At 45.3% G+C, this 57,671-nt stretch carries 48 protein-coding genes and 1 pseudogene (1 of these 49 running past the window's edge); 6 read left to right on the top strand and 43 right to left on the bottom strand.

The window, feature by feature from the left end; all coding sequences use genetic code 11:
• Window positions 1-174, top strand: partial view of a hypothetical protein gene (locus G475_RS0117065; protein WP_156911770.1) — the 3' portion only. Its footprint begins 39 nt before the window's first position; the window shows 174 of its 213 coding nt (coding positions 40-213); its start codon lies beyond the left edge, outside the window; it ends in the stop codon at window positions 172-174.
• Window positions 175-329: 155 nt separating this feature from the next.
• On the opposite strand, the pseudogene G475_RS25490 reads toward G475_RS0117065, so the two are convergent.
• The 5 genes and pseudogenes from G475_RS25490 to G475_RS0117040 all read right to left on the bottom strand — a co-directional run bounded on the left by G475_RS25490 (window position 330) and on the right by G475_RS0117040 (window position 5,934).
• Window positions 330-1,674: pseudogene (locus tag G475_RS25490) on the bottom strand (GH1 family beta-glucosidase).
• A gap of 21 nt (window positions 1,675-1,695) precedes the next feature.
• On the bottom strand, window positions 1,696-2,709 hold the full coding sequence (locus G475_RS0117055) for a LacI family DNA-binding transcriptional regulator (RefSeq protein ID WP_026702305.1): 1,014 nt from the start codon (window positions 2,707-2,709) through the stop codon (window positions 1,696-1,698).
• A 69-nt stretch (window positions 2,710-2,778) separates the two neighbouring features.
• The gene (locus tag G475_RS0117050) at window positions 2,779-3,618 is read right to left on the bottom strand and encodes a carbohydrate ABC transporter permease (RefSeq protein WP_026702304.1); all 840 of its coding nucleotides are present in this window, start codon (window positions 3,616-3,618) and stop codon (window positions 2,779-2,781) included.
• On the bottom strand, window positions 3,615-4,556 hold the full coding sequence (locus G475_RS0117045) for a carbohydrate ABC transporter permease (RefSeq protein WP_026702303.1): 942 nt from the start codon (window positions 4,554-4,556) through the stop codon (window positions 3,615-3,617). The genes G475_RS0117050 and G475_RS0117045 overlap by 4 nt, the downstream gene beginning before the upstream one ends.
• Before the next feature lie 94 nt (window positions 4,557-4,650).
• Window positions 4,651-5,934, bottom strand: a complete 1,284-nt coding sequence (locus G475_RS0117040) for an ABC transporter substrate-binding protein (protein ID WP_026702302.1) — start codon at window positions 5,932-5,934, stop codon at window positions 4,651-4,653.
• 347 nt (window positions 5,935-6,281) lie between these two features.
• On the opposite strand from G475_RS0117040, the gene G475_RS0117030 reads away from it, so the two are divergent.
• A complete protein-coding gene (locus tag G475_RS0117030; RefSeq protein ID WP_026702301.1) occupies window positions 6,282-6,794 on the top strand; it encodes a MogA/MoaB family molybdenum cofactor biosynthesis protein in 513 nt (170 codons plus the stop codon).
• A 50-nt stretch (window positions 6,795-6,844) separates the two neighbouring features.
• Here the strand turns inward: G475_RS0117030 and G475_RS27560 are convergent, their stop codons facing one another.
• A complete protein-coding gene (locus tag G475_RS27560; protein WP_169728534.1) occupies window positions 6,845-6,994 on the bottom strand; it encodes a hypothetical protein in 150 nt (49 codons plus the stop codon).
• Window positions 6,995-7,169: 175 nt separating this feature from the next.
• On the opposite strand from G475_RS27560, the gene G475_RS25485 reads away from it, so the two are divergent.
• The 4 genes from G475_RS25485 to G475_RS0117000 all read left to right on the top strand — a co-directional run bounded on the left by G475_RS25485 (window position 7,170) and on the right by G475_RS0117000 (window position 11,994).
• Window positions 7,170-8,021, top strand: coding sequence for an alpha/beta fold hydrolase (locus G475_RS25485; protein WP_051302646.1), 852 nt, complete (start codon window positions 7,170-7,172; stop codon window positions 8,019-8,021).
• Between the two features lie 208 nt (window positions 8,022-8,229).
• The gene (locus G475_RS0117010) at window positions 8,230-10,341 is read left to right on the top strand and encodes a BglG family transcription antiterminator (RefSeq protein ID WP_026702300.1); all 2,112 of its coding nucleotides are present in this window, start codon (window positions 8,230-8,232) and stop codon (window positions 10,339-10,341) included.
• Window position 10,342: 1 nt separating this feature from the next.
• Window positions 10,343-10,609: a PTS sugar transporter subunit IIB gene (locus tag G475_RS0117005; protein ID WP_026702299.1), complete on the top strand. Its 267-nt coding sequence runs from the start codon at window positions 10,343-10,345 to the stop codon at window positions 10,607-10,609.
• A gap of 29 nt (window positions 10,610-10,638) precedes the next feature.
• A complete protein-coding gene (locus G475_RS0117000; protein WP_026702298.1) occupies window positions 10,639-11,994 on the top strand; it encodes a PTS ascorbate transporter subunit IIC in 1,356 nt (451 codons plus the stop codon).
• A 114-nt stretch (window positions 11,995-12,108) separates the two neighbouring features.
• Here G475_RS0117000 and G475_RS0116995 read toward each other — a convergent pair whose 3' ends face one another.
• From G475_RS0116995 to G475_RS0116805, 37 genes are all read right to left on the bottom strand, one after another.
• Window positions 12,109-12,609, bottom strand: a complete 501-nt coding sequence (locus G475_RS0116995; RefSeq protein ID WP_035711644.1) for a (2Fe-2S)-binding protein — start codon at window positions 12,607-12,609, stop codon at window positions 12,109-12,111.
• Complete coding sequence (pucD, locus tag G475_RS0116990) at window positions 12,594-14,852, bottom strand: xanthine dehydrogenase subunit D (RefSeq protein ID WP_051302644.1); 2,259 nt, start codon at window positions 14,850-14,852, stop codon at window positions 12,594-12,596. Before pucD ends, G475_RS0116995 begins: the two co-directional genes overlap by 16 nt.
• Complete coding sequence (locus G475_RS0116985) at window positions 14,849-15,751, bottom strand: FAD binding domain-containing protein (RefSeq protein ID WP_026702295.1); 903 nt, start codon at window positions 15,749-15,751, stop codon at window positions 14,849-14,851. Before G475_RS0116985 ends, pucD begins: the two co-directional genes overlap by 4 nt.
• Window positions 15,700-16,344, bottom strand: a complete 645-nt coding sequence (locus tag G475_RS0116980) for an NTP transferase domain-containing protein (protein ID WP_026702294.1) — start codon at window positions 16,342-16,344, stop codon at window positions 15,700-15,702. The genes G475_RS0116985 and G475_RS0116980 overlap by 52 nt, the downstream gene beginning before the upstream one ends.
• Window positions 16,341-17,354 (bottom strand): XdhC family protein, encoded by a 1,014-nt coding sequence (locus G475_RS0116975; protein ID WP_026702293.1) that lies wholly within the window; start codon window positions 17,352-17,354, stop codon window positions 16,341-16,343. Before G475_RS0116975 ends, G475_RS0116980 begins: the two co-directional genes overlap by 4 nt.
• A 4-nt stretch (window positions 17,355-17,358) precedes the next feature.
• Window positions 17,359-18,711 carry a 5'-deoxyadenosine deaminase gene (locus G475_RS0116970; protein ID WP_026702292.1) on the bottom strand — a complete coding sequence of 451 codons (1,353 nt, stop codon included), beginning with the start codon at window positions 18,709-18,711 and terminating at the stop codon, window positions 17,359-17,361.
• Window positions 18,712-18,942: 231 nt separating this feature from the next.
• Complete coding sequence (locus G475_RS0116960) at window positions 18,943-19,287, bottom strand: Na-translocating system protein MpsC family protein (RefSeq protein WP_026702291.1); 345 nt, start codon at window positions 19,285-19,287, stop codon at window positions 18,943-18,945.
• Window positions 19,288-19,363: 76 nt separating this feature from the next.
• A complete protein-coding gene (locus G475_RS0116955; RefSeq protein ID WP_035711639.1) occupies window positions 19,364-20,401 on the bottom strand; it encodes an ABC transporter substrate-binding protein in 1,038 nt (345 codons plus the stop codon).
• Window positions 20,402-20,428: 27 nt separating this feature from the next.
• A complete protein-coding gene (locus tag G475_RS0116950) occupies window positions 20,429-21,292 on the bottom strand; it encodes an ABC transporter permease (protein WP_026702289.1) in 864 nt (287 codons plus the stop codon).
• Window positions 21,292-22,083: an ABC transporter ATP-binding protein gene (locus G475_RS25480; RefSeq protein ID WP_233275804.1), complete on the bottom strand. Its 792-nt coding sequence runs from the start codon at window positions 22,081-22,083 to the stop codon at window positions 21,292-21,294. Before G475_RS25480 ends, G475_RS0116950 begins: the two co-directional genes overlap by 1 nt.
• Window positions 22,084-22,618: 535 nt before the next feature.
• The gene (locus G475_RS0116935) at window positions 22,619-23,446 is read right to left on the bottom strand and encodes a 1,4-dihydroxy-6-naphthoate synthase (RefSeq protein WP_026702287.1); all 828 of its coding nucleotides are present in this window, start codon (window positions 23,444-23,446) and stop codon (window positions 22,619-22,621) included.
• Between the two features lies 1 nt (window position 23,447).
• Entirely contained in the window at window positions 23,448-24,095 is a 648-nt protein-coding gene (locus tag G475_RS0116930) for a futalosine hydrolase (protein ID WP_035711635.1), read from the bottom strand.
• Window positions 24,096-24,235: 140 nt separating this feature from the next.
• Window positions 24,236-25,429 (bottom strand): Gfo/Idh/MocA family protein, encoded by a 1,194-nt coding sequence (locus G475_RS0116925; protein ID WP_026702285.1) that lies wholly within the window; start codon window positions 25,427-25,429, stop codon window positions 24,236-24,238.
• 18 nt (window positions 25,430-25,447) lie between these two features.
• On the bottom strand, window positions 25,448-26,521 hold the full coding sequence (locus G475_RS0116920) for a Gfo/Idh/MocA family protein (protein WP_026702284.1): 1,074 nt from the start codon (window positions 26,519-26,521) through the stop codon (window positions 25,448-25,450).
• Between the two features lie 112 nt (window positions 26,522-26,633).
• Complete coding sequence (locus G475_RS0116915) at window positions 26,634-28,187, bottom strand: response regulator (RefSeq protein ID WP_026702283.1); 1,554 nt, start codon at window positions 28,185-28,187, stop codon at window positions 26,634-26,636.
• A gap of 5 nt (window positions 28,188-28,192) precedes the next feature.
• On the bottom strand, window positions 28,193-29,980 hold the full coding sequence (locus G475_RS0116910; RefSeq protein WP_026702282.1) for a sensor histidine kinase: 1,788 nt from the start codon (window positions 29,978-29,980) through the stop codon (window positions 28,193-28,195).
• Between the two features lie 15 nt (window positions 29,981-29,995).
• The gene (locus G475_RS25475) at window positions 29,996-31,315 is read right to left on the bottom strand and encodes a hypothetical protein (RefSeq protein ID WP_035711630.1); all 1,320 of its coding nucleotides are present in this window, start codon (window positions 31,313-31,315) and stop codon (window positions 29,996-29,998) included.
• A gap of 31 nt (window positions 31,316-31,346) precedes the next feature.
• Window positions 31,347-32,318 carry a bile acid:sodium symporter family protein gene (locus G475_RS25470; protein WP_035711626.1) on the bottom strand — a complete coding sequence of 324 codons (972 nt, stop codon included), beginning with the start codon at window positions 32,316-32,318 and terminating at the stop codon, window positions 31,347-31,349.
• 16 nt (window positions 32,319-32,334) lie between these two features.
• Window positions 32,335-33,135 (bottom strand): sugar phosphate isomerase/epimerase family protein, encoded by an 801-nt coding sequence (locus G475_RS25465; protein ID WP_051302642.1) that lies wholly within the window; start codon window positions 33,133-33,135, stop codon window positions 32,335-32,337.
• A 38-nt stretch (window positions 33,136-33,173) separates the two neighbouring features.
• Window positions 33,174-33,827 (bottom strand): YesL family protein, encoded by a 654-nt coding sequence (locus tag G475_RS25460; protein WP_051302638.1) that lies wholly within the window; start codon window positions 33,825-33,827, stop codon window positions 33,174-33,176.
• A 13-nt stretch (window positions 33,828-33,840) separates the two neighbouring features.
• Entirely contained in the window at window positions 33,841-35,133 is a 1,293-nt protein-coding gene (locus G475_RS0116885) for a Gfo/Idh/MocA family protein (RefSeq protein WP_026702281.1), read from the bottom strand.
• Between the two features lie 42 nt (window positions 35,134-35,175).
• Window positions 35,176-36,024 carry a carbohydrate ABC transporter permease gene (locus tag G475_RS0116880; protein ID WP_026702280.1) on the bottom strand — a complete coding sequence of 283 codons (849 nt, stop codon included), beginning with the start codon at window positions 36,022-36,024 and terminating at the stop codon, window positions 35,176-35,178.
• 18 nt (window positions 36,025-36,042) lie between these two features.
• Window positions 36,043-36,936, bottom strand: coding sequence for a carbohydrate ABC transporter permease (locus G475_RS0116875; protein ID WP_026702279.1), 894 nt, complete (start codon window positions 36,934-36,936; stop codon window positions 36,043-36,045).
• 132 nt (window positions 36,937-37,068) lie between these two features.
• A complete protein-coding gene (locus G475_RS0116870; RefSeq protein ID WP_026702278.1) occupies window positions 37,069-38,430 on the bottom strand; it encodes an ABC transporter substrate-binding protein in 1,362 nt (453 codons plus the stop codon).
• A gap of 201 nt (window positions 38,431-38,631) precedes the next feature.
• Entirely contained in the window at window positions 38,632-39,798 is a 1,167-nt protein-coding gene (locus tag G475_RS0116865; RefSeq protein WP_026702277.1) for a mandelate racemase/muconate lactonizing enzyme family protein, read from the bottom strand.
• Window positions 39,799-39,929: 131 nt separating this feature from the next.
• On the bottom strand, window positions 39,930-41,000 hold the full coding sequence (locus G475_RS0116860; RefSeq protein WP_051302636.1) for an Ldh family oxidoreductase: 1,071 nt from the start codon (window positions 40,998-41,000) through the stop codon (window positions 39,930-39,932).
• Window positions 41,001-41,013: 13 nt separating this feature from the next.
• Window positions 41,014-41,970 carry a hydroxyacid dehydrogenase gene (locus tag G475_RS0116855; protein WP_035711622.1) on the bottom strand — a complete coding sequence of 319 codons (957 nt, stop codon included), beginning with the start codon at window positions 41,968-41,970 and terminating at the stop codon, window positions 41,014-41,016.
• A 391-nt stretch (window positions 41,971-42,361) separates the two neighbouring features.
• Window positions 42,362-46,462 carry a bacterial Ig-like domain-containing protein gene (locus G475_RS0116850; protein ID WP_026702274.1) on the bottom strand — a complete coding sequence of 1,367 codons (4,101 nt, stop codon included), beginning with the start codon at window positions 46,460-46,462 and terminating at the stop codon, window positions 42,362-42,364.
• Between the two features lie 640 nt (window positions 46,463-47,102).
• Complete coding sequence (locus tag G475_RS0116845) at window positions 47,103-48,941, bottom strand: adenine deaminase (RefSeq protein WP_026702273.1); 1,839 nt, start codon at window positions 48,939-48,941, stop codon at window positions 47,103-47,105.
• Window positions 48,942-49,025: 84 nt separating this feature from the next.
• Window positions 49,026-50,738 carry a DUF6044 family protein gene (locus G475_RS0116840; RefSeq protein WP_026702272.1) on the bottom strand — a complete coding sequence of 571 codons (1,713 nt, stop codon included), beginning with the start codon at window positions 50,736-50,738 and terminating at the stop codon, window positions 49,026-49,028.
• Window positions 50,732-51,862, bottom strand: coding sequence for a dTDP-4-amino-4,6-dideoxygalactose transaminase (gene rffA / locus G475_RS25455; RefSeq protein ID WP_035711618.1), 1,131 nt, complete (start codon window positions 51,860-51,862; stop codon window positions 50,732-50,734). The genes G475_RS0116840 and rffA overlap by 7 nt, the downstream gene beginning before the upstream one ends.
• 23 nt (window positions 51,863-51,885) lie before the next feature.
• Window positions 51,886-52,251 carry an EamA family transporter gene (locus G475_RS0116830; RefSeq protein WP_026702271.1) on the bottom strand — a complete coding sequence of 122 codons (366 nt, stop codon included), beginning with the start codon at window positions 52,249-52,251 and terminating at the stop codon, window positions 51,886-51,888.
• Between the two features lie 20 nt (window positions 52,252-52,271).
• A complete protein-coding gene (locus G475_RS0116825; protein WP_026702270.1) occupies window positions 52,272-52,940 on the bottom strand; it encodes a GNAT family N-acetyltransferase in 669 nt (222 codons plus the stop codon).
• A gap of 14 nt (window positions 52,941-52,954) precedes the next feature.
• Complete coding sequence (locus G475_RS25450; protein WP_035711615.1) at window positions 52,955-53,941, bottom strand: glycosyltransferase family 2 protein; 987 nt, start codon at window positions 53,939-53,941, stop codon at window positions 52,955-52,957.
• Window positions 53,928-54,965, bottom strand: coding sequence for a dTDP-glucose 4,6-dehydratase (gene rfbB, locus G475_RS0116815; protein ID WP_026702269.1), 1,038 nt, complete (start codon window positions 54,963-54,965; stop codon window positions 53,928-53,930). The genes G475_RS25450 and rfbB overlap by 14 nt, the downstream gene beginning before the upstream one ends.
• Window positions 54,962-55,888 carry a glucose-1-phosphate thymidylyltransferase RfbA gene (rfbA, locus tag G475_RS25445; RefSeq protein WP_051302634.1) on the bottom strand — a complete coding sequence of 309 codons (927 nt, stop codon included), beginning with the start codon at window positions 55,886-55,888 and terminating at the stop codon, window positions 54,962-54,964. Before rfbA ends, rfbB begins: the two co-directional genes overlap by 4 nt.
• Window positions 55,889-56,394: 506 nt before the next feature.
• Entirely contained in the window at window positions 56,395-57,282 is an 888-nt protein-coding gene (locus G475_RS0116805; RefSeq protein ID WP_026702268.1) for an aldo/keto reductase, read from the bottom strand.
• Window positions 57,283-57,671 lie beyond the last annotated feature (389 nt).

Here is a 57,671-nt window from a genome sequence, read left to right as displayed (position 1 = left end):
AGGAAGGTGGAGCAGGAAATTCTGCCGGTCAGGTCAGACCGTGCAGTACTGGGATCTCGTGGACACAGCAACGCAAAAACAGCTGCTGTTGGTGGAAAATGGGGAGACAGCCTGGAGACCAGCACAGGACATGAAGTGAGCGAAAAAGATATCTCCATCTTAGCCGGTACATAAAAAGAAGAAAGGTTCCGTTCCTTTTTCTTTTTTGATAAAGGTCCGGTTCAATAAACCTGTTCTATAACATTTTTCTACCCTCTCCATGGAAGGATGACGCTCAAAATAACAGGCTGCAGAGCCTATCATTTTGGGCATAACTATACTATGTTCAGCTATAATTCAAACCAGCGGTTTTGGACCGTTTTCTGATACCAATAATAACTTTCCTTTTTCGTCCGCTCCAATGTACGGTAATTGACGTGGACCAGCCCAAAGCGCATGGTGTAACCTTCGGCCCATTCAAAATTATCCAAAAGAGACCACACGATATATCCTTTAATATTAACACCGGACTCTAAACTGCGTTGCACCACTGTCATATGCCTTTTCAAATAATCAATACGTTCTGTATCCATGACCCTGCCATTCTGCACTTCATTATTGTAACAGGCTCCGTTTTCTGTAATATAGATTGGAACGTCTCCATAGCGCTGAGTTATGTGGCACAGGACGTTATAAAAACCGTCGGGGTAAACAGGCCAGCCAATATCCGTATGATGATATCCCATATTTATATCTTCAGAGTCCAGCAGACCATTCCCTTTTTGATATCTGGCAACGCTTCCCTCATAATAATTAATGCCAATAAAATCAACAGGCTGCTGGATTAGTTCCATATCCCCTTCTTCTATGGTTAATTCTGCTCCCTTCTGCGAAAACCAATTCACCATAAACGAGGGATAACTTCCTTTAAATACAGGGTCCAAAAACCATTCTATGAACCAGCCCACTTCTCTCCTGCAAGCTTCTCTATCTGCACTTGTCGTGCTGAATGGTTCTTTCCAGGTGGTATTGGGAGCAAAATCCAATCTCTCCTTCCACCCCAAGCTCCCGGAACTTCTGCACAGCCTTCCCGTGTGCTACCAGTAAATGATGGCTGATGTTTAAAGCTAATGGCAGGTCCTGATTTCCAGGGGCATGAACTCCTATATAATTGGACAAAAAGGAGATGCACCATGGTTCATTGATAGTCAGCCATTTATCGATTTTCCCCCTAAATTCTTTAAACATCACTTCCGAATACTCTAAGAAACAATCAATGGTCTCACGATTGCCCCATCCTCCTCGATCCTGTAAGGATTGAGGCAGATCCCAGTGATAGAGTGTGCACACAGGTTTAATTCCTGCATCCAGCAGTCCATCCACAAGTCTATGATAATAATCAAGCCCTTCCCGATTAATGTCCCCTGTGCCGTTCGGAAGGATTCTGGGCCAGGAAACAGAGAAACGATAAATATCTACTCCTAATTCTCGGAGAAGGGCGATATCTTCTTCCACACGGTGGTAACTGTCACAAGCCACATCTCCATTATCGCCGCCGCGGACATTCCCCGGGGTATGGGAAAAAGTATCCCAAATGGAAGCTTTTCTCCCTCCTTCAAACGCAGCCCCTTCAATTTGATAGGCAGCCGTAGCGGCACCTAATTTTATATGTTTTGGAAGTTCGATAATCGTCATTTTCCTACCCCTTTGCTTATTTTATTTTGGCTGACAGGATTCCCTGATCACAAGCTCTGGATCGATAAAGACAGGTGGCATTTCCTGTTTGCCGTGAATTAAGTCATGAAGCATATGAGCGGCCAGCTTTCCCAGTCTTTCTTTATCCTGCCTGATCGTAGTAAGCTGCGGTGTGCTGTAGCGGCATGCTTCTATATCATCACAGCCTATCATGCATATATCATCCGGGGCCTGCAGACCATGGTCTCTCATGGCTTTCATCGCTCCAAAAGCCATTAAATCAGAGGCGGCAAATACAGCTTCAGGTTTTTCCGAGGCAGATAGAATTTGATGCATCGCCGCATATCCGCTTTCCTCAAAATAATCACCATATTCCATCCATTCATTGCGGACAGAAAGACTAAATTGCTCCATGGCCTGCCGGAATCCCCGTTCTCTAATTTTTGCTACGGCAGTATCAGGCGGGCCGCCGATATAAGCAATATTTCGATGGGAATTCACATATAAATGTTCGACTACTCTGGCAGACAGTTTCTTGTTATCCGTAATCACATAGCTGGACCGCGGCCCTTCCAACTCAAAATCCACACCTACACAAGGGATGTCACTTTGTACCAGATCATAAACGGCTTCCTCTATATCATCCCCGGCTATAATCAGACAGCCATCCAATTGAAAGTGACGGCACCTGGCAATATAGCTTCCATTATCCTGTTTAAAATTTTCATTTGAAAACATTACAATGTCATATCCCATGGTCCCAACTGCTTTTTTAAAGGAAGAAACGACTTCATTAAAAAATGGATGGGTAAAATCGACATTTATTTTCCCAGCATAAATCAATCCAATTAAATTTGATTTTTTAGTAGCTAATGATTTGGCAGAAAAGGTGGGCTGATACCCTGTTTCCTGAATCACATCCAGTACTTTCCGCCTCGTCTTTTCTCCAACATTGTCGTAGTTATTGATAATTTTTGAAACGGTTCCAGGAGATACATCAGCCATTTTAGCGATATCCTTGATTGTTAAATTCATCTGTCATCCCATCCATTTACTGAATTTAATTTCGTTTAATTCCTTACATTATAACTGTTTTTATCTTATTTATTTTACCGCTCCCTCTGCAATACTTGATATAAACAAACGGTTGAATAAGAGAAATACAACAATCAGTGGTACCGTGGACCAAAAAACACCGGACATAACCATGCCAAAATCGATATTAGTGGTAGAGTTGAGCGAAGCTAGAGCCACCTGTATCGTATACGAATTCGGGCTGCGCAGAACGGTAAACTGCCATAGGAACTCTCCCCAGACCATGGTAAAAACAATGATGCCCAATGTAGCAAAGGCTGGCAGAATAATAGGAAGAACCACGGACCGGTAGATTTTAAAATTCGAACAGCCGTCTAATTTTGCAGCTTCTATTAATTCATCCGGCACCGATTGATTAATATACTGTCTCATAAGGAAAATCCCTAATGGATTCAGGAAGAATAAAATCATCGCAGCAAATAGGGTATCAAGCAGGCCGAATTCTGCAATCAAAAAATACTGTGGTATTAATCCCAACTGCGGCGGGATAACCATCGTTAACAATATAGCGATAAAAAAACCATTGCGGCCCGGAAAGCGGAACTTTGAAAATGCAAATCCGGCCAGTGAACTAATGAATAACACCACAATAGTGGCAGCCAGACAAACAATGAGTGTATTTAGCATAGACTGAAAAAAGGGAATTTTATCTATGACATTTTGAAAATTTTCTACTAACTGGTCACCGGGCAGAAGGACCGGCGGAATGGAATTATACGCAGCACTGGGCCTGGTCGCCATTACAAACATCCAGTAAAATGGGAATAAGGCGAACAGAGACGCCAGAATTAAGAGGGCATAAACTCCTGCTTTTCCGATGGAAAACTTTTTCTCCTCCACGTTATTCACGCTTTTTTCCCCCTTTTCCGGCCCATTCCGGAAGACAGATACGTATTGACAGCAGCCATAACAACGATCAAAATCAACAGAATAATAGCTGTTGCTGAAGCGGTCCCAAACGACTGCAGATTAAAAGCATCCCTGTACAGATACATCACCACAGTCATGGCTTCATCCCTGGAGAAAGCACTGGATCCCAGAAACACGGTTGGTTCTGCAAAAAGCTGAAGGGCCCCTACCGTTGAAAAAAACACAGTCAGTATAATAAAAGGCTTTAACAGCGGTACGGTAATAAAGCGAAGCTGCTGCGGTTTTGACGCGCCGTCAATTGTTGCTGCTTCATACAATTCATTTGGGATACTCTGCAGCCCCGCTAAATAAATAATCGTGTTATATCCAACCCATCTCCAGAAAACCATGAGCGAAATCGCAATCTTCGTTCCCCATTCCGAGGTTTTCCAATTAATGGGATCCATCCCGAATAAACCAAGAACATAATTCGCGAGCGCTGTCTCATTACTGCTGAAAAAGACACTGAAAATCAGGGCCACTGCTACCAGAGAGGTTATATACGGCATAAAGATGGTCACCCGGAAAAAATGCTTCCAGCGCAGCATGGCCAGATTAAGCAGAAAAGCTAAAATAATTCCTACAATAATCTGTGGGGCTGTCCCCATAATCCCAATAATAATCGTGTTATAAACCGATTTCCAAAACAAAGGGTCTGTTAAGACAATTTGAAAATTTTGGAGACCGGCAAAGGTCATCGGGCTGAAACCATCCCAGCTCTGAAAAGCCAGATACAAGCTGAACAGGGCAGGATAAAGGCCAATGACGGCAAATATAATAAAAAAGGGAGAAATGTAGAGATAAGCACTGATTCGATCTTTGGTCTTTTCCGATAGTCCGCTCGATATTCCCTTCCTTTCTTTGTCAGAAGTACGCATGTCACTCCTCCCCTGCTTCCTTATAAATGGGTGCCGTTATTTGGCAGACTATTATCTTTCAAAGAAGCGGCCGCTTCGGCAGGCGCTTTTCCGGTTACCTTTCAAGCAATCCTTTGATCCGGGTAACAGCTGCCTCCCACTCCTCTTCAGGATCCGCCCCGTCCTGAACGTTCTGCAGGGCTGTTAAAATTTCATCATTCACACTGACATAATCCGGCCCCTTATAAACGGCTGGAATATCTTCCGCCGCTTCTGCAAAAACCTGGGCTGTGCTTTGTCCGCCGAAGTATTCATCCGTTGTTTCTTTAAATTCTTCTTTTTCATATGTTTCCGGGGTAGAAGGGAATAACCCTGCGTCACTCAAGAAAGACGCCAGCTGATTATCTGGAGAAATCAACCATTCTGCGAAAGCATAGGCTTCCTCTTTATTTTCTGTTTCTGCCGGCATTCCAAGATAGGAACCTCCCCAGTTTCCGGCAAATTCCTCTGGAAGGGTGACAACTCTCCATTTCCCAGCAGAATCCGGGGCATTATCACTCATCCATCCCTTTAACCAGGCAGCCCCCATCTCCACGGCGAAATCGCTGTCATTCACAGCATTGGTCCATTCCGGACTCCACATTGTATAATTGCCGACGATGCCTAATTCGTTCATTTCTACAGCAAGATCGTAAGCTTCTTTTACTTGGTTTTCTTCGTTTTCAAGCAGAAGATTCCCCTGCTCATCAAAATAACTTTTTTCTAAGCCATCCATTTTTGCCCGATAAGCCATTTCCATACTGTCCACTATTGGCTTACCAGTGCTCTCCTTAATTTCCCGGCCAACGTCCAAAAAATCTTCTTTTGAACTGATCAGTCCGGCAACTTCTTCTGGCTCTGTTGGCAGACCGGCTTCTTCAAAAACTTCCGTGTTATAATACATGCCTTTTGGACCTATATCCGTCGGGAGTCCGAACAAGAAATCCCCTTCAGCGTTCTCCCCTATTTTCCATTTCCAATCCAAATATTGATCCTGGATCGCATCGGCTCCCTGATCATATAAATTTGCAAAACGATCTTCAGCCTGTTTAAAACGATCGATTTGATCCACTTCCAGCATAGCCAGATCCGGGGCACCGCTTCCTGCAGATAAAGCAGTAAAGAGAGCATCGTGATGATCGGCGTTCTCAGAGACTTTCACGTTAATGGAAACCCCAGGGTTTTCTTCTTCATACTCTGCGGCCAGCTCTTCATAATTCGTTGCTCCAAATACCCAAAAATCAAGGGACACCTGGTCAGAATCTGCCTTGTTCTCTACTGACGAACTTTCTCCGCCCCCACAAGCACTCAATCCCCAAACCCCTAGAACAGCTATGAAACAAAATATCCATTTTTTCATCTTTCCTTCCCCCTTTGTTAATTAGCATGAATATCCTTCAAAACAGTACAGGCATACCTCCCTTCATAAAGAAATCGGTTTCCTTTATTTCTAAAAAAATAATCCTTAACCACTCCACAAAACCCCAAATCATGTTTTGAAAGCGGATTCATTTCCGTATTATAGTTGTAATTTCACAATTATTCAAGACCTATTTAAATTTTAAAAGAAACCGGTTTCTTTTTTTGCTGAAAAAACCCTGAAAACCAGAATCTTTCAGGGTGCCTTCTCCTCTTTTTCTCCCTTCAAGAAATACATCTGATTTTTTCATGTTATAATTACGGACAAACTAAAAGGAGCGGGTTACAATGACGATACATGAACATAAAGCTAATGGGCCGCAGTCGGTGGGCTGTATGATCATCACTGTTTCTGATACCAGAAGTCTGTCCGATGACAAAAGCGGAAAGCTGATAAGGGAACGGTTAGAGGAACAGGGGCATAAAGTGGCGGAATATAAAATCATAGAAGATGACTACGAACGGATACAATCCCTGCTGCGCCAGGCTGCACAGGAAACGGAAATCGAAGCAGTGTTGATGAATGGCGGAACTGGCATCGCCAAACGGGACACTACTTACGAAGCAGTAAAAGACCTGCTGGATAAAGAAATACCTGGGTTCGGAGAATTATTCCGGCATTTGAGTTACACTGAAGACATAGGGGCTGCTGCTATTTTAAGCCGGGCCATTGCCGGCGTTTATGAAAACAAAGCGGTATTTTCCATGCCCGGATCCTCCGGTGCTGTCCGCCTGGCTATGAACCAGTTGATCCTGCCTGAGCTCTCTCATGTCATAAGAGAAATTCAAAAAGACCTGTAACCTAAAATACACCCCCCCCGCCCCGATCATCAAAGGGGCAGAGACGGCTCTTATGCTTTGGGCCAGGCTCTTCTTTCTGCATACTCCATACACATTTTGCAGACAGGGACCGTTTTCCCAGTGGAAGGAGCGATATATTTACGAGGCTTATAGCCGCGGATTTTCTTCTTGCAGATACCGCAGTTTTTACGAAACAGCATGAAACGTCCTCCTTTCCACAACACTATTTATATACCATATTAATATATTCTTCCACTTCTGATAAAGCAATCAGCACTTTCTGTCGTTTTGTGTCATCCATGAAATAAATAACTAATGTCTTCCCCTCTATTACTATAGTAAAATGTACATAGAAATACAGAACGGAGGAAGACCATGGCAAAGATATTTTCTCAAGCCAGGACAAAGCTTATATTCATCCTCATCGTGCTCTTAACCGCCGTCGCGGTTTCCTTTTTTCTGCTGCCTGAAAAATCGACAGACTCTATGGATACGAAACCATTCACCCCAACCTTATTTGTTCATGGATTCAAAGGCGGACCGGGCTCATTTAATACATTGCTGGAACGGTTTGCTCAAAATAACTGGGGTTCCAAAGGATTAGTGTTTCATGTCTCCTCTTCCGGTGCCCTTCACACAGAAGGAAACCTCGGGAAAAAAAAGAACCCGTTTATTCAAATTATCTTTGAAGACAATAGAGCATCCCTCAAGCAGCAAACCATGTGGCTGCAGCACGTCATGCATACCTTAGGTAAAACCTACGATGTTAAACAGGTGAATCTCGTCGGGCATTCAATGGGAGGTCTCACCACGGCCAAGTATTTATGGAAAGAACGGAGTCCCTCCTATCCCGATGTGGAGAAACTAGTTGTGATCGGAAGTCCTTTCTATGGAATAAAAAGGGACTCTTATTTTGAAGTCAATCATGGCGCCGCTCTTCAAGATTTAAAACCCGGTGCCGCTTCCGTACAGACTATGTTTGAACACAAACGAGCTTTTCCACATAACCTGGGCGTCCTTGCTATTGCCGGCAGCCCTTTCTACCGGAAAACCGATGGAGTCGTGAGCGTACGGAGCGCCCTCGGAATTCAGGAACTTGTTCCTCCCTCCATCTACCATGAAAAAATATTCACCGATTTGAAGGCTACTCATTCCGGACTGCACGAACATTCCGGGGTTGATCGGAAAATCGCAGAGTTTTTATGGGGTACAAAGGAAAATAGCTGAACAAAGCGGCAGGCATGTATACAATTCCTGCCGCTTTTTTTATATTATTGATGTTCCAAATTGCAAATTCATCTTTTTCAAACATTGAACACTGCAACCCCTTACAAAATAGGTATAAAAGTCTTATTATAGGAATACCTTCACATCACAAACAATCTTAGTTTCACATTGCACAATTCAATATTGCAAAAAAGGAGGGAAGAATTTCATGGTATTGGATAAGAGACGAGTTTCTCTTCTACATTACTTGTACCAACAAAACAATGAAATCAAAATGGAAAAACTTAAAGATCAATTCGGCGTCTCCCAGCGGACTCTTTATTACGACTTAGATCAAATAAATGGATGGCTTAAACAGGAAAAACTTGAACCTATTCAAAAATCCTATGGAAAAGGATTCTTTCTTACAGAAAAAACCATCGAAGAACTGCCTGAAAAATTAACGTTACAGAACGAATGGGATTACCGCTTTTCTCCAAATGAACGCAGACACCTTACTACACTTACGTTGTTGACCCAAACAAAACCGTCAACGGTTCAACATTTAAAAGAAAATGTTCAAGTGAGCCGGGGAACGATGTTCAGGGATCTGAACAGGATCAGCAAATGCATGGATGATAGAGGTCTGTCTCTTACCCACACAAAGCGTGGCTATGAAATTCATGGGAACGAGAAAATAAAACGGCAGGTCATGAACGATACCATCAGCAGTCTTCTGCACTTCACAAATAATGAACATGTTAATAAGAAATTAAACGATATTCTATATCCTTCCGCCAATCATCAGGATGCAGGCCTGACTGCCTTATTGAAAAAAGAAATAACAGCCATTGAAACAGCATTGGACGTTTCCTTCACGGAAGAAGTATTCCGACTGCTGACATTGCAAATAATGATCGCCGTAAAAAGGAAGTCTCAAGAACTTTCTCTCTCTATTGAAGAGGAAGAAATTAAAATCCTGAAAAACACCGAGGCGTTTCAATCTCTCCAAAAACTAAATAACAACCTGCTTCATGAGGGCTTCAGCTCTCTTCCTGACGAGGAACTCTACTTACTAACGATCCAGATCCTCGGGGCCAGGGTTCATTATGAGCAGCTGAGCGGTTCGAATAGAAAAGAAATGGAACAGCTCAAAATGGTGATACGAAAAATAGTAGATGATTTCCAGCTGGCCGCCTGCATCGTTTTTGAAGAACGAAAACAGCTGGAAGACAACCTGTTCCTCCATTTAAAACCGACCTACTACCGCCTGAAGTATGATCTGACCTTGAATAATCAATATTTTAATGACGTGCAGGCCCATTATCCCGACATTTATTATTTAACAAAACATTCTCTTTCTCATTTAGAATCCTTTATTGGTAAAGCGATTCCCGAAGAGGAAATTGCCTATATTGCGATGCATTTCGGAGGGTGGCTGCGAAGGGAAAACCAGACCTCGGTCAAAAAATTTAAAGGAATCGTCGTCTGCGAAAATGGGATAGCCGCCTCCGGGATGGTTAGAGCTCAAATCGAAACGATTATACCTGAAATAATGATTACGCATACTCTCTCGATTCGCGAATACAACGAGAAGCATATCGAGGCTGATATAGTATTTTCCACTTCGTTTATTAAGCAGAAACAGGCCCCCATTGTTTACCTTCCTACCATTCTAAATGAGAAAGAAAGGGAAACAGTCATTTCCCAAACGCAGGAGTATCTTCAACAACCCGAAGCCCCGGTCCATTATGAAACAGAAGAACTGATAAACGTGATCGCACAATATGCAGCCATTCATGATAAACACGCCTTACAGGATAAATTGTATCGCTTCCTATCCAATAACCATTCGTTCAAGAAGGAGACCTATAAACCTATGTTAGATGAATTATTAACCAACAGAACAATCCGTTTTGAATCTTCCGCAGCAGACTGGGAAGAGGCCGTCCGTATGGCTTCTGCTCCCCTGTTGAACAATGAAAACATTCAGGAAAACTATGTAGAGGCGATGATACAGAACGTAAAGGAGAACGGTCCTTATGTTGTGATTGCACCCAACATAGCCCTTCCTCATGCCAGACCAGAGGAAGGGGTGGATCGATTAGGAATGAGCCTGCTTCACCTGAAAGAGCCGGTATTCTTTTCCGAACAGGAGAAACACAAAGCGTTCCTTGTTATTGTATTAGCTGCGATCGATAATGAAACACATTTACAGGCTTTATCCCAGCTGACGGAAATGCTTTCCGATTCAGGCAATACTGAGCATCTTCTAAAGGCGGAAGCAGTTGATGAGATCTTGGCACTGGTTCAACAATATTCCATTCGAGGAGGAAGATAAAATGAAAAAGATAGTAGTCGTTTGTGGAAATGGGTTAGGAAGCTCCATGATTGTCGAGATGAATGTCAAGAACATTCTGCAGGAAAGGAATGTAGAAGCAGATGTTTCTCATACCGATTTAACAACAGCAAAAACCGAAACAGCAGACCTTTTTATCGGTTCAGAGGATATTCTTGGAAATCTGGATGATGGCAGCCGAAACATTGCCCTGCTTAACAATCTACTGGATAAGGAAGAATTACGTCGTGTCTTAGAAGAAAAACTGTAACATCTTTTCAGAAAAAAGGGGGAGATCATGTGGTAGATCTATTAATGAACGATATTCTGGGTACACCTGAAATTTTAGTTGGTTTATTCGCTCTTATTGGACTTCTCATCCAAAGGAAAATGTTTTCTGATGTGATATCCGGTACACTGAAAACCGTGTTGGGATTTGTCATTCTGGGGGCAGGAGCCGCAGTGATAGAAGATTCCCTGGGTCAGTTCAGCAGCATGTTCAATCATGCCTTCAATGTAGACGGGGTCATCCCGAATAACGAGGCGATTGTAGCCGTAGCCCAGGATAGTTTTGGTACCGAAACGGCTATGATTATGCTGTTTGGCATGATCGCTAATATTATTTTGGCTAGGATCACTCCATTTAAATTTATCTTTTTAACTGGTCATCATATTATGTTTATGGCGTGTTTAATTGCAGTCATTTTAACAACAGGAGGAATGTCTGGTGTACCGATGGTTATCCTTGGCGCCGTCCTTCTTGGTTCGCTGATGGTGCTTTTCCCGGCTCTGCTTCAGCCCTATACCAAAGAAATAACCCAGTCTGATGACATTGCCATCGGCCATTTTGGTTCCATTGGTTACTTTGCTGCCGGATTTATCGGGAAGCGGGTCGGAGACAAGTCCCGCTCCACAGAAGAAATCAATGTCCCTAAATCCCTGGGATTCCTTCGCGACACATCCGTGGCTGTATCTTTAACAATGGTTATTCTATTTGTGGTCGTAGGAGGATTTGCCGGTAACGCCTTTATTGAAAGGGAATTAAGCGGAGGACAGAACTTTCTGGTATTCTCCTTTATGCAGGGTCTTGCCTTTGCTGCCGGTGTTTATATTATTCTAGCCGGGGTTCGGATGATTCTTGGAGAAATTGTACCAGCGTTCAAAGGGATTGCCGATAAAGTGGTTCCCAATGCAAAACCGGCCCTGGACTGCCCGACTGTGTTCCCATTTGCTAATAATGCTGTCATATTAGGTTTTATCGTTAGTTTTATTGCTGGATTAATTAGTATGTTTTTGCTCCCTGTTTTCAGTTTAGCCGTTATCGTGCCGGGCCTTGTTCCTCATTTCTTTACCGGCGCTGCGGCGGGTGTGTTTGGAAACGCTACAGGAGGCCGGGTTGGGGCTATTGTCGGAGCTGCAGCCAACGGAATCATGATAAGCTTTCTGCCGGCACTTCTGCTCCCGGTCCTGGGAACACTCGGATTTGAAAGTACAACTTTCGGGGATGCTGATTTCGGGGTGATTGGAATTGTGCTTGGGAATATCAGTAACGTGGTTTCCTCCAACCTTCTGTTTTCCCTTATTGTCCTGCTGTTGTTAGCTATCTGTTTCGCCATTGGCTGGAAATCCTATAAAAAACAGGAACTAAACGTATAAGTAATGGTATGTTCTCCATTGAACTTTGAAGGGTACTATGCGCCTTACTTTGTGTACTTCCGCCATCCCATCCGGCTTTGTAAAAATTCCGCCCTAGAAGCATGGGCGGAATTTTTATTGTTCTTTTTCAGCTGCACGCCGGACGGCTCTTACAATCCCGCTGTATCCCGTACAGCGGCATAGATTACCAGAAAGACCTTCCGCTATTTCTTCATCGCTGGGATGGGGAGTGTCTTTCAGTAAAGATTTCACAGCCATGATCATGCCGGGGGTGCAATAGCCGCACTGAAATCCACCTTCTTCCAGAAACGCCTGCTGCACTGGATCAAGATTGTCTTCTTCTCCGATTCCTTCTATTGTTGTTATCGTGCTTCCTTCCGCCTGATAGGCCATAATAAGACAGGAATTTACCAGTTTTCCGTTCAACCAGACCGAACAGGCACCGCACCGCCCTATCCCGCATGATATTTTTGTGCCGGTCAAATCAAGAGCTTCCCGGATAATGTCTGCCAGTCTGGCAGAGGGATCCGTGGTTACCTGCACCGTCCGGCCGTTTATGGTAAAAGAAAGAATTGTAAGGGGACGTACCGGCTGGTTTTCTATTTCGGTATCCATGGCTGCACCTCTCTTTCTGTTAAATGTTCCAGCATCTTATTCGGAGATACCGGCAGGTGATTCGTCCACACGCCACATGCTTCATGGATCGCTTTTACGATGGCCGGAGCAACAGCTACCGTCCCTATTTCCCCAACTCCTCTCGGGCCATGTGGGTCATTATCGCTTAACGATTCGATCGGATGGACGTCAAGGTCAAAGGGGACATCTGAGATGCCTGGAATCATATACGTATCAAGGTTTTCTGTAAGATAACGTCCCTGCCGCATGGATGCTTCCTCCATTAATGTATATCCAATAGACATGACCCCGCCGCCTTCAATCTGCCCTTTATAACCAAGTTCATGAATAACTGGGCCTGCACTAACCGCTTGATTCAGGCCGGCAACTGATACCTGCCCTGTCCTTATATCCACCTCCACCTCAGCCCTTACGGCAGCAAATGTGTATAAATAGTGACTGCCATCCATGTTATCCGGCGTCGTCGGAAAATCAAATGTTGTTGTTGTCACAATGTCTGTCTCCAGAACATTGGCCAGATGCCTAAACGTCAATACCTGTTCCTCTTCGCAATAAAACCCGCCGCGGCCAAGAGAAAGTTTTTCTTTTAGACATCCTGCCACAGCTGAGGCTTTGTCCAACAGCTTTTCCTGGAACTCTCCTTTCATGCGCTGCACCGCGTGCCAAACCATGCTTGTGCCCCGGGAAGCTGTCGTAGAGCCGGTGGCGGGAACTTTTGCCGTGTCCCCGATACGAATAGTAACATCTTCCCTGGAACAGCCGAACGCTTCTGTCACTACCGCCTCAATCACCCCCGTTATCCCCTGTCCAAATTCTTCAAAACCAAAGGCGGCCTCAATGGTCCCCTCCGAGGTCAAAGAAAGTCTTCCTCCCGCTGGATCAAGCCGGCCGTATCCGAGTCCGCCGCCGTGCATTGTTATAGCAATTCCAGTGCCGTACTGCTTCCATTCTTTCTTTCGCCAGAGACGGGGAGGCTTTTTTTCCATCGCATTTAACACATGTTCGGCTCCCATTGTTGGTACAATGGTCTGCCCCAACGGTCCCGGGTCGTGTTCAGCGCGCAGGTTCATCTTTCGAAACTCGATAGGGGACACCTTTACTTTTTCGGCCAGACGATCGATTTGTCCTTCCAGTGCAAACGTCACCTGGTTGCCTCCAAAACCCCGGAATTCTCCGGATACTCCATTGTTTGTGAACACAGAAACTCCGTTCACTTCTACATGCGGGATGATGTAGGGACCGGCGGCATGTTCCACTGCAAAATCTAGAATAGCCGGGCCAAGGGTAGAGTAGGCTCCTGTATCAGCAGTAATTTCCACTTTATGAGCCAATATATGCCCTTCCTGATCTGTACCTGTCCTCATTGTGATTTTCATCGGGTGTCTTTTAATACCAGAGCGCATCGATTCGCTTCTCGTCTGATGGATTTTCACCGGAGCTCCGCTTTTTAGGGCAAGCAGAGCGGCGTAAGGCTGTACATTCAATTCATCCTTTCCGCCAAAGGACCCCCCCATTGGACTGGAGACAACTCGTATCCGTTCTTCTTCGATTCCTAGAATCCGGGATAATTGAAAACGATCTTTAAATCCATGCTGAGTCCCCATATACACCGAAATACCTCCATCTTCTTCCGGAGCAATGATCCCCCCTTCCGTTTCCATATACGTGTGCATCTGCCGGGGAACCTCATAGGTTTCCTCTACGATGCAGAAACACTGATTAAATCCCTTCTCACATTCTCCTTTTTGATACCCGTTGCGATGCAGAACATTTCCTTCCGGATGAAGCAGCGGGGCCTCGGATGATAAGCTTTTTTCCGGTGAATCGAGAACCGGGAGTTCTTCATATTTTATTTCAATGGCTTCCAGGGCAGCCTCCGCTTCTGCCGGCGTCTCCGCAGCAACAGCTGCAACGGCATCCCCGACATAACGCACCCTGTCTTCACACAACACCGGTTGATCCGGCATAACGATCCCAAACCCATTTACTGCAGGGACATCTTCATGGGTAATAACCGCTCTGACGCCCGGCATGGCTGCAGCTTTTTCCACGGATATACTGGTTATAAGAGCATGAGGAAACTCACTTCTTTTTATTTTTCCATACAGCATGCCATCCATGGAGCCGTCCGTTAAATATCTTAAACGTCCTGTTACTTTTGGAATCCCGTCGGGCCGTATTTGTTTATTATTGGCCGCTGCTCTCGGTTTTGGGTCCGTCATCCGTCTTTCTCCTTTCCTCCATTTCTTTCTGCATTGCTATATAACTGGGAGAGAATCAGATTGGCTGCGGTTTTCTGTTTATAGGCCGCAGAAAAAAAGTCATCGGATGGCGGGGTGAACGTGTCGAGCATCAGAGAGTATAACTCCTGCAGCGTTTCTAAGGAAAGATGACTACCGCACAGCCGGTTTTTCACTTCCTCAAGACACTGCGCCGGAATATTGCCTCCTCCTGCGGCCAAAGCCGCCTTTTGTACTCTCCCATCCTCTCCCAGCTCCATTCTCCCGGCAGCATTCACCACGGAGAGAGAAAAGGATTCCCTGCGGCCTACTTTATTATAAAAAGAGAAGGAACGTCGGTTTTCGTTTGTTGGATACGGAATCCAAAAAGCAGTCACTAAACCGTCAACCTTGTTTTCGAGAAAGTCAAGCACTGGAAGAGTATGAGGACTGCCTGCGTAAAAATAGGATACAGAGGCATCCAGTACCAGAAAGGCAGGAACAGTATCTCCTTTTTCATACATAAGATTACCACCGATCGTCCCCCTATTCCGCACAGCGGGGGCGGCTATATTCCGTACCGCCTCTGCCAGACATGGGAAGTATTGTTGTACTTCGTGACTTTTCCGGACGTCCGCTAGTGAGTTCAACGCTCCTATCCGCAAATAACTGCCCCTCCTGACAATTCCATTCATTTCGTTTATATTTTCCAGGCTGATTAGATGGGAAGGACAGGGAACTCCCTGCTCCCGCTGCATTTGAATGACCGTTCCTCCGGCAATAAAGGAGGCATTTTCTCCCCTGTTTCTTTTCTGCTCCCAGGCTTCTTCTACCTCACGAGGGAACCATATTACCGGTGAATCCTTGGTTCTTCCTGAAACTGCATATTCTCTAGCAGCCATCGGTAATCTTCCTTTGTATCCACATCATAAAAATCTCTCCCATCTTCATAGTTAATCGTTACTCCCTGTTCTCTCGGAAGTGTGTGAAACAAGGGGCGTGCCCCCTTATCTCCGGTCAGCTTTAATAACAAAGGAAACAAGCTCCGGGAAAAAATAACAGGGGGCTGTATCCTTTCCCGATACTTCGACGCTGTGTACCACTTTTCATATGTTTCATGCTGTTCCATGAGATCATTTATTGTTGTTTTCGAAAGATAGGGCTGATCGCCAAGCAATATCATAACCGCCTCTGCATGCCGGGCATTGGCAGCTTTCACTCCGCTCCCTATCGAATGGGCCTGGCCTTGTGGGGCCTGCGGGCTTTGGACCTGCATCCACTGTGTTTCACGGGCCCGCAGATCACGGTCTACCCAGTTCAAGGAATCCTCCGGCTTTGTCACTACTAAAATATGTTCAAGATTGGACTCCACCGCTGTTCTAAGCCCCATGCTTCCAATCGTTGTTTGGCCGAGGGGCAGGTCTAATTTTGATTCTCCCATTCTGCTGCTTTTTCCAGCTGCCAAAAAAATACCGGTCATTTTTTTATTACTCATGTCATCACCACAGGCTGGGAGGTCCGTTCTTTTGAACGCATAATCAATTCCGATACAATACTGACGGCTATTTCATCCGGACCTTCCGCAGCGATAGACAGGCCTGCGGGTGTGTTTATTTCTTCCGGTATCCTGCCGCCATCAAGCAGCCTCGCGGTTCTCGAACGTGACCCAAGTACTCCTAAATATTTAAGCTTTTTCTCCATTAGAAAAGGCAGTAACTCTTTGTCTCTTTGAAAATGGTGAGTCAAAAGCACCGCGTAATCATTTGGACCGATAGAGAGACTGTTTTTAAGCTCCTCCGGAAAACCGACAACGAGCGTGTCAGCCTCTGGAAAAAATGCTTCGCTGCATAATGCGGGTCTCCAATCACTTACGGTAACGGAAAAGCCTGAACGGGCAGCCAGGTGAACCAGAGGACGGGCGTCCGTATTTGCTCCAAATACGAAAAGGCGGGGTTTTGGCTCAAAACGATGGAAGTATACATGGTCCCCGCTTTCTTCTATCTCCTTCACACCGCTTTTTTCCGCTATCCATGACTCCGGCCCAAAGCCGGACCAAGTCCCAAAACTATCATTTGCTGTCTGGTAGAGTGTTTCCAACTGCTCCGGGAGAGACGTCAGTTTTTTTGCCATATACACCGTTTGCCCTTGTTCCAGGAAGTCTTTCAGACGACGCATATGGGTAAACATTACCTCATTTATGGGTTCCAACAATACTTGGATGACACCATTGCAGCCTGATCCCTCTCCCCACGATAATTCCTCCTCCCCTTTCATATCATAGGTCATTAAACGAGGGCCATGTCTCCATATGTCCTCAAAGCGGGCATGAATATCATCCTCCAGACACCCTCCGCTTAAGAGGCCGATTTGGAAACCATCTGCCTGAACAAGCATGGAAGTGCCTTCTTTACGATAGGCAGACCCTTCCACATGGATAATAGTGGCTAATACAGCCTGTTCCGGTTTGTTCAAAACATGTTTCAGAATAGAATGAATATCTTCCATCTTGTCATCTCTCCTGTACCGTATGTGCAAGATGGCTCACGAGCCGCTGGACAGCAGTATTGGAGGCTTGCAGCACACTATTTTTGTCCATTGTCTTCATCTCTCTGTTTTCCATGACAATCTTTCCATCAATGATGGTTGTTTCTACATCCCGGGCCGAAGCGGAATAGACAATACGCGAAACCGGATCCACCGTTTCCGAAGGATAGCTGTGAAAGGTGTTTAAGTCAAGAAGAAATAAATCCGCCTTTTTCCCTTCTTCCAGACTTCCTATCTCGTGTTCCAGTCCAAGGGCTTCCGCTCCTCTTATCGTCGCCATTTTCAAGACCTCCTCCGCCGGCATGGAAGCCGGACCGTAGTATGGTTTTGGGAGCAGGGCCGCCAGTTTAATTTCCTGAAACATATCCATCGTATTGTTGCAGGGAGCACCGTCTGCTCCAAGGCTGACCGAAGCCCCATCCTTGGTGAGGCCGTGTACATCGGCAATCCCGGAGGCCAGTTTCAGATTGGAGCCTGGGCAGTGAGTCATCTTCACTTTCTTATCCCGGATAATCCGCTTTTCGTTATCATTTAACCAGATGCAGTGAGCCAGCACGAGGCGTTCATTCGCGAGTCCGATGTGATCCAGATACTCCACGTTTTTCATTCCGTGCCTTGCCTCTACGATACTCACTTCCCCCTCATTTTCTGAAGCATGGGTATGAACAAGGACATTGTATTCGGCGGAAAGATCACGGACTCTCGTTAAGAGCTCCTCGGTACAGGAAACAACAAACCTTGGACAGAACGCGTACTGAATCCGGTTATGATCAAAACCGTGCCATTTTTCTAACAGACGAACGCTTTCTTCTATCGATGTGTTCGTATTTTCTAACAAGGGGGACGGGAGATCTTCTCCCAGGTCCATCATGACCTTTCCGGATAACGCCCGGATTCCTGTTTCAGCCATTGCTTCAAAGGCAGCATCTGTATGATGCACCGTTTCCATGTCCATGATGGTCGTTGTTCCTCCCTCGATCAGCTCTCCGATGCCAAGTTTGGCCGAGCGATAAAGAGAGTCCCAGTCATGAGCAGCCTCCAGCGGCCACATTTTCTTTTTCAGCCAATCCAGCAGCTCCATATCATCCGCCTGCCCGCGGAAGAGCGTCTGGCACAAATGAATATGAGTCTGGATAAATCCCGGAAGGACCGTCTTTCCCTCAGCATCAATGACCTTCGTCCCCGGGGGCACAACATTCGTTAAATCGTTTCCGATTTTTGCTATTTTGTTCTGTTCTATTACTATATCGCCATAAACGATGTCCATCTTTTCATTCATCGTGACAATCTCAGCGTTTTTTATTAATATAGTCTCCATCCAGGTCTCCCCCTCCTACTTTTGGTTAAAAAAAACCGGAGAAATGCATATAGCCCTGTGACTACAAGCCTTCCCCGGTTTCTTTGTTTCTCCGCCCAGCAGAGATAAAGCCACCGACCTTTTTAAAAGGAAAACCGCCCGCATCAGCAGTGCCGTTTCCTTTTGTTATCGTTAGAATATAAGAATTTTGTGGTGTTGTCATAAGGTTTGTTACATTATCTCCGCTATTTTTTACTTAAGAAGATAAATGACTGCGGCAGCTTCTTCGGTTTCAGGGTCAAAATCTTTCAGGATTGTTTTCACCTGAAGTTCCAGTTCGCTTTCCAGCTGCTTTTTCAGCCTGCTCTTAAATTCCTCGATTAGGGTGGTATCTACGGATAAAGAGAGAGGCGGGTTCTTCTGATCGATCACAGATAGGGCCGGCACTCGCTGATGTTGGCCAAAAATGACAATTTTATCCTCCATCATTTCAACTTTCTGCTTCCTTACGCCTATCCCGTACATCTCCTGGTTTACTTTATTATATAAACGGGCGATCTGCTGACGTTGTGACTTGCTGTGCGTTTCGTCTGCCATATTTTGTCCCTCCTGCGCCCCCAAAGGGAAAAGCCAGCACGGAATGCTTTCCGTCACTGACTTCCAATGCCTGTATTTATTCAGACAAATATTCTGTTGTATATACTTCCTCCGGGTCGACCTGTTCATCGAGCAGTTCCAGTTCGTATAATTGATCGATTAACTCGCCCCAGCGTTCTTCTGTCATATGTCCAACTCCGTTTTCTTCGGCATCCCCGCCATAAACAAAGTCATGCTGGGCTTCACTTTCAAACTTTAATTCTTCCAGGGCAATATTTTCATTTGCTTCATGAATCACTTCATTTACTTCCTCATAATTTTCTTCATAATAGTCCCAGCCCGGACGGTAGGCGTTCATGAATTGTTCCACCGTTTCTTTATTTTGTTCTAAATAATCTCTCGTCACAAAGAGTACGACATTATACGGATCATATCCTGCCTCGGAAATCAGGGTTGTGTCCACGTCTACCCCTTCCCGTTCCATAAAATAAGGTTCGGAAGTAACAAAAGACTGGCTGATCGATTCTGGTTCATTCATAAACTGCGTATATTCCCCCGTATAGGTTAACTGTTCGACGTCACTTAAATCATATTGGCTCTTTAAGTATTCCCAATACGGGATACCTGCTTCAACATACGCTTTCCTGCCGTTCATATCCTCAAAACCGTCCAGTCCCGCATCGGAGTGATACATGAAAGCCTGGGGACTGTTTTGAAGGGAGGCCGCCAGTGCAACCAGTTCCATCCCCTGATTTCTTGCCATTAATAACTGATCAGCGTGCGCCAGACCAAACTCAGCGTCTCCGGCTGCTACCATTTGTAAGGTGGATACCTCCGGCCCTCCCGGCTGAACTTCTATATCCAGCCCGTTTTCTTCAAAATACCCTTCTGACTGAGCGGCAAAAAATCCTCCCATCTGACTTTTAGGAAACCAGTTCAACACCAGGGTTACTGGCTCCAGCTCTTCCGATTCAGCTGTTGAGCCCTCTTCTGATGTTACATCTTCTGAACCGGAGATTTCCTCCGTTCCCCCTCCACAGGCAGCAAGCATGAACAAGAAAGCAATACTGCCATGTATTCTTATTATTTTAGGTACATGAAATCCGATCCCCATAATAACCCCCCTCTTTTTCTTCGATACCTATTGTTCTTTTTTCATTGCAGATTCGTGCCACGACCCCAGAATTTTATTGGATACGAGGTTAACCAGCAGATAAAAACTGACTCCCAGCACGGCACCGGCGATAGCACAGGCAAAGATAAATGAGGTATTGACCTGAATCGCAGATACCGTAATAGCATATCCCAGACCACCTTCTCCACCGCCGACACCGGCCACGTATTCCCCGACAATCGCTCCAACAATCGATAACGTGCAGGAAATTTTCAAACCAGCCATAATGAAGGGCATGGCGGAAGGGATACGAAGCTTCCACATTTTCTGCCATTTCGAAGCATTGTACAGAGAAAACAGATCATCCATTTCTTTATCTACAGAATTCAATCCCATTAATGTATTCGAAATGACCGGAAAAAAACCGATTAAAAAGGCAACAACAACAATCGCATTAAACCCGGCCCCGAACCAGATGACGACAATTGGCGCAACAGCAACCACCGGCAGGGTTTGTAATATGATCGCATACGGATAGATGCTCCGCTCGATAATTTTAGAACTGGCTAAGATAATCGAAACGATAATACCGATGACCGCGCTTAAAAGAAAGCCGATGACCGATTCCAACACCGTGATTTGTACTGCTTGCCGAAGCAGGGACCAGTCACTTACTGCCGCATTGATTACATCCGTAGGCTTCGGAAAAATATAATGCGGCATCCCAATCAGCAGCGGAACCGTCTGCCACAGTGCCGCGAAAATAATAAACGCGATGATTGGACCGAGAAAGTAATTCATAAACTTCACTCCGAAATACTTCCCCTTGGTTCCTTTTTTGGACGAGGTGATCATTTCTTTTTTGGCTGCTTCTGCAGACGACATACTCATTATCCGATCCCCCTTTTATCCAGACTGTTTTCCAATTGATCCGACGCTTTTTTGACATAAGCCGAAAACTCTTGATCCGTTCGGCTGATAGCATGTCTTGGGTAAGGCAGGTTAACATCAATGACAGAGCTTAATCGTCCCGGTCCGGCTGACATCACAGCAATTCTTGTAGAAAGGTAAACTGCCTCAAACACGTTATGGGTAACAAATAAGATCGTTGTTTTTTCTTTTTCCCAAATTTCCAACAATTCTAATTGCAGACTTTGCCTTGTCATTTCATCTAATGCCGCGAAAGGTTCGTCCATTAAAAGCAGCTTTGGTTTCGCAGCAAGAGCCCGGGCAATGGACACTCTCATTTTCATACCTCCAGATAATTCACGCGGATAGGATGTCGCATAATCCTTCAACCCCACCATTTCCAGGACACGGCAGGCCTCTGCCTTTGCTTCCTTTTTGGAGGTCCCTCTCAGTTCAAGGGGCAGCACCACATTGTCTATCACTTTCCGCCATGGCAGCAGATTCGGCTCTTGAAAAACAAATGCTATGTCATTGGTGTTGCGGATGGTTTCTTTAGGATCTTTGTTAAATACCTTTACCTCACCGGAGCTTGCTTCAGCCAGTCCTGCCGTCATCCGCAGGGCTGTTGATTTTCCACAGCCGGAAGGTCCGAGAAATGTCAGGAACTCACCTTCTCCAATGGTCAAGTCAAACTGATCCAAAGCAACGGTACCATTACTGAAAACCTTGCTCATCTGGCGAAAAGCCACCATTTCTTTCTTATTTGTCTGCAAGAGATGTCCCTCCTTTAAATCAAAATCTCCCTTTGTTCTACACCCGGCCATCCATTCCAACACCTTGGCTTTCGGTATTTTCTTGATAACCACATCTTAAGGTCTCCTGCTTTCAACGTCATTGTATATCCTGTCTAAAAACCAGACATTCATTTGGTCGAAAAAACTAACTATTCCTCCTCTAACTCCAGGGCTTTTTATTCTGTCTGAAAGCTCATTTGAATGTTTTTTGGCTAAGTGACAGTAGTTATGGAGATTGATTTAGGCAATCCAACCCAAAAACCATCCTGCCTTGGATATGTAAGAATTGTTTACACAGAAATTCAGGTTTAATGAAGAAAAGCGGAGATAAAAAAATTTGATATCCCGCAGGAAGTGGCTTTCTTCTGAGGAGGCTCGAGCCGTGCCCGCGGAAAGCGACCTATTTTGACGCAGCGATAGAACAATACACAAAAATCCGAACGATTTATGGAAAAAATCGTTCGGATTTTTTGTCCTTGATAATGTTTGTTCCCAGACTCCTGCTTCATTCTTTTTATACATCTTCCATTCGAAACGCTGGAACCAGCCCTTCTTCTGCCGCCCGTCCCAAAAAGGAACGGATGGCGGCAAATCCGTCTTCCCCCAGGTCTCTTGTGAATTCATTGACATATAAATCAATATGCTGGCGGGCTACATTCGGAGACATTTCCTGGGAATGCTCCATCACATACTCCCTGGAGTCTTCGGGATATTCCCATGCATAGTCCACGGACTCCCGTATCCATTTTTCTACTTTTTTATGATCCAAGGAACGTTTCGCGATAATCGCTCCCAACGGAATTGGCAGACCTGTATCCTCTTCCCACCACTCTCCCAGATCCTGAAGCATATGTAAGCCGTAGTCAGGATACGTAAAGCGTGCTTCATGAATCACAAGACCGGCATCTACTTCTCCTGTTTGCACAGCCGGCATGATGTCCTCAAAGGACATGATCTTAATTTCTCCTACGTTTTCCGTCAGTTTCTGTGCGGTCCACAGCCGGAACAGCAGATAAGCCGTAGAACGATCACTCGGCACGGCAATCGTCCGTCCTGAGAGAAAAGAAGGGCCGTGTTCTTTTTCTGCTGTTAACACCAATGGTCCGCATCCTCTTCCCAATGCGCCTCCGCAGGAAAGCAGCCGGTAATGGTCCAGCACCCACGGCAGCGCAGCATACGATATTTTCATCACTTCCGGGCCTTCTCGATGGGCTGCCCAATAATTGGTTTGATCGATATCGGCATAAGTCACATGAACCTCCGGTGCATCGGGAAGCTTCCCATGGACCAAAGCGTGAAACGTAAAGGTATCATTCGGACATGAAGAAAAAGCTATATTCAATTTAAAAAACCTCCTGCAATATCGGACTTACCTGTTCCAAAGCTGTCAGCGCCTCCCTGATATTCCAGTTTTCGCGGTCGCGGGGACCGACCGTGTTGGAAATCGACCGCAGTTCAAACGCTGGGATGTTTTTTCTTCGGGCTGCTGCTGCTACCCCATACCCTTCCATAGCCTCTGCTTTTGCTCCCGGAAAACGCTGCAGCAGTTTTTGAGCCGTCGCTTCCGAGCCCGTTGCTGTCATCGTCGTCAGTACAGGGCCCGTATCAACAGCCCGCCCCACTGTTTCTGCTTTTTTCAACAATTGTTCTACGTAAAAAGCGTCACATGTGTAACGGCATCGTCCCAAATTTAAATCCTCTAAGGAAAAAAAAGCATCTTTGGTTTCGGAACCAGCGTCCGCCGACACCATGACACTTGCAATAACAATGGAACCAGCGGCTGCAGAAAGATCAAAACCACCGGCAATGCCGGAGCTGACCACCGCTTTATACTCGTCATCATGCAGCGCCAGTGCCGTACTTACGGCAGCATCTGCCAAACCTACACCGCCGGCGATTACATCAAAACGAGGATTGTCTCCCAATCCTTTATGTACAGCGTCCCTTTCCTGGTCCACTGCTGTCACAATTAATATTTTATTTCCTGCCATGTTGTGAAACTCCTTTGCTGCAATTACACCTTTACTTATCATATCATGATCCCACGCCGCTGTCCTGCCATGAAAATTTTCTCAGATTTTGAATCACAATAAAAAATCCCCCTTCATAGGGGGAAGAAAGATGGATGAATTTAGGACAGGCTTTTAGGGGAGGGAAGCGATATAGTCCGTCCCTGTTTAGCCCAGGTTATATCCTCTTTTTCGCTGGGAGTTTCCCAGTCATCATAGCATTGCTTTAGTAAGATATTTAAATCTTTCACGGAACGCATTCGGGAATCCGGTTCATATTGAAGCCGTTCTTCAGGAAAAAGAGCCGCTTCCGGCACAGATTCATGCAGAGCGCGGATCGTCTGGACGTGAGTAAGCGCAGCTTCTGGTCCACAAACCGTTTCGGTTTTCTGCTGCTGAACAGCGTCTATACAATGATAAAGTTTATGCGCCCGTTCTTTTTCAGGATCCCCGTAGGAGACTTGAGTACCGTCTTGAAACTCTGCCAGAATTTCCTCGTTTTTCACATATGAAAGCACCGCTTTTTCAAACACATACTCGTACACCGGGCCAAGTTCTTCGGTGACGGCATGGGTGGCATAGTAATAAACCTGCGTGCCCCCGTCCATTTCTCCTTTCAATACACACGTATCAAATGTTTCTATGTTATTGGCACGATATAATTCGGCTGTCAGTGTCTTTAATGCTGCACTTCTTTCAGGACGCTCCCCAAGAATATAAAACATATTGTGGAGAAAGTGAGACGTAGCGTTGTTAGCAACGCTGTCAAATATCGGGGTTCCCTCTCTGGAATACTTTTTCCCAGCCCAGGAAGCCCTTTCATAATAATTTTCCGAACGAGGCCATAATACCAGCGTTTTCATGCGCAGCGGTTTCCCAAAGATCCCTGCGGCAATATCTTTTTTCAACTTCTGAATAACATCACTAAAGGACCAGTCAAACCCTATTGCTACAAATTTATTTTTTTCTTTTTTCAGTCTGATCATTTGTTCAGCATCTTCCACGCTTGGTGTCATTGGCTTTTCACATAAGACATTACTTCCATTTTCCAGGGCACAAATCGTCTGCCCGGTATGAAAATGAATCGGTGTGGAGATCACAGCCAAGTCCGCCTGGCAATCCTGATAAAAGGACTCCAATGAGGAATACACAGGAATATTGTTTGCTTTGATTTCCTCATAATAATTGCTGTTTTCCGGGGCGATGTCCACGACACCCTGAATGCTGTCAAACATGGCATGGTTCCATAGTTCCTTTAAGTAATGATTGCCGTAACCTCCGATTCCAACAAGAACGATAGATACGGATTTTCCCATAAGCTCCTCCTCTATTCCCTATTCCACACGGACCGCCCTCTGTTGAGCGGTAAGACATAATTCCGCTGCCTTAAAGGCGTGATCCTGGGTCATTGCATTTTCCGTATGATGTAAACAATCAAGAATGAGATTCCGGTAAAAAGGGAACCCAACCCTGCCCCGCAGCGAGTAGTGTCTTTCCCCCTGCTGGTTTACCAAAAATAAATGATCTCCTTCTTCTTCTTTTGCCACATTTAAATTTTTGCGCAGTTCAATATAACCTTCTGTCCCAAGAATAATGGTCCGCCCGTCTCCCCAGGATCGCAGACCGTCCGGGGTCAGCCAATCCACACGAAAATAGTTGACTGCTCCGTTATCCGCAACCAGGGAAGCATCTCCGAAGTCTTCCAATTCGGGATACTTTTTGTTGGCATAGTTGGCCACTTTACTGGCTTCCACCCGTGCATCAGAAGCCCCGCTAAACGTAAGAAATTGTTCAATTTGATGACTGCCAATATCGCATAAAATGCCGCCATACTTTTCTTTCTCAAAAAACCATGGCGGACGGGCCGGGGCGTTTAATCGGTGCGGCCCTGTGCCTATCACCTGAACGACCCGGCCGATGGCGCCTTTTTCAATGAGCTGGCCGGCAAAAACGGCACTTTCCACTGCAACTCTTTCACTGTAATTCACTGCCCATTTTAACCCGGTTTCTTTTGTTTTTGCTTTTGCTTTTTTCAATTGGTCCAGGGTGGTAAAAGGGGCCTTTGCTGTAAAAAAGTGCTTCCCGGCTTCCTGAACTTCCAAACCGAGATCACCACGGGCGGAGGTTACGGGGGCGGCAGCGACGAGCTGCACCTCGTCATCTTCAAGAATATCGCTTTTTGCAGCTGCTGCCTCAGCCTGTGGAAATTTTTCCTGAAACGTTCTTACTTTTTCCGGATCAGAATCATACACCCATTTCACTTTTGCCCCGGCTTCTGTTAATTTCTCACACATCCCATTAATATGTCCGTGATCGAGTCCGACGGCCGCAATCAAAAACTCGCCGGGATTCACAGCACGGCCCGGTTTCGGTTCAGGTTCGTAATCTAGTTTAGTTGCTGGTGTCATCCGCAAGCTCTCCTTCCATTTACTGCGAAGGTAATGTTATAAAAATTATAAGGAATGGCTGCACTTCTGTCTTATTAATGAGGAGAACAATTCTCATTTTCGGAACTCATTTTCACGAATTCTTTTTATATTCTGTAGGAGTGTAGCCGGTATGCTTTTTAAACACCTGGCTGAAATAACGGGGATTATTTCCGAACCCAACTTTTTCTGCTACTTCAAACATCTTCACTTCGTCCGACTTATCAATAAAATGAACCGCCTGCTCCATCCGTTCTCTCATTAAATAGGTGGAAAATTTCTCTCCTGTCTCTTTTTTAAATAACTTTCCCAGGTAATCGGAGTTCATATAAAATACATCAGAAGCAATGCTGGAAAGGGACAGGGACTCATCATCCAGATGCTGTTTCGCATAGTCCATCACTTGGTTTACAAGCTGGTTTTGGGTATTTCTTTTAGTGGTATAATTAGTCTCCGCAATCTCCAGAGCAATTTTTTCCATAAATGTTTCAATTTCCGGGAGGGAAGAAAACGTATGAAAGCGGGGGACATAGTCAAATAATTGTTCCATCGTTTCTTTATCTGTCTGACGCATTAATGACATAAATAATTCCAGACAGTGGGAACGCACGACCTGTACATCAAATTTCGCTTTCTGTAAAGTATTAAAAAAATATTGAAGATATTCAGCGGTTTCTTCTTTATTCCCGCTGCGTATGGCGAGCAGGAGAGATTCATGATCGATAGACAGACCTTTTACTCCCTGTTCTCCCTCTTTAATATCCTCAGAAGTAACAATACCTCCCCGCCCCAGATAAAAACGGTGCGAAAGGCCTTCCAATACTTCCTGATACAGCAGATGCAGCTGAGTGATATTGCCCGTTCCGCTTATAGCTGTCGTAAAACTTCCATGGTCCAGGGACTTCCATTCGTTTTTCACGGCTTTAATGTGATCAATTAACGTTTTCGTTTCACTTCCTTCCACCAGCAGTACTACCCGCTCGGATATAATAGTGGAAAGCAAAATCTCCTGACATTCTGCAATCTGGTTATTCAGTATTTCCTTTAAGGTGAATAAATGCTCATACTCAAACGCTTCATCAATGACACAGCCAACCAGGCGGAACGTCTCCCATCGGGTATCCAGTCCGAACAATTCCTGATAATAAGTCCATTCCTTAATATCGTATTTTTTATTGATGATAAACTCTCTTAAAAACTGTTCTTTTGCTTTAGGAATGACCTTATGCAGATTCGTTCGAATATTTTCAATAAACTCTTCTTTCTCCTTTGATTTTTCCAGATCCTGAACGACTTCTCTGATCGCCTCTTCAATTTTTGTCTCATTGCTTGGTTTCAAAAGATAGTGTTTGACTCCACATTTCATGGCTGTTTTTGCAAATTCAAATTCATCATAGCCCGAAAGAACAATAAAACGTGTGGAAGGAAATTGTTCATGGACTTTTTCGATCAATTCAATACCATTTAAACCAGGCATTTTAATATCCGTCAGTACAATATCCGGAGGGTTCTTCTGGATCATCTCATAGGCCATCCGGCCATTGTAAGCCTTGCTGGAAAGACGTGTCCCGCAGCTTTCCCAGTCAACCATCGTAACAATACCCTCCAGGATGTTCACCTCGTCATCCACAACCATTATTTCATACATCCAACTCATCCCTTCATATATGGCAGTGTAATCGTGACCACCGTTCCTCCTTCCTTGCCGCTTTTGATGCTTACCCCGCCATCTTCTCCAAACATCAGATGAATCCTTTCATTAATGTTATACAATCCAATGCCTGACCCTTTTGGCTTCACGTTGCCTTCATGAATCTGGTGAATCGTTTCTTCATCAATCCCAGGTCCGTTATCACGGATAACGATCTCAACTTTTTCTTCCTGAGCAGCGATGTGGACGGTAATCGTACAGGGATCCATCATTTCTTCCAGACCATGCTGAATCGCATTTTCCACAATCGGCTGGATTGTAAGTTTAGGAATACTTAGTTCTTCCACACCCGTCTCCCGCTGCAATTCAAACGTTAGTCTTTCGCCGTACCGGAACTTTTGAATGGTTATATAGTTTTCTACTATTTCCAGCTCTTCTGCAATTTTTATTAATGGTTTTTTCTTGCTTATGATATTTCTCATCATGCTTCCAAGAGCTTCAGCCATCGTTGAGATTTTTTCCTGCTGGTTCATTTTGGCCATCCAGTGGATGGAATCTAACGTATTATATAAAAAATGGGGATTAATCTGGGATTGCAGTGCCTTGTATTCCGTTTCTTTAATGACAAGCTGTTTTGTATAATTTTCTTTAATCAGTTCATTAATCTTATCCAGCATAATATGAAAGTTCCGCTGCAGATCGCCAATTTCATCTTTTAAATAAGCAGTTTTTTTGTATTCCACCTGGTCGAAATTTCCCTGCTGCACTTTCTTCATACGCTGCGTCAACGCCTCAATCGGTCTGGAAATGGCTTTGGCCGACTGACGGCTTATAAAAATTGTTATGACAATAACAAGCAGTAAATAACCTGTCATCAACTGATAAATCAGGCTTTTTTGACTGTCGACATCTTCAAAGGGAAGAGTGTTGTAATACGTGAGATTGTAATAACGAGAAGGCTGATGGGTCACAAAAAATTCTTCATGATCAACTTCTGTGATGGTGTACTCATTATCCTGCGGGATATCTAAAAATGTGTTAATTGTGTTGGACTCAAACGTATCAGAATATATAACCTCGCCTTCTTTGGTCAGGACAAAATTTTTATCGGTTGTAATATTCAAAGTCCGGTTTATCATATCTTCCAGGTCAATCATGACTACAAAGTAACCCAGATGATCCAGAGCCAGGTTCTCCTGTTTTCGAATCTCTCTCGCCGCAATAAGAACTTCTTCCTCCGGATATCCTTTCCAAATATTCCCTCCCCCAACCTCTTCAATTCTGCTTATTAATTGATCCATATTTATTTCTATATCGGGCGAGAAGCCTGCGTTTATGAAATTTCCCTGCCCATCTACTACCAGCATGGAAGAAATATAGGATTCCTGATTCAAGTATAAGTTCAATCTGTTCACCAGATTCATGCGTGCCCGGTAGGACGTATAGCTGTTCTCCACATTGGTGAGCTGCTCCACATATACCTGGATACTCGGATCTGTAATGATTTGAAAAGAATAATCCTCCATATTCTTTAATTCGTTATCAAGTACGTTGGATGCTAGATGAAGGTTGCTGGCTGCTTCATCATAGATTTTCTCTTCATAGATCTCAGACAACAAATAAAAAATAAGAAGCCCCATGACCCCGAACATGGCCATCAGCAAAAATGTTAAGGAGAACAGCTTATTGCGGATTTTGGTAAACCGGTTAAAAATATTGGTTGGATGAAGCATCTTCATATAGGACATAAATCGGTTTAGGATACTCTTTTTTTCCCTTCTTTCTGTCAACAGGCACTCCTCCTGTCACTGCATCTCCTGGCTTCTTTTTTTAGAAAATCTGAGTTTATTTTTCCCCCGGTATACTAATAAAATAACAGTTACTAGTCCTGCCGTTTCCCCTATGGATGCCGCAATCGCACCGCTTGCTCCATTCCACCCTGGGAAAGCGTTTACAAGTAAAGCCAATACCAGAGTGACAACGACCAGGTTTACCGTCTGACTGACCATCATCCTGGGTGTCCTGCGTTCCAGCATAATAAATCCATTAAAAAAATCAACCCAGGGGAAGACCAGAACTTTAAGAATAAAAAACTGCAGCACCACCAGTGTTGGTTCCGCCAGGCCCGGTTCCGCTCCCATAATAACCTTCATAAACCATAATCCTGCAGGAGTAAAGGATATGAAAAGAAGCAGCAGGGTCGGAGCCATGCTTAAAAACATAGTAAATTTCCATACTTTTGAACGATCCCTTTGATGAAATTGTAGCACAATTTGATGCGTATACATAAAAAAACTTAACATTAATTGCGAGATAGTAAAGGCAAGCGCAAAGGAAGCTATACTAATTTCCATATCTCTGCTTTGCGAAAGAAAAATATAAATTAAAGGCTGAAGCATGGTTTGAAATAAAAAATATACGACCAGGGGTATGTAAAAAGGCATAATATCTTTTTTATATAATACTTCAGACGAGTCTTCGGTGTTTTTTAGAATCGCATGACCTTTCCAAACACTGATGACACATTCTATAAACATCCCCGTTAAAAAAATGGCCGCACCAGCCATACTGGTTATATGGTCGGTGGCAATAAACCAGTACGAAACCAGGAACATGCCGGCCACCCGGACAATAACACCAATGGTAAGCCATTTTGTCTGCAGGTGCTGAATAATAATTCCCTGATAAATCCCGCGGATGCCTGAAAAAATAATCACAAAGGTGATTACAAAAAATGTCAAAGAAATGGTACGCACCATGTTTTCATCTGCATTGAATAAGTGAACAAACATCCATCGTCCCGCCGGGGTAAAACTGATCACCATGCTTACCGACATCATGATAATGGTGACATATACAAATACAAGAAACAGCGGTTTAAATGTACTTCTCCCACGTACGAGAGCAGAACTCGTCTGTCTGAACACAATCATCGGTTTTTCCACGATCCCAAACATAGAAAAGGCCACCGCATAGCAGGCCACAATAAAGGCAGCATTATCCCCCCGGCTTAACGTTCCGTTAATGATAATGTGAGTGATCGAGGTCAGACTGGAGGAAATGCCTAAAGGAATAAAAAACGCCGCAAGCGTTTTATACGTAATGCCAGAAGACTTTTGATTCACTATCCTTCCCTTCTTCCCCGGAAAATGTCCATTACTTCACTTGTCTTAGTGGAGCTCCTTCCTTTTTTTCCTGTTTTTTAGCATACATTTGAACCAGCCGCCCGGCAAACGAGGCAAGAAATTGTTGAAAAACAATTGCCAATACGACAGGAAGGGCAGCTGCAGGGGGGAAATAGGTAACCGCAATCGTGGCACCGACCCCTGTGTTACGCATACCGGCAGTATACATTAAGCTGACCGCCGTCGCATCTTCCCATTTGAACACTTTGGCTGCTGTAAAACCTAATATATATGCAGCACAGGCAATTCCAAACACCAGAAAAAACAAAAAAATCAAACGCATCGATATCGTTTGAAAGTACGGAGCCACGACAGCACTATTAATTAGGATGACAATCAGAACCCCTATTTTTGAAAACGGTGCAAGGAAACTCCCTGTTCTTTGGGCCTTTGTTTCGCTGATCCGGTTAAATAGGACAGCAGCCAGTGACGGCAGCACCACCATCCAAAAAAGCCCGAGCATAATACCGGGAACATCCATGGAGACCTGCGTGCCGACAAGAATATTCAGGGTCACCGGCACAAGCAACGGAGATACCATCGTATTAAGGATGACGATGGTCACGGTCAGGCCCGTATTGGCTTTGTTAATATCACTCCACATAATCGTGATCACACCGGTCGGAATAGTAAATGCAAGAACAAGACCGGCAATGAGCAAGATATCATCAGTAAAAAAGATTAATCCACTCGTGTAAGCAATCACCGGGACAATAACCTGCAGCAGGAGCATGCCGGTAATCACAGGGAATGGAAATAAAATCGCCTGTTTCACCTGCAGCAGGTTCAGACGAAGACAGCTGGAAAAACTGACAAAAGCAAATATCCATTTCACCCACCCTGCCAGCACCTGCGCCCCTGATAACACGGTGACGCCAAGCAGGACAATAAGAGGGATAAGGTAAGGCAACAACTTCTCCAAATACATATTAAACTGTTTCATACAGAAAACCCTCTTCCTAAAGGATGGAATAAAGATAGGAGCGGGCTTTCAACGCCGCTTCATCGGGACGTGGAAGTCCCGTACACTCCAATGCTATATCTCCTTGATAATCTATTACTTTTAACGTATCCAGAAATGTTTTAAAATCAAAAAAACCATTGCCCGGATACAGCCGGTTGTTATCCGCTGCATGCACGTGCCCAATGTAATCCCGGACCTCCAGCATCGATGCCGGGATGCTGTTTTCTTCCATATTCATATGGAAGGTATCGATATGAAGCTTTAAATAGTCGGTATCAAATTCACGAATAAACGCTGTTGTCTCCTGGAGCGTATTCAGGACATCACTTTCGTATCGATTTATGGCTTCAAGTACTATCAGGACCTGCCGGCTTTCCGCATAATCGACACACTCCTGCAGCGCTTCCATTACATTCTTCTCATACTCTTCCCTGCTGCCGCAGTCTTTGATCTGCCCTTTCATTAAACCAATAATAACCAGGCAGTTCCATTTAGAAGCGAGCGAAATATGACCTTTCAACCGTTCTACTGCCTGCCGCCTGACAGCTGGATTGGAATCACTAAGGGATAAACGGTCCATTCCATATCCCAGACCGGTTCCGATAGAAGACACCTCTACCTTATACGTGTCACACGCATGCCGAACAGCATCCGCGTCGATATTTTCCGGATGGCGGATATGCAGTTCCACGGCTTCATACCCAATCTCTGATGCTTTTTTTATATGAGTAATAATATCCCCCTTATAAACAAAGGGAGCCTGTTCCGGTGCTTCCTCCGATATACTGACACTCAACCTCACAGTTATCACCATTATTCTATTTTTTATAATACCTATGCGGGGACGTTTTCATAATCCTGGCGGCTGGGAGCTTCAATCTGCATTTTCTTCAAGGACTGATAAACAAGCCACATGTTAATCTGCGCAAGTAAGCTCACCCCGCAGATCGGGATAAATCCCGGAAAGGAAATAAAGAAATAGTAAGCCGCAAGCAGCGAAACAATCATCAAAATCACATTGGCAACATTAATAAAACTGAGTGCAATGGAATATTTAATATACTGCAGGAATTTCATTTGATAATGGACGTACGTTGGAAAAATATACAGCAGCATAAAAATAAACACAATGCCTATCACGGTCATTACTACATTAAGACCAGTAAAAACAGCTCCGTCAAAGGCACGAAAGAAGTTCAAATTAAAATACCAAAGCAGGCCGAACCCGATTAAGGAAAGGCCAAGAAGGTTTGCCTTAAAAAATTCTTTTCGAAAGACCTTCCAGAACGTACGAAAGACGGGTACCTCTTCTTCACCGAGACACGTTCGTCTGGCTACAGCAAACAATGCGACAGTACTGGGAGCGATACCAAACACAACACCTCCCAGTATAGTACAGGCTGCCCACATTACATTAAGATAGAAAAAATAACAGACCCATCTGCAAAAAGAGATAATAAACGTAAACAGCAGACCACCTTTTCCCATTCCAAGTCCTCCTTTACTTCAGTGTTTTCTTTGCTGCCAATAGTTCTTCGATCCGAACCGGCTCCTTCTGCTCCACCGACCTCCACACCGCTTCTCCCGCGGCTACTGCCAGAGCACCGTCTTTACTGCCTGAGAGAATCGTATATGCCCGCTTCGGGTCTTCCCCCAAAAAGATGTCCTCTTGCAGCACAGGATCTCCGCCGCCGTGGCCGCCTTCCCGTTCCACGACATGAATCGTTTCTTTCGAGCCAAACAAGGGAAAATAATCAATCGTCTGTTTCGGTGTCGGAAACGGCACACGGGACGGGGCATGATATTCCATCGTCTCGATTCTTCCTTCGGTCCCATTTACCGCAAGACGGTACCCTTCATAAGGAAGTGAAAAGTTTACAGAATAATTGAGAAGTGATCCACGATCATATTTCACTACAGCCGTATAGGTGTCTTCAATCGCGATATTAGAATCAAATACACATTTATCCGGCCGGTAATTGGTATATCCTTTCCGCCTTTTCATATCGGAATCAATGTGGTCGTCCTGGACAGAGGCTGAATTGCTTCTTGTATTCCAGCGCATATAGTAAGGACAGTCCAGCTGTACATCACAGGTAGAACAGTGTCTCCCATCTTCTTTTCTTGGATTATGAACACTTTCGCTACCGTAATAGTTCAAGGCTCCGTAAGCAAAAATTTCCTCAGGCTGCTGATCCAGCCACCAATTGACTAAATCAAAATGGTGGGAGCTTTTATGAATGGAAAGCCCCCCGGAATGCTCACGATAGCGGTTCCAGCGCTGAAAATACGTAGATCCGTGATAGGTGTCGATATACCAATTCAAATCCACCGAAGTGACCCGGCCGATTTTCCCGGAAGCGATCATTTCCTTTATTTTCATATGATACGGGTTATAACGATAATTGAAGGTGACATTTACATGACCGCTGCTTTCCTTCTCCGCAACCATAATCCGCCGGCAGTCCGAAGCTGTAGTTGCCATCGGCTTCTCCGTAATAACTTCCAGATCATGCTGCAGTCCCTGCACAATATACGTAACATGGGTATCATCCCGGCTCGTAACGATTACAGCATCCGGACGGGTTTCTTTCACCATGTTTTCGAACTCTCCCGGCCCAAATTCAGGAACCCCGTTTGTTTCCGGATACTGCTCCTTACAGATTTCAAACCTCCGTGCATCGACATCCAGCATCCCGACTAATTGACAGGAAGAGGAGAACGTTTCCAGCATAGGTTTGATAAACATTCCCAGTGCCCGTTTGCTCATCCCACAGACGACATATCTTTTCACACCGCACACCTCATTTTATATCTTTATATTAATCTCTCCATGTTATCCTTTCAGACCGCTTGTGCTGATCCCATCTACAATATACCGCTGAAAGATAAAGAAAATGATCATGATCGGCAGCAGACTTAAGGTAGTCATCGCAAACAATGCTCCCCAATTTGTCACAGCTTCCGGATCAGAGAAGAGCTTCAGAGCCAGCGACACCGGATACTTCTCCGGACTCTGCAGGTAAATCAAGGGGGCCATGAAGTCATCCCAGCGCCAGTAGAAAGAGAAAATCGTCGATGTCATCATCGCTGGCACAATTAATGGAACGATTATTCGAAAGAAAATGGAGATCGTATTACATCCGTCAATTCGCGCCGCCTGGTCCAATTCTTTCGGGATCGTCCGGATAAACTGAATCATCAGAAAGATAAAGAACGGATACCCGAAAAAGGTAGGCAGGATCAGCGGCAGATACGTATCTATCAACTCAAACCAGTTAAACATGATATACTGTGGAATCATTACCATTTCAAACGGCAGCATCATCGTCATAAGCATCAGGGCAAACCACATTTTCCGCCCTGTAAAATTAATTCTTGCAAATCCGTAGGCGGCCACTGCCGAAAATATAATACTGCCGATTGTAGTTATCCCCACTATGATAAAAGTGTTCTTGTAGAATGTGGTAAACGAAATCCCGGCAAAACCTTTCCATCCATCAACATAGTTCGAAAATTCCCAAGCTGATGGGATCAGGCTGTGTGCATCCACAAACACATTCGAACTTTCTTTTAGTGAACTGGCCAGCATCCATATTAGAGGATACAGCATAACGAGCGTGAACAGTCCAAGCAAGGTATGCTGCGTGATTTTTTTCAGCCGTTTCTTTGTTTTAAATGTCATGCTCCATACCCCCTTTTATTAATTATCATAATGCACCCAGTAATCGGAGCTTTTAAAAATAATCGCTGTAAAAATACCAATGATCAGAAGCATCACCCAGGCCAGCGCCGAGGCGTATCCCATATCGAAAAACTGGAAAGCCTGCCGGTACATATAAAGGACGTAAAGCAGGGTGCTGTTGATCGGACCGCCTTCGGTAACAATAAAGGCTGGTGTAAACGCCATAAACCCATGAATCACCTGCATAATGACATTAAATAAAATAACAGGTGTAAGCATTGGTATGGTTATTTTGAAAAACTTCTGCAGCGGTTTCGCTCCGTCTACTTCGGCGGCTTCATAATAAATACTGGGGATATTTCGAAGGCCGGCGAGAAAAATAATCATGGAAGATCCAAACTGCCAACCGTATAATATAACCAAAGTCCAGATCGCAGTATCAGGATCCCCAAGCCATGAGTGACCCTGCAAACCAATACTTTCTAAAAAGGAGTTAATTGCTCCGTCGTTACCAAACAATTGTCTCCACATGATCGATACACCGATACTTCCGCCCACAATCGAAGGAAGATAAAGAAGAGTCCGGTAAATTCCCACCATTTCGACCACTTTATTTAAGGCCAAAGCAATTAATAAGGCAAACACAAGCCGGACAGGAACAGCCGTACCTGCGTAAAAGAATGTGACACGTATGGCATCCCAGAATTGCGGATCATTTGTAAACATTTCCTTGTAGTTCGCCAATCCAGCCCACTGCGGCGTACCAACCAGGTTGTAATCCGTAAATGATAAATACAGAGAATACGCCATCGGGAACAACATAAACGCTATCGTCCCAAATATAAATGGGCTGAGAAACAAATACCCCATTTTGTTGTCTATATCTTTCACCGGCTTCTTTCTCTTTTTCATAGAAGATGGATCCGGTGGAGTGTTTAATTGTCTCTCTTCTGTCTGTGCTTCCTGCATCTGTTCCACTCCTTTCACTCTTAAATGAAAAGGGTCCTGAACATCTTTTAGAGTACAGGACCTCTTTTCTTCACCCTATTGCTGCGACAATATGGTTTCTGCTTCCTGTCTGAAGTGTTCCGCTCCTTCTTCCGGAGTCATTTCTCCGTACATTACCATTTCATCAGCGTCCATCAGAGCCTGCAATACTTCTGAGGCTTCCGGCGGGAAGTTGGTATCCGGCGCGGTGCTGTTATCTGCTACGACTTCAAGGTAGTCAAATATCTTCTGTTCTGTTTCACTCAACCCATCTTCCTCCAGCGCTTCACGGACTTCCGGTTTAATCGGTACCCCGCGGTCACCGCCGATCACTTCAAATACTTCTTTTGTATTTGTATAGAAATTAATGAAGTCTGCAGCCTGCTCCTTATGCTCTGAGTTTTCCCCGATCGACCACAGCATGGAAGGCTTCTGGAACATTCCCTGATCGTTGTTTTCCCCCGGCAGCATTACAATTTCCAGTGGATCATCCGATGTGTCCGATAGGGTCTGGAACTGGTTAGACCAGCTCTTAATATGAACCGCTGTCTCACCGCGGGTGATAAGTTCGTCTTCGAGGCCCTGGATCTGATCTACAACACTGTAATCCGGACTCACTTCATTATCCACCTGCTGTTTCATCATGGAGAAATAGTCCGTCAATAACTGATCATCTTCATATCCGAGCCCTGAACCATCCTCGTTAAACAGCGCTTCTCCCTTTTCGCGAAGGTAATATTCAAAAAAGTTATCCGGTTCTGTGTAGCTGACACCGTATTGACCCGTTTCTTCAGCAATGGAGCCGGTAATATCCATGTACTCATCCCAGGTCCAGTCATTGGAAGGAGTGTCTACTCCGGTGCCTTCAAACAACGTTGGATTGTAGGTAACCATCAGAGCGTTGGTCCCGGTCGGAATTCCTACCTGTTTGCCATCAACCTGGCCACTCTCAATGACGGTGTCTTCCACCCCTTCTAAATCAATCGTGCCGTCTTCAATAAATGGTCCTAAATCAGCCAGCAAATCTTCTCCAGCGTATTGGTTTACGTACTCCCCGAAGTTTTGCTGCATGATATCCGGCAGGTTTCCGCCTGAAGCCTGTGCTGCCATTCTTTCAAAGTAACCGTCAAATCCGGAAAATTCCGTGTTAATCGTAACATTCGGATTCTCTTCTTCGTACATTTGAATAATTTCTTCGGTCATGTCGTGCCTGGTTTGGGACCCCCACCAGGACATGCGGAGTTCAATTTGATCTCCGTCACTATCGGAGCTTTCTCCATCATCTCCCCCGCTGTCTGTCTCTCCTCCTGCATCATCCGCACTGCCGGCTTCTTCACCCCCGCCGGTTCCACTGCCTGCACAAGCAGCAATAAAAAGAATCATAAGAGCTGCACACAACAACAACCATACTTTTTTCAAATGTTTCACTCTCCCCTTTTTAATTTTGAAAGCGCTTTCTGTTTATGTTTTAATCATAAGGGAACTTAGCTGTTTTCATAATAAAAAATTCAGACATTTATGTTTAAAAATCAGACTATTGTGAAATACTTCTACGTTTCTGTTCGTCAGAAAAAAGGATGAGCCCCGCTGTTTGGCTCATCCAGCTTCTTTTCGGTTTGTTTAGTCAGCGATAGACTTTAACAGGTTATACAAATTCGATTTCGCTTCAAATCCAATACCGGGAACATCCGGAAGTGCCACATACCCGTTTTCCACTGGATAATTATCCGCAAATCCGCCAAAGGGTTCGAACACGCCGGGATAGGATTCATTGCCGCCAAGTCCAAGACCGGCTGCAATGTTTAAAGACATCTGATGGCCGCCGTGCGGAATACAGTTCCGCGAGGACCATCCATGTTCTTCCAGCATCGCAAGGATTCTTCTGTATTCCACAAGCCCGTAACTTAAAGCACAGTCAAACTGCAGGTAATCTTTTTCCGGACGCATCCCGCCATAGCGGATCAGGTTTCTCGCATCCTGCATCGAAAACAGATTTTCCCCTGTGGCCATCGGAGGCTTATAATGTTTTCCGAGTTCTTTCTGTAGTTCAAAATCAAGGGGATCCCCGGCCTCTTCATACCAGAAAAGCTGATAAGGCTCCAGTGCCTTTGCATACTCCAGCGCGGTCTTCAAACCAAATCTTCCATTCGCATCTACCGCCAGCGACTGTCCATCCGGAACAACTTCAAGCACTGCTTCAATCCGGCGCAGATCCTCTTCGAGCGGGGCTCCCCCAATTTTCATTTTGACAACCGAGTAGCCTGCAGCCAGGTACTGCTTCATTTCTTCCTGCAGCGCCTCATAACCTTTATCCGGTTTATAATAACCGCCGGCAGCATAAACAAACACATTGTCGTCCGCCTTTCCATTGCGGTAGCGGTCTGCAAGCAGCCGGTATAGCGGTTTTTCTTCTATTTTGGCCACCGCATCCCAAACGGCCATATCGATCGTTCCCACTGCAACCGAACGCTCGCCGTGGCCTCCTGGTTTCTCGCCAGTCATAAGAATATCCCAAATTTTATAGGGATCCAGATTTTCTCCGGTTTCATCCACGATCATCTCCGGTTCTGCTTCCAGCAGCCTTGGAATAAATCGTTCATGAAGCATCCCGCTGGGGGCATACCTCCCATTAGAATTAAAGCCGTAACCTACCACCCTTTTTCCATCTCTCACCACATCGGTTACAACAGCAACCACCGATGCTGTCATCTTACTGAAGTCAATAAACGCATTACGAATATCCGATTTGATTGGAACGGCCTTTTCTTTTACGTCAATAATTCTCATTAGTACTGACTCCTTTTTAAATGGCTGTGTTACATGATTTATATGCGATGCAACGACCTTATCAGGCAGAATCTTTCCCGGGTTATAAAGTCATGCCGCCTTTCCTTCAAGATAACAGGGCGGCAAATAGATTACCAGTCTGATTTCACAAATTGGGAAATATCTACCTGATGCACTTCTCCCATATGTTTCAGCTCCGCAAATATTTCATGAGGCAGACATATTCCTTCCTCCAGCTGAGCCCGCCGTTTTTCCTGTTCCCTCTCCCCTGGCAGGTAAACTCTGTCAAACCCTTCCATTGGCTCACTCTCTACTGTCTGAGCCACCCGTTCCATGATTTTTTCATAAAAAGCAGACTCCTCCATAAAAGCTTTTACGTCAATGGCTCCGAATAAGTGGCCAAGATATTGAGGTTCGGGATCTTCATACATTCTGGGAACACCGCTTCCAAAAAGAGCTCCGGTCAATACACCCGATAATATATCGACCATGATAGCCAGCCCCGACCCTTTTGGTCCCATAGGCAGTAAATAACCTTCCAGCGCCTCCGCTGGGTCAGAGGTTCGTTTCCCGTCTTTGGTGACAGCCCAGTCCTCCGGTATCGCATCCCCCGTCTTCTTTGCGAGTGTAATTTTTCCTCTGGCAGTATTCCCGGTAGACATATCTAGAACAATAGGATCTCTGCCTTCCCCCGCCGGAACTGCTATGGAAATGGGATTGGTCCCAAGCGAAGGCTCCCTGGAACCAAATGGCACCATCAATCCAGACGCATTAGTGGAGGCAAACCCGATACAGCCCTTTCTGGCTGCCATCATCGTATAATAAGAGGTAATACCAAAATGGTTGGAGTTCCTCACCCCTACCACTCCAGTCCCGTATTGCTTTGCCTTTTCCACCGCTTCCTGCATCGCTTCCACCGAGGCATACTGGCCCCAGCCGTTTGAGGCATCCAACACACTGGCGGTAGAAGATTCCGTTACTTTTTTCAATTCAGTTCGGTTCTCGATCAACCCTTTATCCAGCCGCTGCAGATAATCAGAAACTTTGCAGACGCCATGGGAAGAAAAACCTAATAAATCCGCTTCGACAAGATTATCAGCAACCCGGACCGCCTCCTCCCTGGGAATTCGTTGAGCAAACACTTCTTCGCAGAATTGTTTTAGAGATGGGGCGCTTATGATTGTTTGCTGGTGATGATTCATGTAATTCTCCTCCCTATTGATGTAAATGTTCATTATTTACAAGGTTTAACGGGGTATTGCCTTCTTTAACTCTTATAATCTCTTGCGCCGCCTCTACTGCCATGGAAACCATGGCTTCCCTGGTATGTGCCGCCATATGAGGCGTATATAACGTGTTATCAAGTTCCCACAGCGGATTTTCGGGCTGTACCGGTTCTTCTTCAAAACAGTCGAGCGCCGCTCCGGCAATACTCTTTGTTTTCAGAGCCTGATATAACGCATTTTCATTCACAATGCCTCCTCTTGCCGCATTGATCAAATAGGCGGAGGGCTTCATAAGGTTTAATTTTTCTTCGTTAATAAAGTACTGCGTGGCGGAAGTCAGAGGCAGATGTAAAGATATATAGTCCGCCTTTTGCAGCAGCGATGACATATCATTTGTCTGCTTCACCTCGGGTGGAAGCTCTTTTACATAGGGATCGTAAACCTCCACCAGCATTCCAAGGGAATGACATTTATCTGCCACCAGCCTCCCTATGTTGCCGCAGCCAATCAGACCCAGTGTTTTTCCTTTCAGTTCCATACCAATAAGCCTGTGTCTGGCAGAAAATTCCCCATCCCGCACCGCGTTATCCCCCTGGACAATATGGCGGGAAAGATTAAATATCATCCCCACCACATGTTCAGCTACCGCATTGCTGTTGGCTGTTGGCGCATTACACACCTTCACCCCTTTTTTCTCAGCTGCTTCCAGGTCAATGTTATCGACGCCCACTCCATGCCTTGCAATGACCTTCAATTTGTCAGCGCTTTCAATAATGCTTTCTGTTAAAGGTGCTGTTCGTATTAATACAGCATCTGCTGACACTACTGCGTTCCGAAGCGAGCGCTCTCCCGGATCCTGCAGTTCAATCACTTGACACTGATGCTTTTTCATCAGCTCTATCCCTTCTTCAGCTATAGGTTGAGGAACCAGTACTTGGAACATCATCTTTCTCCCTTCCCCTTTTTGATATCTGATATATCACATCATAGCATACTTGTTGAATAATTCAATTGTTTTTAACAGACGAAAACCCGAGACGCTCTATCCCTGCCAATCTCTTATGGGCCCTATCTTCGGAAATTTGGGATAGTTCATTTTTAAAATGTCTTCTAAACCGATTTTTACACCTTTTTATTACGGTATATTAATCAATCTGTCCTTCATTCTTTTTTTAGAGACATCTTACCTAGTTTTTCAGCTACTATTGTCTTTCATCCGGAGGTGAAAGACAAAATAATTTCCCATTTGTCCTATACTTTTTGAATTTCACTTACGGTTCCATAGAAAACTAGAGGCCGGAACTGCAGATTTACTCTGGCGTCCGGCCCCGTTTTTATTATTCTTTCACCTTGATTACTGTACTGCCTTCCATCGGCTCACCGGACTCCATTTCTCCGGTAATTGTGATCTCTGCTTCATTTCCTGCGTCCAGCACGTCTGCCAGGTCCTGCCGATTAAACTGAACTTTATAGTTTCGGCTGTTTCCCGGTTGGTTAACCGGCTCAACTTCTTCATTGAGAAGGATCGAATCAAACACTATATCCCGGGCATCATAGTCGTCCGGCAGTTCAATATGGGCAGTGGCTTTCCCTCCCCCATTTACATTCAGTACGGGAGGGGTAAATTTGACGTCTGCTTTGATCGTTTCGGAATCTTCCTTTCCGTCAGGTGCCATGAAATCAAGGAAGTCTCCCCATACAATATTTCCCTGGTCATCGCGCTCGTATGGCAGCTCTGGTTCAAGGCTGACAAAATTGTCATCCGACAACGTCGTTCCGGAAGCGTTATCAGAAACAGATCCGTCAAATAGATAGTTGTGGTCTGCTTCCAAATATTCCGGATAGCTGTCTTCTGCATCATAATCTTTCTGATAGGAGACAAAATGTTCCAGCTCGAATTCCTCTTCAATATCAGCATACGTCGAGAAATCAAGGTTGCCGCCTGCGTTATTAAAGGAAATATTATCCTCCGCGATAATTGCAGGGTTGCTGTTGCTCGTGAACCCGGCCGCACCATTATTAAAAGCGATACTATCCCGGATCACGTGTGGTACGTTTACTCCTTCGCCGCCGAGCTTAAAGCCGTTTTTATCACCGGTTCCTTCGGTGCCGTCCGTTAAAAACCCATTGTTATAGGCAATACTGTCTTCAATCGTGACAGCACCGATCGCTCCCGTACCGACTTTTGTGTACAGATCCCAGCCGTCATCAATATTATGATGCGCAATCGTTCCGCGGAACACATTGCCTTCCCCGGACGTCAGCTTGGCTGCAAATCCATCCGCATTGTTTTCAGACGGATCCCGATTGTCAAAAGAAGTACTGTTCAATACAAGATTGTCTGAGGGCCACTTTGATTTATCGTCTTCGTTCGGATCAGTCCGGCTGATTTGCAGCCCCGTATCACCGTGCTCATAAAATCTGCTGTTTTCCACTATATTGTGGCTGCCTCCGATGACAAAACCTTTGGTGTTCCCGGCGGAACGGGCAAAGTCAAGGCCTTCGACATGCCAGTAGTCACCGCTCAGTTCCACCCCTTTGGACTGTTTGTCAAAATCGATCACAGGATTGGCGCCGGGAACAGCTTTCAGTGTCTTACGCGCATCTTCCGTACCATCATGGTACTGTTCTATCATCAGCATCTCATCCCGCACATATTCTCCATCCGTTACCAATATCGTCTGTCCAGGACCTACAAAATCCACGGCTGTATCAAGAGCAACCGGATCAGCTTCTGTTCCTTCACTGCTAGCATCAGCGTCTGGAGCAACATAAATGTCCCCTTCAAAGGTCCGGTTGGTCACAGAGAAATTGGTGACAATCTGGTCATAGGACGTCAACGTCTGCGTGTCATCCGGTAAAAAGACAGCAGTGAAATTTGTATCTGTATTTTCCGGAAGCGTTGTTTCGATCACTTTCATTTCGCCGGCTGTCATTTCTTCCTGCTCCGCGATCGTTTCTCTGCCCTGCTTCAATGTAACACTGCCGTTGACATTCGCCTGCATCCTGACTTTATATTGATCTGTTTCCGAAGTTTCCTGCAAAGATAAATTTTCGATCTCTGGTTCCACTGGTTCTACAGGCGGTTCCACTTTTGGCGGATCCGTTGCTGCTGCACTTACCTCCATATCAATATTTTCGACAACAATATCCGCCTTCCGCGCAGTGTAAAAGCCGACGTACACTTTATCATCCTGGACATTCAGAATATCCGGCTCATAAATGATTTCTTCTTCGCCGTCATTCAAGGTCGCGGTGAATCCGCTGTTCGTCTTGGACAAGGTCAGATGATAATCCTCTTCCGGATGAGTATTGGAAGGGCCGGGCTTTTCGTCGTTCAACATAATTTTCTTAATGCCTTCACTGCCGGCGCCATCCGAAGATTCCACGCCGGTTCGTGCAAACAGCTGCGTGCCGTTTTCTTCCATCGTACCGCCGCTGTAACCACCGACAGCCGCAATGTTAGAAGCGAATACACTGGAGCTGCCATCCTCTCCAATGGCGTCCCTTGCCATGATGCCAAACGATTCCTGGCCGTCATGCGGATCCTTGGCATAATCGTTAACCTGGATATCCGCCGACAGCTCAAAATTATCTTCCTCTTCATCTATGATAGTATAGTAATAGGAAATACCATCATGATCTCCGGTAATTTTACCGCCGCTTGGTCCCTCTGCGGTCAAAGCAGCCGATGATCCGTCTTCCAGGACTTCCACCGAATTCGAATCGTCTCCGGCAGATTGTCCGAAAATGATGGATTGCCATTCCAGTTCCGAGACTTCCCTTACCGTTACATCATAAGAAATCGCTTCCATGTTTTCCTCTTCGGGTACGACCGTTATTTCATTGGTGCCCGGCGATGATGAATCAAACCCTGAATCATCCACCGTATATTGGCCTTCTTCCAGTACTTCTTCGTCTCCATTATCGTAAAGTCTGGATACTTCCAGTCCTTCGGTGGAAAAAGACTCTCCGGTTTCAAATGTTGTCTTAGGATAGGACGTGATACCAAGACCTGTCCCTTCTTTTTCTTTCACTTTTACGTCAATAGCTGCTGTTTCTCCTTTATGCGTAATCGTGACCTGCCGCTCCCCCGGTTCTGATGTATCCAAACCGGAAGCCTCCATATCTTCGCGCATCAGCCTTACATCACTGCCATCATCATATTCCGCATAAACAACCATTCCATCAAGATCAAGCTCATCCCCGAGGAAATAGGTCGTTTTTTCCGGCAGCTGGCGGATATCCAGACCTGTCAGTGAGGCATCGGACACCACGATATCAAAAGAGGTTGAAACTTCCGGTTTGTCACCTGCCTCAACGATGACCGTTTTCTCACCGGCTTCTTCAAAGGTATCATTTTCACCGATTTCTTCTCCGTCCATCAAAAGCCGGTACTCTTCCGACTGCAACTCTTCGGACCTGTATCCGTCATTATATTCTCCAATCACCGTAAGCCCTTCCGGATCAAACTTATCCCCGCGGTAATATGTTGTCTTTGCTGGATGATATTTGATGTCCATACTGGTCAACGATAGTTCTTCAATGGTCAAATCTATCTCTTCTGTTATCCCGTTATAGCTGACAAGAATAGTATTTGTTCCCGCTTCCCCGCTGTTAAAACCGGAGATAATATAATCCTCAGCCGACAGCACCTCTTCGCTTCCATCCGCGAGGGCCGCTGTTACCTGAAGCCCTTCGGCGTCCAGCTCCTCATCGATTAAATAGTTCGTTTTCATGTTTTCCGTATCAATTTCGAGTCCCGTGACCTCCCTGTCGTTTACTTCTACATTAAAATCACGGAAATGAACAACTGCCTCCCTTGCCGCATAAAAGCCGGCCGTCATTTCTTCTGAGAACATTTCTTCTTCCATCAGGGTCTGGGTGTCTCCATTCGATTCCAGAAGGTACGTATCACCAGACTTCTGTATGCGCAAATCAAATTCTTCTTCTGGGGCAGGAGACTTATTGTCAAAGGGTTCTAAATTTTCGTAATCATTATCGCCTTTTTTATAAAAACCCTGCATTTCATCTCCCAGACCTCCGGCTGCCACATAATTAGCGGTCTGCGTACTGGTATCTCCATTTTCTCCGGCTTCATCCCGGAGCATAAGCCCGAAGGAAACTTGTCCATCGCCGCTGTTATAGCTTTCTACTGTTGCTTTCGTCGTAATTTCAAAATTTGCATCCGACGGGAGCTGCTTAAAATAATAGGACAATCCTTCCGAACCGCTCTCTATCTTCCCCCCTTCAGCGGTAATGGTTACCGATCCATCATCTTCTTCAACTGGATCAGGATTGGATGATTCGCCGGTGTTGGAACCAAATGTACTGAATTCCCATTCTCCGGTATCGACGTCTTCCGCCAGTGCCGACAGTGGAGAAAATACCAACAACAATGACATGGATAAGGCTGTCCCCTGTTTCACTATCCGCATATTGTTCCTCCCTTTTTTGATTTAGTAAAACATCGTCCCCCCTTCCTCTCTTCGAAAGATTGATTAAAAATTGTAAGCGCATTCATATGAATTGTCAATTTCCCTCCGTTCCTGCATTTTCTGTTTATATCCATAAATTAGTGCTTTTGAATCAGAGTCTGCCCTCTGCATAATCCGCTCTTTATTGATATATCAGATATGATATTTTGAAAATGTTTTTGATTTTAATAAAATAGTACTATTTTTGAACTATGACATATTTTTGAGTGATAAGAAGAGCGTAAGCGCTTTGGATAGAGGGTCTGGGGGTAGCGCCAAATTAGTGATGTGCTTTGTTCGCATACGCTCGGAAATGGTTCGATAGATTAAGAGGGATAAATCCGGTGATTATAGGCGGAGCACCCTGTGGACATTTATTCCGCTAAATAACAGAAGGAGTGGCCTTCGGGGGCTTTTTCGGACATTTATTCCGCTATCCGGGCTATGGATCGCTTCTTTTTCGCTAAAAAGGGAAAATAACGGAATAGATGTCCTATCCCCCCTTAAAAATAGGAAAAATCGAAGAAATAACGGAATAAATGTCCTCCGCTTCTAAGGAAATAATATCAGCTATGCTGTTGGGGGCAGCCGCTTCTTTTCATTATTCCTGTTCTTCCATAAGGAGCGGCACATGGTAAAACCCTTCATCGGTGTGTTTAATCAGTCCGGTGTCGGAAAGGCGCAGCTCCGGAATAACAACCAGCGCAAGCAAGGACAGCGTCATAAAGGCGTAATTCATAGTACATCCGGCCGAAGCAAGCGCACGGCTGACCTCCCGTGATTGTTCGGCTGTCTTTTCAAATGGTTCCGGAGACATAAGACCCGCCACGGTTAGGGGCAGCTCGACTGTTTCCTTTTCGGTCAGGACGGTTACCCCTCCCTGCATCTTGATAACCCTGTTAGCTGCTTCTGCCATTAGTGCGTCGTCATTGCCAATCACCATCAGGTTATGAGAATCATGAGCGGTGGTAGAGGCTATAGCCGCGGGGGTGGAGAAACCAGCATTTGATAACAAGGCTGTTGATTGGTTGCCATTTTTCCCGTGCCGTTCTATCACCGATATTTTACAAAAGTCCCCCGTGGACGGCAGGGTAAGCAACCCGTTCTTTACAGGTACCTGCACTTGCTCTTCCTTTGTATCCACATGGTTTTCCCGTACTTTTATCGCTCGTGCCGTATAGGTACCATCAGGGAACTCCTGCGGAACAGCAATATGAAAGTCGTCCGGCTTAAAATCAGGCTGCAAGTGGACGGATTGCATTGCTTCCGCCGGAAAACCACTGCTTTCCCAGTCTCCGCACATTTCCCCCTGCTCTGCTGCGACGATTCCTGCAGCAATCGTCGTTTTGATGTTCACTTCCGGAAGCGGTCCTTCCAGTATTAAGATATCAGCATAGCGGCCGGGCGTCACAGACCCCAGATCCTGGGACAGTCCAAAACGCTCTGCTGTATTAATGGTTGCCATCTGAAATGCCGTGACGGGCGGGACTCCCTGTTCCATCGCATGCCGCACGACAAAATCCATATGTCCTTCGTCTACCAGGGATTCCGGGCTGCGGTCATCGGTTACCAGAAGAAGCCGTCGCGTATCGATCCCCTTTTCAGTATATGCTTTAATCGTAGGTACAACATCATGCCAAGCAGAACCACGCCGAAGTTTTGCATACATGCCGAGCCGCACCCGGTCCATGACTTCCTCCGCACTTGTTATTTCGTGATCGCCGGAAATTCCGCTTGCTGCATAGGCTGACATTCTCCAGTCTCCGCTGGGCCACGTGTAATGCCCGTCGGCCACCCGGCCGGCTTTTAAGGTCTCTTTTATTTCACCCAGCATTTTTTCATCACTGAATACCACCCCCGGAAAATTCATCACTTCCCCAAGAGCAACCATATCATCGCCCCAGGTGAAAGCTTCGGCGACTTCTTCTGGTCCGATTTCTGCCCCGCTTGTTTCGAATTCTCTGCTGGTGGAAGGGACACAGGAAGCCGCCTGCATATAACCCGCCATCGGTGTCTTCCGCAGCTCCTCCAGCATCAAACGCAGTCCCTTCATACCAAGCACGTTTGCAATTTCATGCGCATCAAAAAAGCCGCCGGTGGTTCCTTTTGGCAGGACCGCCCGGGCAAACTGTTTCGGAGTAATCTGGCTGCTTTCAATATGACAGTGGCCATCGATAAGCCCCGGTGTTACATATTTATCTTTGGCATCTATCCGCTGTGTTTTTTCTCCAATGGTATGAGAAGCATTTTTCCCAACATAAGCGATCCGGGACCCCTGCACCGCAATGGACATGCCCGGCTGGATTTCTCCGGAAACGACATTTACCAGCCTTGCATTTTCAATAACCAGCGCTGCCGCTTTATCGCCACGGGCTGTTTTCACTAACTCTTCCATCTCTTCTGCTAAAGTCTTTCTGGATGGTACAAACGTTGTCCTCATGATTTCAGCTCCTTTGCCTTCCTTTTATTATACGAATGAAAAAAGAAGCTGAACATCCCTCCGTCAGTCTTTTTTCCAAAGAATTTATTCCGCTTTGTATAAGTGGATCCTCCACGCCGACGATTCTTTTTCAAACACTTTTTCCAGCTCCAGATCATTTTCCCCGGCATTTTCGATTTCGACCGCGGAAAGTATATATTCCCCGCCCATTTCTTTAAAAGCTTCTGTTCCAAAATCCAGGTCTTCTATTGTTTTATCTTTGTCTTTCGTGAATAAGTAATTTTTCCCCAGTTCATCTGCAAAAGTGTAAACCCGGCCGCCCCAGGTACTATAATAGTTATCGAGGGTGCTGTTTTTTTCAAGTTCTCCTGCAATAACGTTCTCAAATTGATGCTTATATTCCAGCGGATACATCGTCACGTAGAAATCAAGCGTGTAAAACCCATTATACTGGGCAATGGCCGGGTGCATGCCAATGCTTACCACCCGGTAGTCTTCCGGATCCTGTCCGATATATGACTGGACCTCAGAGAATAGTTCCTCTGAATAAAACTCCTCATACGAAGGATAATCAATGTTTCTATATTTAAATTCATGATGGCGGGTAGTTTCTCCTGTCACTTGTCCGATTAAAAGAAGAACGACAAGTACCATCCCAAACTTTATTCTGCGCTGGATCATCATCAAAGCTAGAGCAAAAACCACGTACCAGGTAACAATATTTAATAAATGAAACCGGCCGAAGTTGAATTCATTAATTAAATCACTCACATCTTTCAGCACCCGCATGCCTTCCCAATTCCAAATCGAGATCCAAAAAGAAAATACGACAATGGATAAAAGCAAAAATGGAACGGCTTTTTCCCCGGCTGTTAACGGAGCCGGCTTCCATGACAGCTTCCAGCGCCGGACCACAGCGATTATTCCTATAAATAAAAGCGCGAATACCGCTGTATAAAAAGCAAACGGATAATGCAGCGAATACGAATGAGAGTGAGAATGAAGCAGATTATTTCCAAAAAAATTAATGACGGTTTCCCAGTCCCGGTGACCGCGGTCAAATTCCGCACGATGGGTCGTAAATCCTTTTCCCATTAATTCTCCATACACCAGTCTGTACTGCTTTATTAGATAAAGGGCGGTCATTACCGCGATACCAGTAAAAAACAGCCAGTTCGGCTGTTTTTTCCGGATGGCGTCCACCAGCCAGAGACCACTCATAATAGCCAGGAAAAAGATAAATGAGACGATAAAACTTGAATAAAAAGGGACAAGTCCGATAATAAGCCAATTTTTCCAGTTATTTTCCCGATTCCGCAGGTTTAAAAAGGCGTATAAAACCAGCGGTACACCGGCAAAGCTTAACCCTCCAAACGGCCAGAACGCAGTGAGGGAAAAAGCCAGAGCCGTTCCCACGCTGATAAAGGCTCCGGGTTTGTTCGACGGCAGGACATGTTTCTTCAGAAGAAGGTACATGCCAAAAAAGGCAATAAACCGCATCAAAAACAAATTAACCGCATAGGCAGGAAAGGGATCAAACAATGTAAACAGCAGGGCAAACATGCTTAGTTCCGCGCTTAAGGATTCCCTCGGCAGCCCATTCATGATGGAGGGAATTTCTTTGTCACTGGGAGCAAACAGCACATGATTTTCTACTAATGTCTTGTACCAGATTAAATTCGAATCCAGATTATCATGGATCCGGAGGTGTACTCCTTCCCCGAGAAGGATCAGCGGAGATAAGTAGACCAATATTAAACCGAGACTTATAAGGATCCATGTCCTTTCCTTCAACACTTGTAAAAACTCCTTATCCGCTTGGTGGTCTCTTTTATGTTTTCCTGATTTAAGCCATAATACATAGGAAGGCGAAGCAGTCTCTCACTTTCCTGGGTGGTAAATCGGTCTTTCCCGTGAAATCGGCTGAACTTTCTCCCGGCCTCAGAGGAGTGAAGCGGGACATAATGGAAGGCCGGCATAATTTCATCTTTTTTCAACCACTCCACTAAAGCTGTTCTTTCTTCAATGTTCTGCGTTTTAATATAAAACATGTGCGCATTGTGTTCGCATCCTGACGGAACCACCGGTAACTCTATGTCCTTTGTCTCCTCTAAGGAGCGCAGTTCTTCATAGTAGGTGTTCCAAGCCTTAAGACGGGCATTATTGATAGCATCCGCATGCTGGAATTGAGCATATAAATACGCGGCATTTAACTCCCCGGGGAGATAGGACGAGCCGACATCGACCCATGTATATTTATCCACCTGGCCGCGGAGAAACTTCGAGCGGTTGGTGCCTTTTTCTCTTATGATTTCTGCCTGTTCTTGTGCAGCCTTATCCTTTAAAAGCAGGGCACCGCCTTCTCCGCTTGTGTAATTTTTGGTGTCATGAAAACTGTAGCAGCCATAATCACCTAGCGTTCCGAGCGCCTGACCTTTATATGTACTCATGACGCCCTGCGCCGCATCCTCGATAACCTTCAGCTTGTACCGCGCGGCTATAGATAAAATGATGTCCATGTCACAGGCTACTCCGGCATAATGAACAGGAACAATCGCTTTGGTTTTCTCCGTGATCGCGGATTCTATCTGCGTTTCATCTATGTTCATCGTATCAGGACGAATATCGACAAAAACAATAACCGCCCCCTGAAGTACAAAGGCATTGGCCGTCGATACAAACGTATACGAAGGCATGATGACTTCATCTCCAGGCTGGATCCCTGCAAGCATGGCAGCCATTTCCAGGGCATGTGTACAGGATGGCGTTAAATAGGCCTTTGGGCAGTGAAAGACTTTTTCCATCCATGTCTGACACTCTTTTGTAAACGGCCCATCTCCTGACAGCTTCCCATTTTCTATAGCCTTCTGCATGTAATATGGTTCGTCCCCTGTGACCGGGGGCTGATTAAAAGGGATCATCATTTTCCTCCATTGCTTTGATGTTAAGCGGATTGACTTGTCACAAGAATACCCGCAATAATCAGGATTAAACCTATAATTTTGTACGTTGTAATCGGCTCGTTAAACAGTAAAATGGACAGAAAAAACACAAGCATAAACGATAAGCTCATAAATGGATACGCATAGCTGATATCAAACTTCGTCATCGCTGCCATCCAAAACATAGAAGCCACAAAAGCAGAAAGAAAACCCGACAATACAAGCGGGTCCAACAGCAGCTTCAAAAGGAAGATCACTTTATCCATTAACTCGGCCGGGAGAGTTCCATATTTCGAAATTCTCCACTTTAACATAAGCTGACCATACACCGTAAAAAAAATCGTGCCGAAAATATACAAATAACCCACTCAAAAAATCCTCTCTGCCTCTACTCGTTCAATTTATGATAAATATCGACAGCGTCTTTAAATTTAAAGCCCAGGGAAGATACAAGGTTTACCATCGCTAAGTTGGCTGCTGAAATAGAGGTCTTCACTTCCTCATATCCTTTATCAAATAATACGCGGACTGCTTTACTCCAAAAGTATTTGGACAATCCTCTTCCCTGATACTCTGGTTTGAAAGCCTGGAGCAGCACCTGGTTTTCGGAAAAAGCAAAAAAACCGGCCAGTTCTCCTTCATACGCCAGGCCCCACACTTTATTTTCATCGTATAACTGCCCGAGCCAATTATCATAGCGCTGATCTGCGCCGCTGCGTTCCAGTTTAAAATCGCGGTGAAACCGGCCGTGGCCGTAAGCTCCCTGTGAAATTGCAATCACATCGTCCCGGTTTATGTTATACATTAATGTCAGTTTTTCATCTTCATGGGAAATAAACTGGTGTTTATCACAGACCGGAGCCAGCAGCGTATCGGTATAATAAAAACCATACTCATGAAGCAGGGCTTTGGAATCCAGCGGGTTGACCTTAATCGTAAAATGCCCTTTAACAGCATCGCTTTTTTTAAGTGCTTCCTCGGAATGAACGAGCAGTTCATACGTATCTATCCCAAGCGCCCTTTTATCCCACGGCGTTTCTCTCATCAACTCTTCCATTGTAACGTCCTCCCCTATTTATTTTTTGATGCCAGAACCGGCACGGATTTTTCCACATTGTGTTCCTGAAATCCTATCGATTCCTGAATGATATATAAAGGCCTGTCTTTGACTTCATTAAATACTTTCCCCATATACAGCCCCAAAACACCCAGGTTGGCAAAAATCAGGCCGCCTATAAAATAGATCGAAACCATAATACTGGTCCAGCCCGGAACAGGTTCAAACATAAAGAAATATTGATACATTAAATAAAGTCCATAAATAAGAGCTCCAAAAGAGAGGAGAAAGCCAAACTTTATCGATAAGCGCAGCGGCTTATTGGACTGGGAGACAATGCCATCAATCGCAAGATTTATCAGTTTCGATAAATTATAGGAAGAAGTGCCGGATATCCGCTGCTGATGTTCTACATCAACGGCAGCTGTATCAAATCCCATCCACGTAATAAATAATGGAAAATTGCGATTCTGCTCCCGCATCTGCTGGAAGTTTTCAATTACCTTGCGGGAGGAAATGCTGAAATTAGCTATCGTCGGGTCTGATTTCCCTTCCGTAAAATAATCGTATACTTTATAGAATAACTTCGATTCCCATTTTTTCACGAGGGTGTCGTGGCGCTCATGACGTCGTGCAAACACCACATCATACCCCTCCGCCGTTTTAGCATAAAGTTTTGTAATCTCTTCCGGTTGATCCTGGAGATCGCAGTCCATGACCACTACCCAGTCTCCATGTGCTTCATCGAGACCGGCAGTGATAGCCACATGCTGCCCGAAGTTTTTGGCAAGCTTTATCCCTTTGACCCGGGCGTCTCTGTTTGTCAGCTGCTGAATAACACTCCATGATTGATCTGGGCTGCAGTCCTCCACCATAATGATCTCAAAGTCACGGGTGATTTTCTCAAGGGTTTCCTTCAACCGGTTATACAGCTGCATGATGCAGTCCCCGCAGCCATAAACCGGGGTAACAACGGAAAGATGAGGATTATTTGTTTTCATTGACATACCACTCCACCGTTTTTAAAATTCCTGATTCAAAATCTTCATCCGCCTGCCATCCCAGCTCTTTTTTTATCTTACTGGCATCCACAGCGTACCTGCGGTCATGGCCGGGGCGGTCCTCTACAAAAGAAATAAGCTCTTTATAACTTTCCAGCCCGTCTTCCCTTTTTTTATCCGGAACCAGACGGTCCAGTATTTCACAAATTTTTCTTGCTATATATAGATTGGTGCGTTCGTTTTCACCGCCGATGTTATAAGCGGCGCCTTTCTGGCCGGCATGAAAGACCAGTTCCACTCCTTTGCAGTGATCGGTAACATACAGCCAGTCTCTGATATTCTGTCCATCCCCGTATATGGGGATCGGTTCCAGATGCAGTGCTTTACGGATAATCGTCGGGATTAGCTTCTCCTCATGCTGTTTTGGGCCATAATTGTTCGAGCAGTTTGTAATGACCGTATTCATGCCGTAGGTCCGATAATAGCTTTGTACAATCATATCCGAGCTTGCTTTGCTCGCGCTGTATGGACTGCTTGGGGCATAAGGAGAGTCTTCGGAAAAAAGACCCTCCGCCCCCAGGGTTCCATACACTTCATCCGTGGAAATATGGTGAAAACGAGCGGATTCGTAGCCCGGCCGGGGTTGATCCGCTCCTTCCATCCAATAATTTTTTGCTACATCGAGCAGGGTAAACGTGCCGTGCACGTTGGTTCGAATAAACTCATCCGGGTCATCAATCGAGCGGTCCACATGAGATTCTGCCGCAAAATGAATAACCCCCCGGATATCATGATTTTCAAATACATTTTCCAGCAGGGAGCGGTCGGTGATATCACCTTCCACAAAATAATGATTCGGGATCCGGTTCAATTCCCGGACACCATCCGGATCCGCAGCATACGTCAGTTTGTCATAGTTCAATACCGTCACATCTGGATTATTCTGGGCAAACCAGGATACAAAATGAAGCCCGATAAACCCTGCGCCTCCGGTTACTAATATGGTTTTGGAACTGGTCATCATTTCATCAATTCCGTTCTATGCTCTTCGTCTGCGGCCTTGCTGCTTTGCGGAACATGAGACCTTTCCACGGTACGAAGTAAATATTTTTTATATTCGCTGTTTTTCATTTCATATATTTTCTGCAGCAGTTCGTCCCGGCTTAAATAGTTCATATAAAAAGCAATCTCTTCCAGGCAGGCTACCTTAAAGCCCTGCCGCTTTTCGACCGTTTCAATAAATTGGGAAGCATCAAACAGGGACTCCGGCGTTCCTGTATCCAGCCAGGCGAAGCCTCGCCCGAGAAGTTCCACATTTAATTTACCGGCATCGAGGTATGCTTTATTAATATCGGTGATTTCTAATTCTCCCCGGTCCGAAGGACGGGTCTGTTTGGCCAGCTCCAATACATCATTGTCATAAAAGTACAGACCGGTGACGGCAAATTCGGATTTCGGTTTTTTTGGCTTCTCTTCAATCGATTTCGCGCGCTGGTTTTCATCAAATTCCACGACTCCGAATCGTTCAGGTTCACTAACCCGGTACCCAAACACGGTCGCTCCTTCTTCTCTCTGGGCCGCTTTCTGCAAAAGCGGGGTGAAGCCCTGCCCGTAAAAGATATTATCCCCAAGAATCAGCGCAACATGATCATTGCCGACAAAGGACTCCCCGATGGTAAATGCCTGGGCCAGACCATCCGGGGAGGTCTGTACTTCATAGGAAAGCGAAATCCCAAACTGACTGCCGTCACCCAGCAGCTCTTTATATCTTGGAGTATCCTGCGGAGTGGATATAATCAATACATCACGAATGCCCGAAAGCATTAATACCGATAAGGGATAAAAAATCATGGGTTTATCGTAAACAGGAAGCAGCTGTTTGGAAATGCTTTTTGTCATCGGATAAAGCCTTGATCCACTTCCTCCGGCTAAAATAATTCCTTTCATTACCTTTCTACCTCCTTGGAACGATTGATCGATTAAACTGGCTTAATATTGTATTTCCGTTATACCCGCTGCAAAAACATCCCGAAAATGACTGTCCCGGCTCCTGTATTTAGTGTCAACAAAAACAGATCATTTCATAAAACAATTTTCTAAACCCTTGCCATGACAGGTTTTCAATATGTTTTTTCATATGAACTTTCTATCTGTATCATGGAAAATAAATGTGTCAACTGTGCGTCGTCCCATGGTTTTTTACATTTTTTTAAAATCCTCCATTTTCCTTTGGACCAGTTTTTCCGATCATGGAGCATTCGCTCAGATTCCGCCCTGATGAAAGGCTGCCGCTTCCCGGGAAAAGAGGTGTATCAAAATTCTGCTAACAGCCACAAGGACTTGGTGAACCATGAGAACCTACGCTACAGGGGACGCTTTCCGCTCCTGCCCCCGGTTTCATACTTTTAGTCACAGAAAAGGAGCTGTACCTTTTGGTATAGCTCCTTTCCAATTTAAATGATATCCAGCGGCTGTTTCTTTTCCGGTGGTTTAAACGCCTGATCCAGCCTTATTACATCATCCTCTGTCAAGTGAACCGCAGCTGCTGCTGCATTATCATAAACATGTTCTTCCTGCACCGCTTTAGGAATCGCAAGAATATCTCCTGTCCGTAATACCCAGGAAAGCAGGATTTGCTGGACGGAGGCTTTGTGGGTTTCTGCTATGGCCTGCAGCTCTGGATGCTCCATCATGCTTCGGCGCAGGGAGCCTCCCTGTGCCAAGGGGGAGTATGCCATCGTCGGAATGGCATGGTCTCGCTGCCACGGCAGCAGGTCAAACTCAATTCCGCGGGATCCCAGATGATATAAAACTTGATTGGTCATGCAGCGCTGTCCGCCTTCTGTCTCCCACAACTCCTGCATATCAGAGGTGTCAAGATTCGAAACGCCCCATCGCAAAATTTTCCCGTCTTTTTGTAATTGTTCCATGCCCTGTATCGTTTCCCGCAGTGGAATGCTGCCTCTCCAGTGAAGGAGATATAAATCCATGTAGTCTGTGCTCATTCTCTTCAAACTGTTTTCACAAGCTTCTATCAGCTTGTCCCCGCCGGCGTTGTGAGGGAGGGCTTTCGATACAATGAATGCTTCCTCGCGGCGTCCCTGCACCGCTTCTTTTACCACGTGTTCCGCGCCGCCGCTGCCATACATTTCCGCTGTGTCTATCACCTTCATACCTAGATCCAGCCCAAGCTGGAGCGCTTTTACCTCTGCTTTTTTCTCGCTCGGTTTTTCCCCCATATGCCAGGTTCCCTGGCCGATACTCGGCAGTATCGTCCCGTCCGGCAGGGTAATGGTTCGGTTTTCGACGGCCTTTTTCATCCTTTCTTCAGCCGAAGGCATTCGGTGATTCCTCCTCTTCCTGACGTTTTTTTCATCATAACACGAGAGCCGCATGACACAGAAACAGTGTCATTTCTCGACTGCCCTGGAAATATAAAAAAAGAGGCGAGTCTGGGACAGAAGGATAGGAGCTGGCCAAAAACCCGTACAAAACAATGACGATGGGATGGCAGCACCGGGTCACTGGCTTTCCATGGGGACGGCTTCAGCTCACTTGGTAAAGAAGATCGCATTACCAAGTGAATCTGGGGTCTCCGTGGCCGGTCTCGGCTGAATAGAGAAGGTGGTTCGGCCAAACGAAAGAAAAATTGGTAAAACGGACATCTTAGGGTTTATATAACAAGAACGTCCATTCAGCGGAGTCAAAATAGGTCGACTCCTGCGGGAAA

It is taken from the genome of Salibacterium aidingense DSM 18341 (assembly GCF_000429685.1).
In the GTDB taxonomy this organism is placed as follows: domain Bacteria; phylum Bacillota; class Bacilli; order Bacillales; family Marinococcaceae; genus Salibacterium; species Salibacterium aidingense.
The sequence above is the reverse complement of the archived record's forward strand: the minus strand, read 5'-3'. Positions and strand labels throughout refer to the sequence as shown.

Bases quoted from the DNA above. Each gene is read 5' to 3' on its own strand.
- G475_RS0116805 (WP_026702268.1), bottom strand. From the start codon at position 57,282: ATGCCTTCGGCTGAAGAAAGGATGAAAAAGGCCGTCGAAAACCGAACC.
- rffA (WP_035711618.1), bottom strand. From the start codon at position 51,862: ATGATCCCTTTTAATCAGCCCCCGGTCACAGGGGACGAACCATATTAC.
- G475_RS25460 (WP_051302638.1), bottom strand. From the start codon at position 33,827: ATGGGAAAAGGTGGTCTGCTGTTTACGTTTATTATCTCTTTTTGCAGA.
- G475_RS0116970 (WP_026702292.1), bottom strand. From the start codon at position 18,711: ATGGAGACTATATTAATAAAAAACGCTGAGATTGTCACGATGAATGAA.
- G475_RS0116975 (WP_026702293.1), bottom strand. From the start codon at position 17,354: ATGGAAGATATTCATTCTATTCTGAAACATGTTTTGAACAAACCGGAA.
- G475_RS25450 (WP_035711615.1), bottom strand. From the start codon at position 53,941: ATGAAAACAAATAATCCTCATCTTTCCGTTGTTACCCCGGTTTATGGC.
- G475_RS0117010 (WP_026702300.1), top strand. From the start codon at position 8,230: ATGGTATTGGATAAGAGACGAGTTTCTCTTCTACATTACTTGTACCAA.
- G475_RS0116860 (WP_051302636.1), bottom strand. From the start codon at position 41,000: ATGAATCATCACCAGCAAACAATCATAAGCGCCCCATCTCTAAAACAA.
- G475_RS0116880 (WP_026702280.1), bottom strand. From the start codon at position 36,024: ATGACATTTAAAACAAAGAAACGGCTGAAAAAAATCACGCAGCATACC.
- G475_RS0117055 (WP_026702305.1), bottom strand. From the start codon at position 2,709: ATGAATTTAACAATCAAGGATATCGCTAAAATGGCTGATGTATCTCCT.
- G475_RS0116980 (WP_026702294.1), bottom strand. From the start codon at position 16,344: ATGAGTAATAAAAAAATGACCGGTATTTTTTTGGCAGCTGGAAAAAGC.
- G475_RS25470 (WP_035711626.1), bottom strand. From the start codon at position 32,318: ATGAAACAGTTTAATATGTATTTGGAGAAGTTGTTGCCTTACCTTATC.
- G475_RS0116825 (WP_026702270.1), bottom strand. From the start codon at position 52,940: ATGGAAGAGTTGATGAGAGAAACGCCGTGGGATAAAAGGGCGCTTGGG.
- G475_RS0117030 (WP_026702301.1), top strand. From the start codon at position 6,282: ATGACGATACATGAACATAAAGCTAATGGGCCGCAGTCGGTGGGCTGT.
- G475_RS0117040 (WP_026702302.1), bottom strand. From the start codon at position 5,934: ATGAAAAAATGGATATTTTGTTTCATAGCTGTTCTAGGGGTTTGGGGA.
- G475_RS0116955 (WP_035711639.1), bottom strand. From the start codon at position 20,401: ATGGGGATCGGATTTCATGTACCTAAAATAATAAGAATACATGGCAGT.
- G475_RS0116920 (WP_026702284.1), bottom strand. From the start codon at position 26,521: ATGACACCAGCAACTAAACTAGATTACGAACCTGAACCGAAACCGGGC.
- G475_RS0116985 (WP_026702295.1), bottom strand. From the start codon at position 15,751: ATGGCTGCTAGAGAATATGCAGTTTCAGGAAGAACCAAGGATTCACCG.
- G475_RS0117005 (WP_026702299.1), top strand. From the start codon at position 10,343: ATGAAAAAGATAGTAGTCGTTTGTGGAAATGGGTTAGGAAGCTCCATG.
- G475_RS0116930 (WP_035711635.1), bottom strand. From the start codon at position 24,095: ATGGCAGGAAATAAAATATTAATTGTGACAGCAGTGGACCAGGAAAGG.
- pucD (WP_051302644.1), bottom strand. From the start codon at position 14,852: ATGACGGACCCAAAACCGAGAGCAGCGGCCAATAATAAACAAATACGG.
- G475_RS0116950 (WP_026702289.1), bottom strand. From the start codon at position 21,292: ATGAGTATGTCGTCTGCAGAAGCAGCCAAAAAAGAAATGATCACCTCG.
- G475_RS0116855 (WP_035711622.1), bottom strand. From the start codon at position 41,970: ATGATGTTCCAAGTACTGGTTCCTCAACCTATAGCTGAAGAAGGGATA.
- G475_RS0117045 (WP_026702303.1), bottom strand. From the start codon at position 4,556: ATGCGTACTTCTGACAAAGAAAGGAAGGGAATATCGAGCGGACTATCG.
- G475_RS25485 (WP_051302646.1), top strand. From the start codon at position 7,170: ATGGCAAAGATATTTTCTCAAGCCAGGACAAAGCTTATATTCATCCTC.
- G475_RS0116995 (WP_035711644.1), bottom strand. From the start codon at position 12,609: ATGGATACCGAAATAGAAAACCAGCCGGTACGTCCCCTTACAATTCTT.
- G475_RS27560 (WP_169728534.1), bottom strand. From the start codon at position 6,994: ATGCTGTTTCGTAAAAACTGCGGTATCTGCAAGAAGAAAATCCGCGGC.
- G475_RS0116865 (WP_026702277.1), bottom strand. From the start codon at position 39,798: ATGAGAATTATTGACGTAAAAGAAAAGGCCGTTCCAATCAAATCGGAT.
- G475_RS0116925 (WP_026702285.1), bottom strand. From the start codon at position 25,429: ATGGGAAAATCCGTATCTATCGTTCTTGTTGGAATCGGAGGTTACGGC.
- rfbB (WP_026702269.1), bottom strand. From the start codon at position 54,965: ATGATGACCAGTTCCAAAACCATATTAGTAACCGGAGGCGCAGGGTTT.
- G475_RS0116850 (WP_026702274.1), bottom strand. From the start codon at position 46,462: ATGCGGATAGTGAAACAGGGGACAGCCTTATCCATGTCATTGTTGTTG.
- rfbA (WP_051302634.1), bottom strand. From the start codon at position 55,888: ATGAAAGGAATTATTTTAGCCGGAGGAAGTGGATCAAGGCTTTATCCG.
- G475_RS0116875 (WP_026702279.1), bottom strand. From the start codon at position 36,936: ATGAAAAAGAGAAAGAAGCCGGTGAAAGATATAGACAACAAAATGGGG.
- G475_RS0116915 (WP_026702283.1), bottom strand. From the start codon at position 28,187: ATGTATGAAATAATGGTTGTGGATGACGAGGTGAACATCCTGGAGGGT.
- G475_RS0116960 (WP_026702291.1), bottom strand. From the start codon at position 19,287: ATGGCAGACGAAACGCACAGCAAGTCACAACGTCAGCAGATCGCCCGT.
- G475_RS0116845 (WP_026702273.1), bottom strand. From the start codon at position 48,941: ATGAGGACAACGTTTGTACCATCCAGAAAGACTTTAGCAGAAGAGATG.